Below are 57,671 nucleotides of genomic sequence, written 5' to 3'. Positions count from 1 at the left end.
CGTCCCCTCTCAACCAGTGACGATTGATAGAGACGTCTCCTTTAAAATTCACGGTGGAACGTATGCGTCGACACATCACTTGGACAATTTGTAGCTGTGCTTTCATTATTTGGGCAGGCACCCAATCTTGGGCATACCAGGGAGACGAAGCAAAACCAGTCGGCCTGACTGGGTTGATAGCTGCGTACGCACCAGACGGACTCGAAGCCGAAGACTTCGCTGCGCTGGAAGAATCCATCGACGAAACTTGGAAGAGTTGGGTCAATGAGACTGGGTTAGCTGTTAAAGACTTCTACGAAGGCGACAATAACACAATTGAAGCCCAACGTGCTGCTCTTGGAAAATTGCGAACAAAACTTCGCACGATGGAAAAAGCCCTCAAAGACAGCCGATACCAATCGATCCATGCTGAAATCGGCGATCTATATCTGCGTTTGGCTCCAGAAGTTGATATCGCAGAGGCTCTTCTAGAGACTTTGACTGCCGACAAGGAAGCTGCTCTGAGAACACGTGTTTCCGCCGCTCGTTCAAACCTGAACTCCGCTGTCAGCGCTTTTCGTTCAGACATGAATCGAACTCGTGGTGGACAGGCATGGCTGGGATGGGCAGAGACAAGTGCTCTCACCAACCTTGATCCATCGAACGCAGAGGCTGTTGCAGCAGTGAACGCTGTCAAAGCGAAAATGGAAAAGCGAGAAACATACGGCGATGAAATCAAAACGTTCATGAGCCGAGAATCATTCCTCAACCTTGAAGACGCCCTGGCTGAGGTACAAAACGCACTCGCACCACCAAGTCCAGATGCAGAAGCACAACTTCGTGACAGCATGATTGCTCTTCTTGATGCAATCGCTGAGTACAACAGCGACCCGAGTGCAGAACTCGAAGCTGAACTGCGAAATCAGTACAACGCAATTCGCAAAGCTTCTCCAGATGGCGGGAACGCAATCGAATCCGCATTCCGCAAAAACTACCTGAACTACAACCTGCGAATTGCAATTTCAGAAGGCCTGCTTAACCGCGTGGCTGGTGGAATTCGACGTCAGACATCCCGAATTAACGATAATGCGTTGGGTGCGAGAATCGTTGGAAACCAAACTTCGGACGTGACAGTTCGTGTTGACATCCAACCTAGTCAGAACAACGCCCGTTTCAACATTCAGTCAAGTGGCGTAATCAGCACCAGCTCACTGGCCTACGCCAGTCAGGCAACGATTCAGTCAGTCGGACGTCACAGTTTCTCAGCTGTGAAGCCAGTCTACTTTGACGGAACAACATTTCGCACTGAGCCAGCAAGAGTGAGTGTCCAAGCAAACAACCAACCGGTTGGAGCCAGCACACGTTACTCAGGTCGCTTGTTTGGAAACATCGCAGAACGAATTGCTATGCGAGAAGCCAACGATCGTCGTGGCGAGGCTAACGCTTACACACAACGCAGTATTCGACAACAAGTCAGCAATGAGTTGAACTCAGAAACGAACACACGGTTCTCAAATGCTTCGATGGAATTGCAAAACCGACTTTACGGTCCTCTCCGTGAGTACGGACTCTATCCGGATGCAATGAGTTACTCATCGACAAGTAATGAAATCCTCGTACGGACTCGCTTGAGTGCAGAAACCGAACTTGGTGGTGGAGCAACGCTTCCAGGCATCAACCCACCACGAAATGGACTTGTCGCACAAATCCACGAGAGCCTTCTGACGAACAGCAGCAATCGCCTCGACTTGGGGACTGAAGGCAAGCAGAAAATGACAAACGGCGAACTTCAAGCACTCATCGAAGAACGCCTGAGCCGAATTCTTGATCGTGAAGTCAGCCTCGGTGACGATGAGAACGAAGCGATGGACGATGGCAACATTTTCGTCTTCGACCAACCGAACCCAATTCGCTTCCAGATCGCTAACGGAGAGGTCACTCTAATTCTTCGTGCTGGACTCGAACGTGAAGGTGATGACATTCCAACACAAATCATTACCGTTCCGCTCGTTCCAACCATGAGTGAAGGCAAAGTGTTGCTCAACCGTGGAAACGTCGGTGTCAAGCCGGTCAGCAAGCCATCCAGCGTTGCCGAGCAAGTCGCCCGTGCGAACGTCATGCGTCAGAAGATCCAAAAAGCCCTTCCAGAAAAAGAGCTGAAATCGACCTTCACCTTCGAACAGGATGGAAAAAAGATCGACCTCAGCATCACTGGAATCCACGCAGATAACGGTTGGCTCACGATTGAACTGAACTAGAGTCAGCTAGAAACAGATCGAAGTGTTCCAGAACGCTTCAATCCAAAGTCTTTGATATTTAAGAACGCCGAGCCCAACGCTCGGCGTTCTTTTTCGTTTGCTGGTTGAGTTGGGATGAATAAACTGCGTGGACCGGGGAGGGGACCGCGTTCGCGATTTGACGCTCATCAATAACTGGAGTGTCGCTCTACGAGTTCTGCGAGATGTCGCAACCTACATCGGCTCAGGCTCACCAGAGACTGACACCAGAGACTGACACCAGAGACTGACACCAGAGACTGACACCAGAGAACCGACATCAGTAAACAGTCATCGGTGAACTGCTCGCTTTCCTATCCCTGATTCCCCAACCCTGATCCCCCAACGTCATCACGCAATCACTCGTGTCTCTACGCCCTCGCCATGGCAGCGGGGATTCCGCTTAAGACGCCATAGACTGCTCAATGCGAAGTTTGTTGCGAAAACCAATCATCGGCTTACTCGTAAAAAAACTAATTTCTTGAGTAAGTCGTGAAAAGTGACACCTTGACTGTCGACTCTTGGCTCTGTATTCTATGCGCCCAGCTTATCCCAAGCTGGTTATTCCATTTGCAATCACTTATCGTCTGAACTGTGAACTTACGAAACACTGAAATTTTCTGTGATATCGTGACCCACGGCAGCTTCTCAAAGGCCGCCGTGGCGAGGCAGGTTTCGCAACCTGCGATCAGTCAAGCGTTGCAGCAACTGGAGGAACACCTTGGAGTTGACCTGATTGACAGGTCTCAAAGACCGATTCAGTTGACCTCCGCGGGTGAAATTTACTTCAAACGCTGCCAAAAGTGGTTGCGGGACTATCAGGACATTGAAGACAGCGTCCAGAAATATAGTGGGCGATTGTCGGGACGTGTTCGTGTGGCATCGATCTATTCTGTCGGGTTGTTGCAGATGTCCGACTACGTGAGTCGCTTCCGGAGCGAGTTTCCTGAAGTTGATCTTACCTTGGGCTACGCTCAACCTGATGACGTGTACAGTAAAGTCCTACGAGACGAAATCGATTTAGGGATCGTCTCGTTTCCGAGGGATGGTGGAGAAGTTGGCTGTATTCCCTGGCAGGATCAGGAGATGGTTCTGGCTGTTGGGAACACCAACAAACTGGCAGATCTCGACTCGATTCCGATCGCCGGACTGGCCGGTCAAAACCTCGTTGCTTTCTCGAACGACTTGATGATTCGTCGTAAAACAGAGAAACTGCTCAAAAAGTCAAACGTCAATGTGAATGTCGTTCATGAGTTCGACAATCTTGAGACAGTAAAGCGAGCTGTCGAGATCGATTTAGGAGTGGCCATTCTGCCACTTGCGACCCTGCGAAGAGAAATGGAATTTCAGACACTGAAAGCGATTCCATTTTTGGATTGTGATTTTGTTCGCCCACTCGGGATTGTTCATAAACGTCACAAACATTTGTCTCGTGCTGCGGAAAAGTTTGTAGAGATTCTTCTCGAAGACTTACCGCCCGACGAGGCCATTTCCAAAACAGCGCCTGCCATCAGCAGTGCGATGTCATAGTTTCCAGTTATTGCGACCCTGAACTGGCACAACGAAGTGCTTGACGATCTCATCGGGAAACTTCCCTGACGAGTAAGCGTCCGAAGGACCGGACCGGGTGTACTCTTTTTGAGAGTCCGCAAAAAAAAGAAACACGACAATGAGCGTCCGCATTCAGTGTGGTCACGACGAGCAAACCTCATCGTAGAGAATATTATTGCGTAGAAACGATTTATTGTGAGACCGTCAGACTTTGTCGGTTTCGAACAGAAGGAATTGAAAACGATGGCAACAGATCTCCCCCGCGGACTCACTCGCTTCCCTGAAGCTCAGGGATTGTACGATCCAGACAACGAACACGATTCGTGTGGCGTCGGATTTGTCGCGCATATCAAAGGGGAGCCGTCGCATCAGATCATTCTGGACGCTGATCGAATTTTACGCCACATGACTCACCGGGGCGCCTGCGGTTGCGAAGAGAACACTGGCGACGGAGCAGGAATGCTGGTCGGGTTGCCGCACAAATTTATTCGCAAAGTCGCCAAACAAGAATTGGGAATCGAACTCCCTGAACCGGGCAAATACGGAGCCGGTATCTTCTTTCTACCGAAGGACGACGCTGCACGTGCTGAATTCAAACAAACCGTCGAAGGGTTGATCGCAGAGCAAGGTCAAAAACTTCTGGGATGGCGCGATGTTCCTCAACGGCCTGAGCTCGCCAATATTGGACCATCAGCAATCGAAGCTGAACCTTACATGGAAATGCTGCTCGTTGGAGCTGCGGAAGGGATCGATCAGGAAACGCTTGAGCGGCAGCTGTTTATCATCCGGAAAATGGCAAGCCACCGCATTCGTGAATCGAGCCACCCGCATGCCCTTGAGTTCTATTCGTGTACGCTCTCGACGAAGGTCATCGTCTATAAAGGGATGCTGACTCCCGATCAAATGCTCCGGTACTTTGAAGACCTCTCGGATGAAGATTTCGAATCGCATCTGGCAATGGTTCACAGCCGATTCAGCACCAATACGTTTCCTTCCTGGGATCGCGCGCAGCCGTTGCGGTTCATGGCCCACAATGGCGAAATCAATACAGTCAAGGGAAACAGTAACTGGATGTTCGCTCGTCAGGGAGCGATGACATCGAAAGAATTCGGCAACGATTTGAAGAAGCTTTTCCCAGTGATTGAAAAGCATTGCAGCGACTCCGGTAACTTCGACAACGCAATGGAATTCCTGTATCAATCAGGTCGATCGCTGCAAGAAGTGGCCATGATGATGATTCCAGAAGCATGGCAAAATCATCACGAGATGAGCGAAGAGAAGCACGCCTTCTACGAGTATTTCTCGACGATTCAAGAACCCTGGGACGGACCTGCGAGTGTCTCGTTTACGGATGGTCATTTCATTGGGGCGTGTCTCGACCGGAATGGTCTCCGTCCAAGCCGATACTACGTCACCCATGACGACAGAGTCATCATGGCGAGTGAGGTCGGTGTGTTGGACATCGAACCGGACAACGTGAAGAGCAAAGGTCGTTTGCAGCCAGGCAAGATGTTTCTCGTCGACTTCGAGCAAGGTCGCCTGATTCCCGACGAAGAGCTCAAGCACGATGTAGCCAGTCGACGTCCTTACGGAAAATGGATTCAGAAGCAACGGGTCGAACTGAGTGAACTTGTCGACGAGTGGCAAAGACTGGATGGTGAACGAGAGCGCGTCTCCAAAGATCTCTTGCTAAAGCAAATGCAGTCGTTCGGTTACACGACCGAAACGATGCAGTTCATGCTGCTTCCGATGCTCAATCAGCGGAAAGATCCCATCTACTCGATGGGCGATGATACTTCGCTGGCATGTTTGTCGGATCAGCCACGTCTGCTTTACGATTACTTCAAGCAACTCTTTGCACAGGTCACCAATCCGCCGATCGATTCGATTCGCGAAGAAGTGATTATGTCGCTGGAATGCTACATCGGTCCTGAAGGAAACCTTCTCGACACGACGGAAGAGCAAGCACACCGCTTGCGAGTCCCGCATCCGATCCTGACTGACAAAGAAACCGCAGCGATCAAATCCTTGGATGGCTATCGTGGTTGGAAGTCTCGCACGATCGATACGACCTGGGAGAAATCAGAAGGAACATCTGGGCTGCTCCCTGCGATTCAGAGGATTTGCCGCGAAGTCGAAGACGCAATCGCAGCCGGAGACGATTTGGTCGTGCTCTCGGATCGTGGATGCAGTCCGACGAGAGTCCCGATCAGCTCGCTGCTGGTCACAGGAGCGGTTCACCATCACCTGGTTCGCAAAGAACTTCGTACTCGAATTGGTCTGGTCATCGAATCTGGCGAAGCTCGTGAAGTGCATCACTTCTGCCTGCTGACAGGTTATGGAGCTGATGCCATCAATCCCTATTTGGCTTTCGAGGCCATCCAGGATGCCAAGGATCACGGTCACCTCAAGGACAACTACGACGAAAAGAAAATCGTCCGCACCTACCGAAGAGCTGTGTACAAAGGGATGCTCAAAGTGATGGGCAAAATGGGCATCTCGACGTTGGCGTCCTACAAAGGTGCACAGATCTTCGAAGCGTTAGGACTCGATGAAGAAGTCATCAACCTTTGCTTCCGTGGAACAGCAAGTCGCATCAAGGGCGTGAATTTCGAGATTCTCGCTGAAGAACATCTTCGCCGTCATGAACTCGGATTCCCGACTCGTGATGAAAGCAAACAACTGCCGGTTCTTCCAAACATGGGACTCGTCAACTGGCGACACGGTGGCGAGCAACATGCCTGGAACCCGCTTTCGATTGCAGAAATCCAACAAGCTGCCCGTGCTGGAGATTCTGATGCCTACATGCGGTTTGCATCACTGATTGATGAAAGCGACAAACGGCAGGGGACGTTGCGTGGCCTGCTACGATTCAAGCCCGGGACTCCGGTTCCGATCGAAGAAGTCGAGCCTGCCAGTGAAATTGTAAAACGATTCTGTAGTGGAGCAATGAGCTACGGATCGATTTCTGCTGAAGCTCATGAGACGATGGCAATTGCCATGAATCGGCTCCATGCTAAAAGCAACACTGGTGAAGGAGGCGAAGACGAAGCCCGCTTCACTCCGATGCCCAACGGAGATAGTAAACGGTCCGCGATTAAACAGGTCGCCTCTGGACGGTTTGGTGTCACCTCATGGTATTTAACCAATGCCGACGAACTCCAGATTAAAGTCGCTCAAGGTGCCAAGCCTGGAGAAGGGGGAGAACTCCCGGGATTCAAAGTCGATAAAATTATCGCTGCGACGCGGAACTCCACGCCCGGTGTTGGACTCATCAGTCCACCACCACATCACGACATCTATTCGATCGAAGATTTGGCACAGCTGATCTTCGACCTGAAAAACTCAAATCCTTCGGCACGCGTCAGCGTGAAGCTGGTTTCTGAAGTGGGTGTCGGAACAATTGCAGCGGGTGTTGCCAAAGGCCATGCCGATAAAATTTTGATCTCTGGTGACGGTGGCGGCACAGGAGCCTCACCACTCACATCGATTAAACATGCCGGACTTCCCTGGGAGCTCGGAATTGCCGAGACGCACCAAACGCTCGTCATGAACGACTTGCGAAGCCGAGTCGTGCTGGAAACCGACGGCCAAATAAAAACTGGTCGCGACGTGGCGATTGCCTGCTTGCTCGGAGCTGAAGAGTTTGGTCTCGCAACTGCTCCTCTCATTACGCTGGGTTGCGTGATGATGCGGAAGTGCCATCTCAATACGTGCCCAGTCGGAGTGGCAACACAAGATCCGGAACTGCGAGCCAAGTTCTCCGGTCAGCCTGATCATGTCGTGAACTATCTCTTCATGGTTGCAGAGCACTGCCGCGAAGTGATGGCAGAGCTTGGCTTCCGAACGATCAATGAAATGGTCGGTCGTGCCGATATGCTCGAAGTTAACCCAGAGATTGACCACTGGAAAGCGAAGCATCTGGACCTGTCGTTGATCCTGACCAAGGTTCAAAGTCCATACAAAAACGCAGGCACGCACTGTCAACGGACACAAAATCATGGACTCGAAGAAACTCTCGACCAGTCCATGCTGATTCCGAAATGCCTCGAAGCAATTAAGAAAGGTGAGAAGATTCACCTCGATGTCGACATTCAAAACATCGATCGTGCCTTCGCAACTTCACTCAGCCATGAAGTTTCCAAGCACTGGAAATCCAAAGGATTGCCAGAGGACACAATCCATATCACCTGTCGCGGTTCAGCGGGGCAATCTGTTGCAGCCTGGGCGACACGTGGTGTCACTGTTGAAGTCATCGGTGATGGAAACGACTACTGCGGCAAAGGCCTTTCTGGTGGAAAGTTAATCGTCTATCCGCCAAAAGAGAGCACTTTCAAAGCCGAAGAGAACATCCTCATCGGAAACGTCGCAATGTATGGAGCGACTTCAGGAGAAGCCTACTTCCGAGGTATCGCTGCTGAGCGGTTCTGTGTGCGGAACTCTGGCGCAACGGCTGTTGTTGAAGGAGTTGGCGACCATGGTTGCGAATACATGACCGGTGGACGTGCCATCATTCTTGGTGAAACCGGGCGAAACTTTGCAGCTGGGATGTCCGGCGGAATTGCCTACGTTTACGACCCTCAAAACCGGCTGCTCGGAAACTGTAATCTTGAACTCGTCGATCTTGAGAAGGTCGAAGATCCGAATGAGATCGCAGAGCTCAAAGAGACCATCAAGAAGCACCAGAACTACACCGGCTCGACGCGGGCAGCTGAAATTCTCGACAACTGGGATACCAGCCTCGGGCAGATCGTACGTGTCATGCCACGCGACTACAAAAGTGCTTTGGAAGAAATGAACAACGCACAAAAGTCTGCCAACCAGGCGACAGCGAATTAATTCACCCGAACGAAATTTGAACAAGGGATGTCAGTTCATTGCATGACTGCGATTCCAGAAATCATGTTTGCGTTTCTCAATGTCCCACAGCAGATACAAATTCAATTGAAATCAACACGCGCTTAGTAAAGAGAACCTATGGGTAAGCCTACCGGATTCAAAGAATACGCTCGTCAAACTTCCGTAGAACGACCTGCTAAAGAGAGAATCAAAGACTGGAAAGAGTTTTCCAATCCGCTTGATTTGCAGATCCTGAAACAACAGGGTGCTCGCTGTATGGATTGTGGGATTCCGTTCTGCCATACCGGTGACATGATTGCCGGGATGGCTGCAGGATGCCCGCTGCACAACTTGATTCCTGAGTGGAACGATCTGGTCTACCACAACGACTGGAAAGAGGCTTTGGATCGGTTGCATAAGACGAACAACTTTCCAGAATTCACTGGGCGAGTCTGTCCGGCTCCCTGCGAAGGTTCATGTACCCTCGGAATCAACGAGCCACCAGTCGCAATCAAAACAATCGAACGAAGTATTATCGATCGTGGCTTCGAAGAAGATTGGATTAAGCCGAATCCACCTTCTCGCCGTACTGGAAAGAAGGTCGCCATCGTCGGTTCCGGACCAGCAGGGCTTGCAGCGGCTGCCCAACTGAACAGTGCCGGCCACCTCTGCACCGTTTATGAACGGTCCGACCGCATTGGCGGCTTGCTCATGTACGGGATTCCGAACATGAAGCTGGAGAAGTGGATTATCGAACGACGAATTGATCTTCTCAGGAAAGAGGGCGTCAATTTTGTTGTTGAAACTGAAATCGGAAAAGATCTTCATTCAAAAGAGTTGATGGACCAGTTCGACGCCGTCATTCTCGCAACGGGATCAACAGTACCGAACGATTTCTTTGCAAAAACACCTGGGCGCGAATTGAAAGGAATTCACTTCGCGATGGAGTTCTTGCACAAAAACACTAAAAGCTTGCTCGACTCTGACCTCACTGATGGAAATTACATCTCGGCGAAAGACAAAAATGTCGTCGTCATCGGTGGCGGTGATACAGGGAATGATTGTCTGGGAACGAGTTTGCGTCATGGCTGCAAAAGCCTCGTAAACTTTGAGATCGTTCCACAATCGCCCAACGAACGTGCCTCAAACAACCCTTGGCCTCAATGGCCGAAAATTTTCAGAACCGATTACGGGCATGCAGAAGCTGCTGCAACCTTTGATTACTCTCAGGACGCAAACAAGACTCTTCACGATGATCCTCGCGAGTATGCGATTCAATCAGCGGAATTCATCGGAGATGAAAACGGAAACCTGAAAGCGATCCGCACACAACAAGTCGACTGGTCCGACCCCTCTTCCGGGGGACCATTTAGTGTGGTCGATGGATCTGAAAAAGAGTGGCCTGCAGACCTTTGCTTCCTGGCTCTCGGCTTCCGCGGTCCAGAGCAGGTCATTGCAGAGCAACTTGGCATCAAGACCGACATACGAAGTAACTATGAAGCAGAGTACGGGAAGTACCAGACGAGTATCGAAGGTGTTTTCGCTGCGGGTGATTGCCGACGCGGACAAAGCCTGATCGTCTGGGCCATCAACGAAGGCCGTGAAGCGGCCAGAGAGTGCGATAAATATCTCATGGGTATTACAAACTTACCGTGACCTCGCACACGTTGGCACCGCTGAGAGAGGATTAGTTTCACGGTTCACTTAAAGTGAGTCGTGATAACCGATAGCATTCGATCAGAAAGTCCATACTTTTTTCTGGTCGGTGCTTGTCATGAAATTCTGCATTCCTCTCCCGCTGCTGTTGTTGACTTGTTCTCTTCTCCCGGTGTGTGACGCTGCTGAAGATGATCCGCCCAATGTGATCCTCATTTTCGCTGATGATCTCGGTTACGGAGATGTGGGCTGCTTTTCGGAGGAGTCACCATTCAAGACACCAAACTTGGACCAAATGGCCGCCGAGGGAGCGAAGCTCACCAGCTTCAATGTTCCGACTCCGTATTGTGCCCCATCACGCGGAACAATTTTGACGGGCCGTTACCCATTTCGGCATACTGTTGTTCGCAATCCAGCTCCTGATGCGGGAGTCAATAATTTTGGTCTCCCACAATCAGAAGTGACCATTGCGGAACTTCTCAAAGAGAAAGGCTATGCGACGGCCGCCTACGGGAAGTGGCACCTCGGTCATCAGGAAGAATGGCTTCCCCGTAAACAGGGCTTCGACGAGTATCTCGGAATTCTCTACTCGAACGACATGTTCCCGGTGCAACTTGTTCACAACGAAAAGGTCGTCGAATACCCCGTGGTGCAAGCGACACTCACGCAGCGATACACCACGAAAGCAATTGACTTCATCAAGAAGAATCAAAAGCGACCGTTCTTTTTGTACCTGCCACATGCGATGCCGCATAAGCCGTTGGCTGTTTCTGACAACTTCTACACTCCGGAAACTCGTAACAATTTGTATGCGGATGTGATTTCTGAATTAGACGCCGAAGTTGGGCGGTTGATGTCAGCGATCAAAGAACTTGGAATTGACGAGAAGACACTTGTCATCTTCACTTCGGATAATGGTCCCTGGTTCGGAGGATCGACCGGTGGCTTACGAGGAATGAAGTCGAGAACCTGGGAAGGAGGGCTCCGTGTCCCGATGATTGCCCGCATGCCCGGGACGATCCCCAGGGGTGTCAGCAATGATGCACCGACGGCGAGCATCGACGTTCTGCCTACAATCATGTCTCTCACTCAAACAGAGCTCCCGGCAGACCTCAAGATCGATGGCAAAAACATTCTTCCACTCTTGCAGGAATCTAAAGCAAAAAGTCCTCACGATGCGATCTATGGGATGCAGGGTGTGAACCTGGCGACGATTCGCTCAGGGAAGTGGAAGCTGCATGTCCGAAATCCGGGGCGAGTGCTGTTCAGTCATCTCACGCAACAACAGCTTGAAAACTATATCGATCCTCGCGGTCCCGATGGTGTCATACTGCTTGCTCCGTACGAGCAGTCTCCGCCATCAGATCATCCGGGACTCACGACCGGAGATGCCCCAAAAACGATGATGCTCTTTGACCTTGAGCAAGATCCTGGGGAACAGCACGACGTCGCCGCTGCGAACCCGCAGGTCGTCACGGAGCTGACTCAGAAGTTTCGAGCGATGGAAAAGGAGGTCCCAGACTTTCCTGCCCCGAAAAATGATTACCTGTTTCGAGCCCCGAAGAAGGGGGAGCCACGCCGGCTCATGCGGCTGATCGGAGGGGAACTTGAGTACGATCGAATCCCTGCAACTCAACAGCATCTGCTGAAAAAGGAATGACGTCCCAAGCTCATTTCGGGCGGGTGAAGCCACCAGCATTCAGACCAAACGCCGGCCCCAGCGCAGCAGACAGTCAAACTTTCATTTTGAAAACACTCTGCATGCGGTCGGACGATTACATATTCGTCTTCGCATCCATGGCATCTCCAAGAACTGAATTCAATGCCTTGTTGAGTACGGGATCGTAGTCGTGGGACTGACAGTAAATCCGGAAGATTAAAAAACTGATCGGCAACGCGCGAAACAAATCATCATCGTTGAGTTCTTGCGAGGTTTTTTGTCCCGGATCATAAAGGTAGTTCTGTCCACCTGCGGGGAGACGTCCACTGGGACGGTGGTAATGTTTCGCAACATCAATCTTCAACGGTACATCACGGAGATCTTTGGGTAATCGTTCACGAACACGACGCAGCACGAGATCCGGTTCGGAAAAAATTGTCATCCTCTCTCCTACGGCGCTATGAAAATTTAAGGTCCGCTCGACTGCCATTTTCCAGCCAACCTTGCGAGAAAGAATCGCCTCCCAGGTTTTTCCGAGTTTCAGAATTTCAGGATCATCCGATTTTGCCCAGCGTTTGACATCAACTAAAAACGACGATTCTGTGAAATTCAGATAGTCCTCAAGGTGCTCGATCGGATTTCCTTTGAACAAGTGCTTCATCGTTTGAGGGAAAATTTCCTCAATCGCAATGTCGAGCGCGCGAACAGTGCGGTGGAAGTACACCATTCGAAACAGGTTGGCGCGGGTTTCGATGAAGTGAATCAAGGAAGACAATCCTCGGGCATGAACCGTGAGACCGTCTTTTGAAAAGAAGCTGTAATGTATCAGTCGTGATAAATCGAAGGCCTTGGTATTGAACCCGGTCATGTAAGCATCGCGAAGCACGAAGTCCATGTTGTCGACGGTATAAATCCCGGAGAAAAGTGATCGTAGCTTTATGAGCCATTCAGGATGTCCTTCGGCCTCAGAGTCTTTAGGGCGGCGGATCAACCAGGAGACTTGCTTCGGATCAAGCTCTTCCAATGGTTGTAACCTTCCACTCGGATTGCGACGAATGCCTCGCAATAAATCACCAAGCTCCTGTTCAATAATCACTCCCCCAATATCTTCATGCGTGACATCGAACTGATCGAGGTAATGATCATCAAAGAAATGCCCGAATGGTCCATGTCCGACATCGTGCAGCAAGGCTGCCATACGGACAAGGCTTTCGACATACGCTTTCGAGGGCGTCGACGGGCAAACTTCCTGCAGCGACTCATACCACTCGGAAATCACGCGTGATGCCAGGTGCATTGCTCCCAAAACATGCTGAAAACGCATATGCTCCGCGGAAGGAAAGACCCACCAGGCAGTTTGCAGTTGATGGATGTGACGCATCCGCTGAACCCAGGGATGGTCGATCACTTCCTGTTCAGAAGTTTCCTCGGTCGGCAAGCCCGAGCGAGAAATAAATGGAATGTACCCATGAATGGGATCGTGAACGAGACTCTCTGAAGTAAAATCGCGAGGCATAAATCTCTCCTGGGGATATCTGCCTGCATCGTAGTAGTTCTGGCAGAATCCTCCTACCGAAAATATCAATTCGCGTCATTCGGAATATTGCAGAGTCCTGCAAAGCGATGAATCTCTATGAATGCGAATTGTGAATCATTAGAAGGAACCTATATACTCTCAAATACGTGCAATTCGGATGTAACGCCATTCCTCAAGGGCATTCATAGTGAGCGACGAAAAGTATTTTCTTGGAGTAGACATTGGCGGAACCAGCATCAAGGTCGGTGTTGTTTCAGCTGAAGGCCAAACGATTGCGAAGCTACAAGCCCCTTCAGTAAAAGAAGGGACCCGCGAAGAAGGTCTGTCCAGTCTTTATGTGACGATGGAGAATGTCGTCAAAAAGAGCGAAGTTGGCTGGGACCGCATCGACGGAATTGGAGTCGCAGCGCCGGGGACGATGGATATTCACACTGGTGTTGTATTTCATCCGTTCAATTTGCCTGGCTGGGAAAATCTCCCTTTGCGTGATCTCGTTTCCGAACGCTTCAATAAGCCAACAGTCCTGCACAACGATGCCAACGCAGCAGCGTATGGAGAGTGCTGGCAAGGAGCTGCCAAAGATTCAGACAGCTTGATGCTGTGGACCTTAGGGACCGGAATTGGTGGCGGGATTGTCATCAATCGCAAGATCGTCACCGGAGCACATTCACATGCCGGAGAGTGTGGGCACATGATCATTCAGGCAGAGGGAGGCCCTTACTCCGAGCACGGTATTCACGGATCACTCGAATTGTTCGCGGGAGCGAAAGCGCTGGTCCGTCGCTGCAAAGCAGCCCTGGCATCCGGAGCTCGGAGTATCATTGCTCAGGAGATTGCCAAAGGAGAAGAATTAACGCCGTTGCTCATCGCAAATTGTGCCAACGCTGATGACGATCTGGCGAATCGCCTGATCATGGAAACAGGGCGGTATCTTGCCTTGGGAACAATTAACATCATGCACTCGATTAACCCCGACATGATCCTCATTGGTGGGGCCATGACGTTCGGAAAAAATGAAACAGCACTCGGCCGCCGATTTCTGGAGAACATCCGTGTCGAAGTTCGGAAACATACTTTCCCGATTCCAGCAGAAAAAACTCGAATTGAGTATGCAGCTTTAGGGAAAGATGCCGGATTCATCGGTGCGGCAGGTTGTATTCTTGCTCATCTTGAGAAGGGAGCATAATGCTCTCTGATGTCGACATCATGATCCGCGTACAGGCTGGCGAAACCAGCTTGTTCACGGAATTGGTACAACGATATCAGAAGAAGCTTCTTCGCTTCGCCAGCAGCAAGCTTGTGAACCGGAGTGACGCGGAAGACCTGGTTCAAGAGGCATTTCTAGCTGCTTTTCATTCCCGGCATTCGTACTCGCCAGCCTTCGAATTCAGTACCTGGATTTGGACCATCACACTTAATCTGGCTCGTCGAGCGAATCTGAAATCGTCTCGAACGACCCAGCGCGAACGAGATTTTTCCAAGCTCAGAGCAACGGCAAATGGACCGGAGCAGCCTTTTCATTCACTCATAGAGGCCGAGCAATCAGAGACTCTTGACCGTTGGCTCTCCACGATTCCAGAACCGCAGGGAGATGCAATTCGCTTAAAATATTTTGGCGAACTGAAGTATTCAGAGATCGCTCTGGCAATGGATTGCAGCGAATCCGGAGCAAAGCGGCGCGTGAAATTGGGGCTCCTCAAGCTGGCTGATCTCGCAAATTTAGAGTCGAACGATTCCTGATTGAGTCCCACTCTCGCCGGTTGAATCCCAGACGAGTTAAGCAAAACCTGCTCTGTAAAGCTGCCAGATCGAAACTGGCCTCGAACGAAAATTTTGAAGATTCTGCTTTTCCTGACACCGCATTCTTTTCAGACGGGTAATTGAAGTAGGCTCCATTGATCCTTTTTCTTAGCAGAAGCGTATCATGCCATTCAAAATTCTGTTCTCGCTCGTCTTTCCCTTGATCGCCTTGAACTCCTGTTCATCATTGCAGGCTGCAGAAAGAGCTGAGGAACTCTTACCCGCTTCAACTGTCTTCTTCGCCGAAATTCACGATCCCTCGGCGGCAGTCGAAGGCTTTCTCGAACATTCGTATTTCGCCAATCTGCAAAAACTCGACGCCTTCAAGGAACTCGCAAAGAGTCCGCAATATCTTCAAGGAATCACGGGGCTGCGGTTCGTGGAGTTTCAAATTGGCATGAGCTGGCAGAACGCTGTGAAAACACTTTCTGCTGGCGGAGTATCGTTAGCCTTCGATCCCAAAACGGAAGGTGTTGCCGTCATCTTTAAAGGAGAAGATCCAGAGAAATTGAGGGACCTGCGAGACAAGGTGGTTGAGCTCGCCCGGAAAGATGCGGAAAACAAAGGGAACGAAGATCCCTATCAAGTCAAAGATTACCGTGGGATTCAAGTCTACACGACAAAGGATGGAGGCTTCTTAACGTACGAGAATTGGTTGATTGCGGGCAATAAGGGGGAACTTGGAAAATCGATCATCGATGCATTACTCGATGGACCGACGGAGACGTTGGCCACGAATGTGAACTTCAAAAAAGCGAAAAAGGATGTAGGAGCGGGAAATCTTGGATGGGCATTCATTGACCTGGACCCGTTGCGAGCCGCTCCAAGTAAAGATCTCCAAAAGCTGTTTTCTGGAAAAGCAGAGAACCCGGCAGGTGAGTTGTTACTGGGTGGTGTGATGGAGTCACTCAAAACTGCATCGCACCTTTCAGCCGCGATTCATGCACAAGGAAATCGATTGGCACTGAATGTTCAACTCCCATACGAGTCGGCCGAAACCCCGGAACTGCGTGAATATTATTTTGGACCAGCAGGGACAGGAAGAGCGAAGCCGATTCTGGAAGTCCCGAACATGCTCTTTGGACTGTCAACATACCGGAACGTTTCCGAGATGTGGTTGCGAGGCGGAGATCTGTTCAACGAACAGGTCAACGATGGTCTCGCTCAGGCAGACAGTAATCTGTCGACGTTCTTCTCAGGGAAAGATTTTGGACAGGACATCCTGGGAGCCCTCTCTCCAAACATGCAGATTCTCGCGATACGCCAATCCTATTCAGAAGAGGCTCCCATCCCTGCAATCAAGATTCCGGCATTCGCACTCCTGGCAGAAATGAAAGATCCTCAAACAACTACGCGTGAATTCCGCAGAATCTACCAGAGCTTCATCGGGTTCTTTAATGTCGTGGGTGCCATGAACGGACAGCCGCAGTTGGAGCTCGATTTTGAATCTTTGGATCAGGGCGAACTCATCTCGGCAACGCCGATTCCCGAACTCGGTGAAGAGACAAACAAACAGGCAAAGATCAACTTTAACTTCTCGCCAACTGTGGGCTTCTCTGGTGAGCGACTTGTGATCGCTTCATCGAAAGACCTTGCCCGTCGTCTTGCCATAGCGAAGCAGCCCGAGGGGACAAGTGTCGCCTCAACGAAGACCAACACCGAGATGGTCATTAATGCCGAGCAATTACAACTCACTTTGGACGACAATCGCAGCCACCTGATAGCACAGAACATTTTGAAGGAAGGGTCTACTCGCGAAGAGGCCACTCAGAAGATTGGACTCTTTCTGGAATTCCTGAAGCTGTTCGAACAAGCCGATCTGCAATTGTCGACGCGCGATTCAATACTGGATCTCGAAATTGGTGTTCAATTGAAAGAGTAGTTTGGTATCGACCGCATGTTTCTTTCGAGAAGGAGATCAACCAGATGTTCAAAATTGACCCAACCTGGGCATGGTCCACATTCGAGCCGAACTCTTCGGACTGGACGCGACGCCGAGCAGCTCACTTGTTTCGCCGGGCAGGTTTTGCCGCCTCATCTTCGCAACTCGACCAAGCGATTGAGAAAAAGCCTGCGGAGTTAGTTCAATCGTTGGTTCATCAGCGAAGTGAAACTGAGGAGTATCAATCTGAAATTGAATCTCTCGCAGCTTCGATTCTGGCAAGTGCAGACGTCAAAAATCTTCCAGCCTGGTGGGTGTATCGATTCTTGACAACTAGCGATCAGCTCCGTGAGAAAACAACTCTTTTCTGGCATGGACACTTCGCCACCAGTGGAGAGAAAGTGACTGAAGCGAAGCTGATGTACGAGCAAAACCAGATGCTGCGTGAGCATGCACTGGGGGACTTCTCAAAGATGGTCCATGAAATAGCTCGTGACCCAGCGATGTTGATCTACCTTGATTCAGCGACCAATCGAAAAGCACATCCGAATGAAAACTTTGCCCGAGAGTTAATGGAACTCTTCTGCCTGGGGGAAGGGCAATACACCGAAAACGATATTCGCGAACTCGCCCGCTGCTTCACTGGATGGGAGATTCGCAACAATAAATATCGCTTCAATCGATATCAACACGATTCTGGCGAGAAAACGTTTCTCGGAAAGAAAGGCCGCTTCGACGGTGAAGATGGTGTTGAAATTGTGCTTCAAGAAACCTCGGGGCCACACTTTGTCATCCGAAAGTTGATCAACTTCTTTGTCTTTGATGAACCGCAACCACCACATGAGTTGATCGCCCCACTGGCAAAACAGTTCGAAGAAAATGATCATCAAATTGGTCCGGTAATTGAAACAATCCTGTCGAGTAATCTCTTCTTTTCCGAGCATTCAATCGGAAAGAAACTACGTTCACCGGTGGAATTCTCCGTCGGTTTCCTGAGAGCCCTGCAAGGCTCAACAGACCTCTATTCACTCACAGCGGGATTCAATGAACTGGGACAGACTCCATTCTTTCCACCGAATGTGAAAGGCTGGGACGGCGGGCGGACCTGGATCAACTCTTCAACACTGCTCGCAAGGGCGAACTTGATCCGGTCTCTTCTCGATCGCAAAGAAACACGTTTTGCAAGGGGGAGTCTCGAAGACTTCTTGCGTCAGAATGATGCAGACTCACCAGAACAGATCGTCGACTTTTGGGAAGAGTTGCTGATGGCGGTTGAGCTTCCGGGCGACGTCAAACAGCAAGTTGCCGACATGATTGAAATGGGCCAAGGAAATCGCGAACAGAGACTCCGTGACGCGTTGCACCTGTTTTGCACACTTCCGGAATTCCAATTGGGTTAGCTCATTCGCTCCGAAACTTTCGAGCGGAGGGGGACACCGGAGATCAGTTCAACATCAAGAGAGCAATCATGCTCAGGAGAACAACCATGCCACTGACACGTCGACAATTTGTTGCATTGACTGCTCCTGCAATGATGGCGTTTGGATCGGCCTCTCCTCGATTTCTCGCTCATGCTGCCGAGAAATCGAAACAAACGGGAGATGAAAAGATCCTCGTTGTCGTTCAAATGTCGGGAGGAAACGATGGCTTAAATACCGTTGTTCCATTTAACAACGATGAGTATTTCAAAGCCCGTCCGAAACTTGCGATCCCCAAAAGCGATGTCTCCAAAATCAACGACGAACTTGGATTTCATCCAGCTGCGAAGGGACTGAGCGACTTACTTGAGCAAGACCGGCTTGCGATCGTCCAAGGAGTTGGATATCCGAATCCGAACTTGTCTCACTTTGAATCGATGGATATCTGGCATACGTGCTTACGAAAGTCGGATCAACGTCCGGACGGCTGGTTGGGCCGGGCTATCGATTCGATCCAGGTCAACGAACCTCTCGATATCCCCGCGCTGCACTTTGGAAATCGTAAGCAACCTTTTGCTTTGGCATCGCTTCAGCATCGCGTCCCCTCAGTCAAGTCGCTGGAGCAATTTCGACTCGAACTCAAGCAGCGGGAATCACTCAGCGAAATTCGCAACAGCGTGAACGCACAACGTTCTCAGTCAAGCTCGTTGTTGGACTTCGTACAGACCAGCACCGACACAGCAATCGATGTCAGCGAGAGACTAAAAGACGTCACCAAAAACTATCAAACGGACGTCACGTATCCGGAATCACCACTTGGAGCTCAGTTGAAAACGGTTGCACAGTTGATCGACGCGGACCTTGCAACACGGGTGTACTATGTGGAAATCGACGGATTTGATACGCACTCCCAACAAGCAGAAGCACACGCGAGCCTGCTCCGTCAAGTTGGTGATTCTCTGTCAGCGTTCATTGCTGATGTGAATCAACATGGACATGGAGATCGTGTGCTGGCTTTGTGCTTCAGCGAATTCGGGCGACGTGTCGCTGAGAATGCCAGTGCCGGAACCGACCACGGCCGCGCCGCTCCGTTGTTCCTCGCTGGGAACAGGGTGAAATCTGGACTCATTGGAAAGATGCCCAGCCTGGAGAAACTTGAAGAAGGTGACCTCAAATTTCATACCGACTTTCGTGAAGTCTATGCTGGCATTTTAGAAAACTGGCTCGGAACACCATCCGGCGAGATTCTCCACGAGAGCTATCGCCCCGTCAATTTTCTGAAGGCGTAAAGAAATCCGTCGACTCTGCGAAATGACTTCGATTTTTTTCCTACCGGAAATTTCGTCTTGCTCGTTCTCGGCAGCCTACAACTCTGCAGTTCGCACGTACTTTTTTGCGAACGCAAGACAATCGTTCTCTCAGTAAAAAGAGCAAAATCCGCGAGGGCGTACGCGCGCACAATTTCAGAAACCCGCTATCCACAGGTAAACAAAAACGGTGTAGCGATTTGCTCTATTCCGCAGTGAGTGCTTCAAGGCCTATTCGGTGACAGTAATCTCCGAAGGCTTCGTTCTCGTTTCTTTCAGATTTATATCGAGCGAAAACTGGCGAGAGCGTGCTCACAATCTCTTCTTGCGGGACCATGTCTGCATAGATGAATCCGATGCGCATCCCTTGAGCGTTGCCACCTAAGTAGATGGTGTACTTACCGCGAGCTTTCCCAACCAGACCAACGTCTGGAGTGTATGGCCGAGCGCATCCATTAGGGCAACCGGTCATATGAACAGTGACCCGTTCATCGCTCAACCCATATTCTTTCAGAAGTGCGTCAAATTCATCCATCACGCCTGGCATGATCCGTTCGGATTCGGTCACCGCGAGTCCGCACGTTGGTAGTGCCGGGCAAGAGATCGAGTATCGTCGAGACAGGCTCAACTCATCTGCAAGTGCAATTCCATGCTCTTTCAAAATCGATTCGATGTCTGCTTTGTCAGCAGGATCGATATCACAAAGAATCATTCCCTGAAGAGCAGTCAGACGCGTATCCATGCCATACTTGTTGAGCAGGACTCGGATTGCGGTCTTCAAGCGAAAATCGCCCTCATCTTTGACGCGTCCATTCTCGACATTGATTCCCAGGAACAGCTTGCCGTCCCCCTGTTCATGCCAACCCATATGGTCATCCGCATCGGTCACATCTGTCGGGTGGGGTTCCGGGAGTGAAGCACCGTAATACTCTTCAACTTTGGCTTTGAATTTTTCTAAGCCCCAATTGTGAATCAGGTATTTCATACGTGCAAATTTGCGATCGACACGATCTCCAAAGTCGCGTTGGACTTTGACGATGGCTTCACAAACTTCCACGATTTGCTCAGTTGTGGCGAATGTCAGCCTCTTTCCAACTGCGGGGAAAGTTTCTTTTTTGGCCGGCGTCATCCCCTGGCCGCCACCCACTAAAACGTTGTAGCCGATAATCTTGCCTTCTTCGACAATCGTCATCAGGCCCAAATCCTGAGTGTAGATGTCGACGCAATTATCCTCTGGAAGCGCAATTCCGAATTTAAACTTTCGTGGCAGATAAGTCTTTCCGTATATCGGCTCGACAAAATTCACTTCGGCGACTTTGGTTTTTTCACCATCTTCGTCTGTCAACCAGGTTTCTGAGTAGGCTGAACTTTTCGGTGCGAAGTGCATCGCCAGTTTCTTGGCCAGTGCCTGCATTTCATCGTGGATGGGACTGTTGTGAAACGGTGCCGGGCAACACATAAAGTTTCGGCAAACATCCCCACAAGCAGAAAGCGTGGAGAGCTTGCTCTCGTTGATTCCGCGAATCGTCGATTTGAGATCCCCTTTGACGACTCCGTGAAGCTGAAATCCCTGACGGTCGGTGATCCGCACCGTCTGGTTGCCATACTTGTCACTCAGGTCGAGTTCCGCCAGAAACTGAGCTGCCGTGACCCTTCCACCTGGAATTCGGCTGCGCACCATGAAACTGTACGACTTCGAACCGCCTTTTCGTTCGTCGCGGTTATCCTGCTGATACGTTCCATGGAATTTCAGTAATTGGAAGTTGTCGCTTGAAACCTGGGGGGCGTCGCTTAGCAAATCCTCTTTGATGGACCCTCGCAAATACTGGCTGTCCCCTTTGATTCCTTCCACCTTGCTGAGCTTTTTGTCAGCCATTCTTCACTCCAAACTACTGGTTCATTAATGGTGAATTGACATCCAGAAAATTCGATGAGCAGTCCAACAAGCTTTTGAAAGACATCGATTGATGTGTCAATTCGAGTTCAACAGGATACGGCGCGCTATTTGTATTGAGAGCGCAGCGACACTGTCTCCTCTGAACAAAGATTAGCAGGTGAACAATCAAAGTGTCGAGACCTGCCTTTTTCTGAGAATATCAGCTGTTGTTGATGATATTTCATTCGTTCCTGTGAGAATGGACAGCTCAACCAACCTGAATGTTCAGTGAAACTTAAATTTCTCAGAGCCCAAATTTCAAAACTGAGCGGAGCCCATCAAAACAAAATTTGAGAAAGTTAGCATACCAACCAGTGAATCTTGATCCGAACAGTTAAATTGGCCTCCACAAGTCCAGAGCTCTCGGAATGGCGACGAACTGGGTTCGCCTCCACGTTTCTTGCCACCAGACCGAATGAACGGCTTGATTCATTTCGCTGGCAAGAACTAGAGTGATACTCGAGCACGTATCAGGCGCGGCTCAAGAATTCATCTCCTCAGCTTTGATCGGTTCAGAAAGAAACACCATGGAACTGCTGGAAACACTCACACAAACTCCATCTGTCCCCGGCCGCGAAGAGCGGATTCGAAAAATCATCGAGGATTATGTGACCGAGAAAGGGCTCTTCGATGAAATTCGGACTGATCCGATGGGATCGCTAATCTGCCTCCGCAAATCGCGTCCGCAGGATGGGAAGGCGATCGAGAAGCCACTCAAGGTCATGCTGGCTGCCCACATGGACCAGATTGGTTTTCTGGTTTCACACGTCGGTGATGATGGTTTTTTGCGCGTGAATCCGGTCGGTGGATTCGATCGGCGAAACCTGTTTGCTCGCCGAGTCAAAGTTTGCACATCCTCTGAAGACCTGCGAGGAGTGATGAACCCCGGTGGCCGTCCGATTCATATTGCCTCAGACGATGAGAAGAACAAAATCCCGGAAATCAACGAGTTCTTTATCGATCTCAGCCTCGATCCGGAAGTTGTTAAGCAGAAAGTCAAAATCGGTGACATGGTCGTTCTGGAAGGTCCATTCTCCGAAGTTGGTGACTCCGTTGTTTCTCAATGTCTCGACAATCGTATTGGCTGCTGGGCTGTGATTCGAGCAATTGAAAAATTGAAACATCACGACTGCGAAATTCACGCCGTCTGGACAGTTCAGGAAGAAGTCGGATTGCGAGGAGCGATCCCGGCATCATTTGAAGTCGCCCCTGACATCGGTCTTTCATGCGACACAACCCTTTGTTGCAAAATTCCGGGAGTCCCAGAAGAACAACGCGTGACGGTCCCCGGTGATGGAATCTGCCTGAAGATCATGGACTCCTCAACGATTGCCGATCTCAAACTCCTTGAACAAATTGAAGCGATCGCCGAGAAAAACAACATCCCCTGTCAACGAGGCGTCCTTCCGCGAGGCGGACAAGATGGAGCCGCCATTCAGCGTTCCCGCTCAGGTGTCCGCGTGGCAGTCTTTGCCTGCCCGGTGAAGTACATTCATACCGTCACCGAAATGTCGCACAAAACCGACCTGATGGCGTACCCGAATCTGCTCGCAGCCTACTTGGAACAGCTGTGATGCTCTCCTGATATTCAGACGCAGTATTTGAGAAAACCGTCTCGAATGTTTCTGGTGCTGAATTTCATAAGCACTGCGTTGATGCAGAATGGTGTTGATGCAGAATGGTACTGTGTGTGGAGGCTTTCCAGGCGGGAACGCCTCCACCAGCCATCACTCAAAAACGCCAGTTTGAGCGAGGATCGATCAACCGCGAACGCTGCGATGACAAACCTACATTTTTTCGCAGACTTCGATTCCGAGTAGCTCCAGTCCCTGCTTGATCACGCGACCAGCAAGGTCGATGAGCTTGAGACGGCTGTGCTTTGTGGTTTCGGTGTCCGCTTTCAGGACCGAGCATTTCCCGTAGAACGTTGTCAATTCGCCAGCCATTTCGAAGAGATATTGCGTGAGCAAATTCGGTCGACACTCGCTGCCGACACTCTCTAACGCTTCACCGAACCGGCACAACTTCAAAGCTAGCGATCGTTCTGCCGGATCATCGAGATGAATATTGAAACTCGATGCTCGCAGTTCGTTGAGATCAATTCCGCCGCGACGAAAGATCCCGTGAATTCGAGCGTAGGCGTACTGCATATAAGTTGCGGTATCGCCGGTGTTTGCCAGCATTTTATCCCAGTCAAAGACATAATCGCTTTCGCGATTGTGATGCAGGTCGGCATATTTAATGCCGCCGATTCCAACGATTTCGGCAATCGCAGTGCGTGTTTCTTCATCGAGTTCAGGAGCCGGGTTCCCGTCGGCATCCGTTTTTGAATCATCATTGCTGGCGACAACTTCTCGCGCCTTGCGAACCGATTCATCCAACAGGCTTTCTAAGCCAACGTTGTCACCCGATCGCGTTTTGAACGGTCGACGATCTTCCCCCATGACGGTTCCGAAACTGACGTGCTGAAGGTCAATCTTTGTGTCCAACCACAGATCGACCGTTTGCATCAGCAATTTGAAGTGCTCACTTTGTCGGGCATCAACGACATACAAAACGACCTCCGCGCCGAGTTCCTCTACACGGTATTTCACCGTCGCCAGATCGGTTGTTGCATATGTAAACGCTCCATCAGCTTTCTGCACAATAAACGGAGCTGCGTTCCCTTCGATGAAGACGCACTTGGCACCATCGCTCTCTTGTGCCAGACCTTTTGCTTCCAGATCGGCCACAACGTCTGCGAGCATCGGGTTGTAATAACTCTCGCCGAGAGTTTTATCGAAGTGAACATTCAAACGGTCATAGACCGATTGCAGAGCAGCCAGACATTGAGGAAGAAATTCATCCCACAGCTTCTGATTCTCCGGGTCTCCCCCGTGCAACTTCGCTGTCTCTTCGCGAGCGAGTCTCGCAATGTCGGGGTGAGCATCCGCAAGCTGTTTGAGGTTCCCGTCCGACTCGATTTCTACCACCCGTGAGTTCAATTCTTTGAGTGACTCGCGGGCTGCGACGAGTTCGTTTCTCTGTTTTTTAAGTGCTTTTTTCTGTTTCTTGTCACTCGGATCTGCACTCGCTTCCGCCGACTCGAGCGCACCTGCGAGCGTCTCAATTCGTTGTTCTTCCTGAGGAATTTTTGAAACCGCAGCGTGATAATCACTGAGGGTGTTGACCAGTCGATAAAGTCGGGCCAACTCGCCGACGGCGTCCGCTTGATAGGCCGCCTCGTCAACAAAATGTTTATACCCGTAGATGATCATCCCGAACTGGGTTCCCCAGTCGCCGATATGGTTGTCGCTGACGACGGAATGTCCCAGAAATCGAAATGTTCGCTGCAGGGCATCTCCGATGACGGAACTTCGCAGATGTCCGACATGCATCGGTTTCGCGACATTTGGTGAAGAGAAGTCGATGACGTACTTCCTTGGAGTTTTCACTTCCGCAACGCCGAGGCGTTCATCCTTGAAGGCTCTGTTTGTGAGTGACTCGACAACTTCGTCTTTAAGTCGCAGGTTGATAAACCCCGGACCGGCGATTTCTGGCGGTTCGCACAGGTCCGAAACATCCAGCTTCTCGACGAGACTGGCTGCCAGCTCACGCGGATTAACTCCATTTTTCTTTGCGAGCGGCATCGCACAATTGGCTTGAAAATCGCCAAAACGAGCGTCTTGGGACACCTTCACCATCTCAGCGAATGGTTGAGGGTTTTCCGTAAAGTCTTCAAGAGCTGGAAGAAATCGAGCTTGGAGTTCGTGCAGAATGTTCATGTTCGGTGGTCGCAGCCAGCGAAGAGATCAGCTCTCAATGCGAATTGACCTGAGGCCGCTGGTTGAATTGCAAGGGATGAAAATTTAAGGGGGAGAGAACTCCTGAACCGATTTTCGGCTTAGAGCATCTTTCGGACTGGTGTACAGGTTCTGCCTCGTGGCGAACAGCATTTTTATTGATGAAACGCGTTCTTAACGGGCACACGGTAGAGCAGATCGCTCTAGAATAACAACTCCGTAGCAGCGAGTGCAGACTGGTTCCCTGAAGAAATTTGATTCGCGGGGATCTTGTTTTACCGAACACTTATAAGTCTCAATCGGCAAGACCTTCATTGACCGCTGATCGCAGCATGGGGTTGCTTGAATCGATTCCCGTTTCAGGTGAGGAATGTCCGGCGAAAGCCCGAAATCAATGAGCCGTGGCAATCTGTTTATTGCGTTGATTGACTCGGTGTTCTGATTGAGTGGCGAAAGCAGGCCACTTTGCGGGAGTTTTGACCGCTGCATTGTCGGTAATCACACGACGGTTGGCAGCGAGATAATCTTCACTTGCTGGATTGTCGAACCGGTTTTTCGGTCCCCAAACCTGTGCCAGGTCGTCCTGATAGAGCAACGACCAGTTCTCCTGATGACGATTCATGACTCTGACAGAGGGCTGTTGCAACCGGCTGATGAGGATGAGTTCGGGATTTTTAAAGGAGAGAGCTCGAGAGGAATCGATCGGGCCAGACAGCGGGCTTCGATGCCGTGGCCCTTCGTAATCTTCTCCAAAAGTGAAGTCGAAGTAGACATCAATGATTTCTTGTGGGTAGCATGTACGGAAGCGACCATCGATGGCAACCGTCGAATCCATCTTCTCGTTGGCAAAGAAACCGATGGCATATTGAGCCCAGTTGAATGTGACCACTGTACGGCCTTCGAGACCATGCTCAGCCATATATTTGAGCGCATCGACCGGGTACTTGTCGCGAGGGACATTGAGTGTTGCCAGCTTCGGAGCCGTTGCAACCGCAACGGAAACGATCCAGATTCCAAGAACTCCCTGAATCAGAATCGGACGTTGCCAAAATCGTTTGGAAGCAGATGAAGCTGCAAGTTTTTTATTTTCCCTCTTGAGATCCGCCATGAATTGAACAGCGACATCGTTGATTTCAAGAGCGAACCAACTGGCCCAGAGGATCGCCAGTAATGGGAGATGTCGAATGTGACTGATGGCTTGCGTTGCGATCAACCCGAACACAATGAGTTGAACCCAGTCAGCTCGTTGACGCACCTTCGCCGCCAGGAGCACGGTGACCGCCATCACCCAAAATCCAACCACTTCGCGGCTAAAGCTGAACAACGATGGGGATTCCCAATCGCCGATTTCAGGTCGCGGTTCATGCAAAGCACCCCACATCCACTGATGGAGTTCAATCCCATATGGAGTTAGCAGAGTTGAAACACAAATTCCAAAACCGACGATTGGCAATATCGTCAGTGCCTTGCGGGTTTCAGAGGGAATTGGCTCACCGGTTGAGCGGCCCCGGACTTTTGTCAAAATCAGTTCAATGAATCGTAATCCCAGGCAGGCGATTGCGACACAAACTCCAGCTGCGAAACTGCCATGTGTGTTCGCCCAGATCGCTGTCAACGGAAGCAACCAGAAAAGATGTAGCAATCGCTTTGCTGAAATTTCTCCTTGCCCATCCTTCTGAAAGCACCAGTACAATAGCGCACTCATCATCCCAAAGAAGACATAGCCAAAGATTTGTGGACGAAAGTGCCAGTGAAACTGAATTGAGAACGCAACGACCAGACAAATGAACGCGGCAACGATTTGATGCACCCCATTCGCACGGGCACGCCACCAGATGATCCCAAGCAAGATCCAACCGAACAGATATTTCCCGATTGTCAGCCCACGAGGACCAAAGACATTTGTGCCGGACGCCATGACCAGTTCAGCGATATTTTCATGATTGATCCAACGTGTTCCTTCAGCTGTGAAGGACCAGGTGTTCGTTCGTGGCAGGACACCCTCTTCAAGAATTTCCTGACCATATTGCACGTGTCCCCACAAATCGGGATCAGCGAAGTCCATCGCCATGATCAACCCACATGTCGACAGAACAGCCACAGCAAACAAGACCCGTATCGATCTCGTCGAACCTGAGTTCACGTCTGTTTTGAGAGGGGAATTCGAGATTGAGGAGATCATTGCTGCCAAAGCTGTCAAAATTGTGCTGATTATGGGATTCAACGGTATTACTTGCCCGATACCGGTCTGGAAACGCCGGAATGCTCACTTGACTCACTCTTTGAGAGAGCAAGCTCAGGTTTCAGGGGCAGTTCTAAACGTACCTCACAAAAGCGGGTTGTGACGAAATGATGCAAAAATTCACCAATTGCAGGGTCATCAGGTTTCGTGTCGGAGCACAAGGATAAAGATGAAGCTCGACATTCACCCTGGAGAAGGAATTGGCCTCGTTCGGTTTGGCATGCGACCAGCCGAGGTTCTGGCTCTCTTCAGCGAGCCACAAGTGTACGAGGACTGGATGGGTGGAAACCTCAACGACGCTCTGCTGTTCCACGGGCTCCTTCTTTACTTCAATGAATGCAACGGCAGCGGCCCTCTGCCGAGCAGCACGCTGAACTGGGTCGAGGTCTATCCCCGAACAAATGCATGAATCTAAGCGGCGATTCACGTGGCAGCTAAAGTCAACTACAATCGTCGTCCGTGTAAATTTGCGGGAAATCAGCGCAGACGCCGGGCTGCAAAACTGTTATCACATCACACGCTTAACTCATTTCAAAACAATGACTTCGGACGGAGTCGAAGATCTATGTCAGTACCAGTTTCTCAAATGTGGACGGTTGCGTCGTATGTGGTGAAGCAAAAGCTTCAACGACGGAAACGATATCCCCTTGTATTAATGCTGGAACCGTTGTTCCGGTGCAACCTTGCTTGTGCAGGGTGCGGAAAAATTCAACATCCGACGGAAATTCTGAAACGTCACCTTTCGGTCGCGGAATGCCTTAACGCTGTCGACGAATGCGGGGCTCCAATTGTTTCAATTCCAGGAGGGGAACCGCTACTTCATCCGGAAATTGATCAAATCGTTGAGGGCATGATTGAGCGCGGCAAGTACGTTTACCTCTGTACAAATGCCATTTTGCTCGAGAAGAATCTGCATCGATTCAAGCCCTCGAAACAACTCTCATTTTCTGTTCATCTGGACGGACCAAAAGAAGACCACGATGCAGCCGTCTGCCGAGAAGGGATTTATGACGTTGCGATTCAGGCAATTCGGACAGCCGTTGACCAAGGCTTCCGCGTAACCACGAATACGACCGTCTTTAGTCACGGTGATCCTGATCGGCTGCGAGGGATGTTTGACACACTCATGGAGATCGGCGTCGAAGGGATGATGCTCTCTCCCGGATACCAGTACGAGAAGGCTCCTGATCAGGAGCACTTCCTTTCTCGCGATCAGACGACCAACTTATTCCAACGCATTCTTGGCAACGCGAAACGGTCCTGGGTCTTCAACCAGTCTCCACTCTTCCTGGAATTCCTGAAGGGAAAATGGGATCTCGAATGCACTCCTTGGGGAAATCCAACTTTCAACCTGTTTGGCTGGCAGAAACCATGTTATCTACTTGAAGAAGGTTACGCTGAAAGCTTTCAGGAATTGATGGACTCCGTGGACTGGGACAGCTACGGGCGAGCCAGTGGGAACGAAAAATGCCAGGACTGCATGGTCCACTGTGGATACGAACCGACAGCGGTCGATGCCACTTTTGGAACACTTTCCGGATTTGCGATGTCTGCCTGGAGAACTGTTTTTGGACCGGGAAAAGATATCATTCCTGAACCAATTGAAGCATCCGCACCGAGGGCTTCCAACCTGGTCTCACTTGAAATGAATCTCCCTTCCTCATCCGGTTCGAAAGAAGAAGAGACTCACTCAGTCGTGTGAGCCAGCTACTGCGGAACTTCATCCGATCGCAGCTATTCGGGTTCAGTCGCTATCCGAGCTTTGTGCTTGAGTGGATCGAATTCTGTCGCGAGTTTCCCGATGGGCTGGGTCACTCGATGGACAACATACGGCCCAGAGCGAAAAACGACCGGCTGCGAAAACGGGAAAAGCTCAAAACCGTCTTCAGGAAACGCCTCGGGAAGTTGTGTCTCGGGATTGTTCGGAGTTTGAAGTTCTTCTTCAGTCATTCCGGCATCAGTGAGACTGCTGACTGCAAACCTGTGTTGGCATTGCTCCAGCGCGAGTGAGATTTCGTCGGTCCGGCTTTTGAAGAGACGTGCCAATGTGTCGAGAAAGACATATCGAGTGGACGGTCTGATTTCCAACTCCGGGTAGATCTGAACTAAGTGATTCGTATAGACCGTGACCTCTCCGTCCTGAACTCCCTGTTCTTTCAGATAGGCAATAACTGGTTCAAGATGCTCCCAGCTCGGTTGAGGATCGACCTGAATCTTCTTTCGCAGTTTCATCGATGGTCCTGAACTGACGCAATCCCACCAGGAACTGAGCCGAACAGGAGAGAGTATCGGCGAGGTCAGCACGACCAACAGGCAAGCGACTGCGAAACCCTTCCAGACGATCGACTGAAATTGTGATGGAATCCTAACGCTTAATGAAATCGCTAAAGCCAGAACCAATGCTGGCACATGAACATACATGAACGGGTACTGCAACACGAAGACTTGCACCAGCCAGCCAATGTAAAGCGCAATGAGCAGGAGTAAGCGCGGCTGTCGCTGTGACTTCTCGATGATATTGGTTTGGATCGTCCGAGCCGAAACGATGAGAGCGACCACATGGGCCCAACTCCACGGGAAGAAGACGTTCCATAATCCGACCATGCGTTCAGCGGTCAATCGAGAGCGCCCCGTCGAAACGTATTCGGGATTCCACTCAAGTTGCATCACCCAAAATGCATCCCAGGCTCCGGTTTGAATCAACCAGAGCGAGCCGAGAATCCCCATGAGGATTCCGCCCGCGAGGACTCCACTGATTTCGATTGCAATGCGAGTTCGATTTTTCGTAAGCCAGGCCGACATCAAAATCACGCAGAGAGCTGGCACGGCAATGTGTGGTTTGATCCAGAATGCAATTGACCAGTAAATACCTTCAAGAAACGCTGAGGCAGCAACCTGCTTCGAAGACAAGTCTTCTTCTCGTTTTTCCAATCGGGAAATCCGACACTGCACCGCAAGCAAACAGGGCAAGAGCATCCAGAGATCACGCTGGCAGTGACACCATTCCAGAAGCCCCAAATAAAATGCAAAAACTGACAATGTCAGCAAAGCTGACTGTCTCGAAAACAGGGATTTATCGCGACGCAAAATCAGACGCGAGAGAACAGCAATGATTCCAGTAACGACAGCCAAATCAAACAATCGCAGAACAACATCTGACCAACCGAAAATGCTTCGCACAAACATATGCACCCACACAACACCGGGAAGATTCGGTTCGACAATGTCTTGATACAAAACACCACCTTCCAGCGCACAGCGGGCCTGCAAATCGTAGATGACCGTATCGAGAGTCAGATGCAAGCAAAGAAAAACTGGAACATTGATGCCCAATAGCACGAGAACAATTCCCCAAACGATCCGTTGTGAAACGGACATCGAACTCCAAAGTTCATTCAGTCTGGAAGGGGAATTTTCAGTCATGAATTTACGAATGCCGTCGCGATGAACGAAGTGGGACTGTGGAAAACAAGAGTGTTGAATCAGGATCGTGAACTAAGACTTGAAATAAGACACTGAGAAATAAACTGGCCCAGAAGCAGGAAGTCTTCGAGTTACAATTTGTTTCAATGAAGAGACCTTCAAATAAGTAGCTCTTGTTCCTAGAGGGTGCCGGTATTCATTTGAGCACGCTCCTAATTGCTGGCGTGTTGCAAATTCGCATCACCCCAAACCGTTACAACCAACACAAACTGAATGGTTTACCAAATAAGTCGTTGCGGAAAAGCAACGTAACGGACTCATTCCTGCATCCCGGTTCTTTGTGAGGTAGATCATTTTGGAACTGATCCGAAAACTTGACGTTGGCCGCTGAAATATCGAGGAGACGGCACATTTCAGAGGTTTCTGGACAGGTTCAAAGAGCATGAAATCTTTCTCCCCCGAACCAGAACGAACGGCACTCCGATGCAGGTCGAACATCTCGAAGAACTGAAAGAACTGGAAGAGTCCTATTGGTGGCACGTCGCTAAAAGAGACCTTGCGGTCAATTTGCTGCAGAAGTACTTCCCCGCTCCCGGGAAACTGGTTGAAGGTGGAATTGGCTCGGCTCGCAACCTGATCACTTTTCAGGAAATGGGTTATGAAGTCAGCGGGTTTGACGTCATGCCCGAATCGATCGAGACCGCACAATCCCGTGGCCTGTCCGCTCAGCTGCATGATCTTGCTTTGCCGTGGCCTGTCGAAAATGAATCATTACGAGCGGTCGTTCTTCTCGATGTGATTGAACATATCGAAGATCCCGTCGCAGTCTTGCAAAACGTGTCGAACGCCTTGGCTCCCGGTGGTGGAGCGATTGTGACAGTCCCTGCTTATCAATGGATGTTTAGCGATTGGGACAAAGCACTCGGACACTATCGACGTTACACCATGAAGATGTTGCGCGCTCAAGCCGAAGAAGCCGGGTTGAAAGTCACTAGTCTGACGCACTGGAATGCTTTCACACTCCCAGCTGCCATGGCTGTTCGTAGCTGTGAAAAAATCTTCCCGAAAGGTCGCTCGGCAGAGTTCCCAAGAGTTTCAAAGTTCACAAATCAGATGCTTCTCAACTGTGCAGCCGCCGAACGCTGGATGATGAACCGAATACCCGTTCCGTGCGGGCTCTCTGTTGTAGGAGTTCTTTCGAAATGATTAACGCCCGATCCACAGCCGCGCAAAGACGCGACGTTCACCAGCGATTAATTTCGGTTGTGCTGCCGGCGTTCAATGAAGCGGATGTCCTCAACGACCTTTACATGTTGGTGCAATCCGCCCTGAAAAAGTGTGGACCTCGCTACGAAATTATCTTCATCAACGATGGTTCCTCAGATTCCAGTGACGAAATTCTTGACCAACTGGCAGCGAATGATCGTTGTGTTCGAGTGATTCATTTTTCACGAAACTTCGGGCACCAATCAGCAGTTCAGGCGGGGATTGCCCACGCTGCTGGGGATGCTGTGATCGTGATGGATTCAGACCTGCAAGACGATCCAAACGCGATTGTTGATTTCGTCCAGAAATGGGAAGCAGGCTACGATGTTGTTTATGCGGTCCGACATGGTCGCAAAGAAAACATTGTGAAACGATCGCTGTTCCATGCATTCTATCGTGTCCTGAACGCAGTTTCGTCGACCAAAATCCCAATGGACGCTGGAAACTTCGGCCTGATGGATCGCGCGGTTGCGCAGGAAATTATGCGGCTGAAAGATCGAGACCGTTACTTCTCCGGGCTCCGGAGCTGGGTGGGATTCAAACAAATTGGTATCCCGGTCGAACGTGGGCGTCGTCATGACGACACTCCTCGCGTTTCGATGTTTGGCCTGTTTCGTCTGGCGAAGACTGCTATCTTTTCGTTCTCAACAGTTCCACTCTCAATCTTTTACGTGATTGCGGGTGTCGCCTTGATGACATGTGCAGGTGTCACGAGCTTCACGCTGTACCATAAACTCTTCACCGGCCTGGCCGTTCCTGGATGGGCCTCGATTACGATTGTGGCATCACTCTTGGGAGCGTTAAACGCGATGGGAATCGGGATCATCGGAGAATATGTAATCCGCATCTACGATCAGGTCCGAGCCCGACCATCCTACATCGTGGGAGAAAAAAAGAACTTCGACGAGCCTGTTCAACCGACCAGCCGTGAAGAGCAACTTCTCGACTGGCTCGAAGAAAACTGGCAAAGCCCACTTCAGGAAGTGAGCGAAATTCATTAAAAAAGATGCAATGCCGTACACTTTAAAGGTACGGCACTGCATGCTTTCAACGAACAGACTCTCATTGAATGTTCTTATTGAAATAGCTGAAACGTTTCTGATGGAACGTGTGCTTCTTCAAGAATGCGGGACATTTCTTTGACGACCTGAGGGTGCTCTGCCGCAATGTCATTCTCTTCGCCGATGTCTTTGCTTAAGTCGTATAATTCGATCGGAGCCTCGGGGTTCTTTTTGAGATTCTTGCGGACCGCTTTCCAATCTCCCTTTCTGGCAGCTTGCGACTTCCCTCGTTCGGTGAATTCCCAGTACAGGTAGCGGTGCTGTTTTTGCATATCCGGATTCCCGGTCAGTTCATCGAGAATCGAGATCCCGTCGATATTTGCAGGAGGCTCCACACCAGCGATTTCACAAAATGTCGGAAGCATGTCCCAGTGTGCAGAAATCAACTTTGAGCTGGAACCGGGCGCGATTCTTCCCTTCCAGCTTGCCAGCAGCGGGGCTCGAATTCCGCCTTCGTAAAGATCGCGTTTATGTCCTTTGAACGGGCCATTGGAATTGAAGAACTCGGGGTCATGGCCTCCTTCTTTGTGTGGTCCATTATCTGATGAGAGCAAGACGATTGTGTTCTCTTCCAGGTTCAACTCTTTGAGCAACTGCTGAAGTGCCCCGACTTGTGAATCGAGACGTGTCATCATTCCAGCGAACGCTGCGATGGGATTGTTGATCGTCGTTCCGGCGTATTTCCCCTGGACCTTTTCAAACTGTGGGAACTTCTCACGATACGGAGCCACAGAATCTTCCGGAGCCTGCATCGCTGCATGAGGAACGGTAACAGGTAAATAAAGAAAAAACGGAGCCCCTTTGTGGTCCCGAACAAATTTCAAGGACTGTTCAAATATTAAATCCGCAGCGTAGGTCTTCCCGTCGAGTTGAACAAACTCGTTGTTCGACCATAGATGATCAGGGTAATAGTTATGAGCTTGTCGCTGACAATTATATCCGTAGAAGACATCAAAATGCTCCATTGGATCAGAGGTCGACCCGGGTGCTCCCAATCCCCATTTTCCAAACATCCCTGATGTGTAGCCTGCTTTCTTCAGCAACCTCGGAATCGTGACTACATCAGCCGGCATCGGGGCTTGCCCCTCCGGCTTCACTTCGCGGTTACCTCGAACGACACAATGACCGGTATGTTTCCCGGTCATCAGTGAACAGCGAGTTGGTGCACAAACGGTACTTCCTGAATAGTGCTGTGTGAACTTCATCCCTTCTTTGGCGATGCGGTCAATATTTGGAGTTTCAAACTTTTCCTGACCGTAACAGCTGAGGTCTCCATATCCGGCATCATCGAGTAAGATGTAGATAATGTTCGGTTTCGGTCTCTGTTCCTCGCCATGAGCGTTTGAGAGGACTCCCAGCAGAGTTAACGCGAAAAACACGAAAGAGATTGACCGAAAGTTCATCAGAAAACCTGTACTTAGGGTGAAAGAGTACAATTTGCGCCCAGTAGAATATCACTCACGGGATTGATTCAACCAGTCTGCTCGTGAAATAAACGCTATCACGGAAGACTTCAAGTCCTCGGTAAATCAAACTCGATTGCACTTCACCGGCGATTTAGAACAATGGCAGGTATCCAGCCAAGTTGCCTTTAGAACAATAAGAACGACGATTTATGAAAGATCAAAAATACGACATTATTGTCATCGGCAGCGGTCCTGGTGGAGAAGGGGCCGCCATGCAGGCGGCAAAGCTTGGGAAATCGGTCGCCATGGTGGAGCGAGACCTTCCTATCGGCGGCGGCTGTACGCATCGCGGGACGATTCCGAGCAAGGCTCTGCGACATGCCATTTTTCAAGCGACAACTCTGCTCAACAACAAACTGTTTCGCGATGCCGCACTATCCCGACTTCCTGAATTTCCTGAACTGCGAAGAACTGCAGCCAGCGTGATTGAAAAACAGGTCGAGATGCGGATGGGGTTCTATGATCGGAACGGGGTCGACATTTTCAAAGGAACGGGGAGCTTTGTAGACTCCAACACGTTGAAGATCATCGATGAATTTGGCGGGAAGCGGACGATCGAAGCGGGCGCGTTCGTGGTCTCGACCGGCTCCCGACCTTATCGCCCGAAAGACATCGAATTCAACCATGGTCGTGTCTTCGATAGTGACACGATTCTCGATCTTTCTGAAACCCCTCGCTCAATTACAATTTACGGCGCAGGAGTCGTTGGATGTGAATATGCGTCGATGTTTCGCAACATCGGATCGAAAGTGAATCTCGTAAATACGCGGGACCAGTTGCTGGAATTCCTTGACGACGAAATCTGTGACGCGCTCAGCTATCACTTGCGCGACCGTGGCGTGTTAATTCGAAATCGGGAAGAGTACGACCGTGTTGAGCCGACCGACGACGGAGTGATTCTGCATTTGAAATCGGGTAAGCAAATCAAAACCGATATCCTTTTTTGGGCGGCTGGTCGCAGCGGGAATACCGACGGCATGGGCCTCGAACCGCTCGGGATTGAAATCAATTCACGAGGACAAATCCCTGTCAATGAGGACTTTCAATCTGCGGTGCCTCACATCTACGCAGTCGGGGACGTCATTGGACCTCCCGCTCTTGCCAGTGCTGCCTATGTTCAAGGACGATATGCAGCTCACCACATGATTCACGGAAGTTGTGAACGAGCGATGATCGAGGAGATTCCGTCGGGAATTTACACCTCTCCCGAGATCAGTTGCCTCGGCAAAACAGAACGAGAGCTGACTGCAGAGGGAGTCCCGTATGAAGTCGGACACTCGATTTTCAAGAGCCTCGCACGTGCTCAAATTACTGGCCAGACTGTCGGCATGTTGAAACTGCTTTTCCACCGAGAATCACTTCAACTTCTCGGCATTCACTGCTTTGGCGCTAACGCCTCAGAGATCATTCACATCGGTCAAGCAATCATGTCTCAGCCTGCAGAACACAACACGCTCATGTACTTTGTGAATTCAACATTCAACTACCCAACCATGGCGGAGGCTTATCGCGTGGCGGCATTGAATGGATTGAACCGATTGTTTTAAGCAGAATCGGATAAGCATGAGCGGTCTCTGGTGAATCCCTCCTTGAAAGGTTTCAATCCTCGAAAGTCGCTGAAGAGTCAATAAGGAATTTCCATGTCCATCGTTCGAGTGATTGCTTCGGCAAACGGATTGCAGGCAACTCGACTTGCTTATGAACAAATTATCAATGGAGCAGATCCGTTGGCTGCTGTTGTCGAAGGTGTCACCCTTGTTGAAGATGACCCGGATGACCTGACGGTCGGGTATGGTGGGCTCCCGAATGAACAGGGTGTGGTCGAACTCGACGCCGCAGTCATGCATGGCCCGACTCATCGTTCTGGAGGAGTTGCGGGACTGAAAAATGTTCGCCACGCAGCACGACTCGCCAAGCTCGTCCTTGAGCAGACTGATCACTCGCTGCTCGTCGGCGAAGGAGCAAATGAATTCGCAAAGGCTCAAGGTTTCCCGGAAGAAAATCTGCTGACAGAAAAAGCTCGCAAAATCTGGTTGTACTGGAAGCAGACTAATTCCACACGAGACGACTGGATCCCGCCGCCCCCGGATCAGCTTGATGACGAGGTCAAAGCGTTCTTCAAACTCGTCGATGATCATGGCCCCGCAGCGACTCACAATTACCAGCGGAGCGAAGCCATCGATCGACCGACTGGAACAATCCACTGTTCTGCGATTGATGCCGCTAGCAATCTCTCGTGTGTCACCACCACCAGTGGACTCGCATTCAAAATTCCCGGTCGTGTTGGAGACTCCGCTCTGATTGGTGCGGGGTTGTATGTCGACAACAAAATCGGAACCTGTGGCAGTACTGGTCGAGGAGAAGAAAACGTCCGCAACTGCTCCTCGTTTGGAGTCGTTGAGTTGATGCGAAACGGGCTTTCTCCCAAAGCTGCTGGAACAGAAGTGATGCAGCGACTTGTAGAGCATGTCACCGAGTCGCATCTACTCGGGAAAGATGGGCGTCCGAATTTTGGTTTGAAATTTTATGTTCTGAACAAGTCCGGGGATTACGCCGGAGTTTCACTCTGGGGACCAACAAAGTTTGCAGTGACAGACGAGTCAGGCACACGACTGGAAGAGTGCTCGTACTTGTTCAACAAAAATTCGCCGAAAACTCCGAGTGCCTGAAAAAACGTGAACGTCCCTGGACTCGTTATTCGGTGTAAAATGCTCTTGAACTCGACATGCGAATTTCTGTGAGCGAATTTTGTATAGCGTTGAAGAGTTGTTGTGATTCTTCATCGGTTGGTTCACGTGTGACAGAAACAGAGACCGGCGACTCCAAGTCTGCTTCGTCGTAGGTGATCTGATCGACGAGCCCTTCAGGGGCTCGCTCGAGGACCAGTTTCTTGAGGAAGTCGAGATACGAATCGATGTTTGCCTCTGAACACTGGCAGTTGTTGCCCTCACGAAGCGCGATCAAGTGAGATTCTGCGCTAAGTGCGTCGGGATGAGCTTTAGGGAGAGCGTGTAAAGATTCTTCCAAGAGATCAACGACACCTTCCGTTTGCCCGACATGTTGCAGAAAGATTCCATAAGCACAGAGCGTTCTCCCGAGCAGTTCCTCGTTGCCAGACTTCCTTGCGTTTCCGATTGCTTTTTGGTGCATCTGCTCCGCTGCTTCAATCCGTGCTGTCTCCGCGAGATGAATGGCGTAATTTCTCTGCACTTGTGATTGAGAAGCAGGAGATCCAGCCTGGTTTGAGATTCGGAGGGCAGACTCGTAAGCCTCATCCGCCGAAGAAATCTGTCCGGCATCGGTGTACGCCATCGCCATGCCGAGCAAGGTATTGATCGACTCTGGATGATGCTCCCCGATGTTTTCGAAAATTCGTTGAAAGGCTGCGATGCGTGCGGAATGATTTTCAACTTGCCGTGCCAGATTGGAAATTGCCACGTCAATTTCCTTCAGCTTTTGCAGGTCTCGCGGTTGGCTGGATGCATAGAGAGGTCTCAACTTCTGATAGAGCCCCAGAACCACATTCGGTTGATGAGTACGACTCATACGGTGGACCACTTCCGGAATATTCGAATGTAAGCTCGTTGGCATGTCTGACCAGTCCGGAAAAATGTCCTCTTCGTTTTGTGCTTGAAGAATGATTGCTTTCAGTGCAATGTCTTCGATGACAGATGAATTTTGAGCTTGCCGGTTGACCTTGATAGCTTCCTCAATGAGAGGGAATGCTTCGTCCAGTTTTCCGGCACGGGTGAGTGCCTCAGCACACGCCGTCAATCCGCAGGCATAGCCAGAGTGGCTTCTTCCGAAGAATTTTTCACGCCTGTTGAGACTCTCCTGCAGCAATTCGACGGCTTCGCTGTGGACACCGTTTTGCGAAAGTGCAACTCCCAGGTTCTCTTGGAATGTCAACAGATCCGCAGTCATGGATTCATCAGCTTCTGCAATATCACAGGCTGTTCGCAACAGCGGAATCGCTCTTGTATTGTCGTCCATCCAAAGAAACAACATTGCCTGATTAAAGAGGGCCAATGCATATTCACGACTCGTCGTCCCGGCCTCTTTCGAGACCTGCGTCACGAGTGAAACCATCCTTTGCTCGGCGTCCCATGTCTGACCAGCTTCGAGCAAACGGGCTGCTTCGCTGAGAGCTTCTTCAATCGCCTTTTCCATCGGAGACTGCTGATCCATGATTTGATGATTGTTTGCGGGTGGTTTCCGCAGAAGAAAACCGACGACACTTAAAACAACTCCGATACCAACGGCCACTCCGAGCCACAACATTTTCTACTCCAAAGTCGATGCGAGTGAATTACTCAAACTTGAGCCGATCTTCCCAAAGACCGATATAAACGGCAATGCCGGTCAGTTTCTCTATTCCGTTTAGGAGAGATTCAAGGAGCTTAACGGACATGCCGATATATGGACGAGAAGAGACGACTTCGATTTACAATGCCGAAGCGACAGCATGCCGGACCATGGAGGGATTCACATGCGACCACGTTTAAAACTTTATACGGGCGAAGAAGAGACCTTTGATGCTCCACCGACGATGACAATTTCTTTCGGGGAATTGATGCGAATCGTTGACGAGGCTGTCCAGCGAAAACGTTCCTGGATGAACGATTTCTCTCACGACGATGTCACAATCACTGAAGATCTCTATGAAGTTCTCACGGAGTACGCCCGTCTCAGACCGGGTGCGTAGTTCCGCCGGGGTGTCTTAACGGAAGAGAAGATCCCCATACAGGTCGCAACTTCAAGGAAATGTAGGATTGAAGAGCAAGGCAAAAATGACTTGCTGACTTCATTTCCTTATGTTCGACGCCACAGCAAAGCAAATATCGGTCTTTGCGCTCCGCCTCGTGGCGAGCAGTCTATGAAGCGATGGATGTGAACTTCTACGAACAAAAGCGTTGAAAATGCTGCAGATCTCTTGTTCTCACGCTGGGCAACACACAACTACAGACGTGTCGTGAATATGTGCAGTTAAAAGTATGAAGGCCATCTTCCAAAATTCTTGATTTCCGATCTCACAGCTTCCCGGTGAACGCATCGCGACCTGCTGATCGGTCTGTTTTTTCCGATCATTCTGATTATAGCGCGTGCTCATTAAAAGAATTCTCGAAGTAGTTGACGCTCGCTGCTAAAGGGTGGCTTAGGGTTGAAGAAATTCATCGTCCCTAAGGGTAAGACCGAGATGCGTGAAACCACGTCTCGAATGATATTTGTCGCAGTGAGCGCCTGGCTCAGTATCTGCCTGCTTCTCGCCGGTTGGATGCCGGAACTCGATAGTACGTTCCGTCCTCTCTGGTTGATTAGCGGTCTGGTAGGGCTGGTCTCGTCTGTCGGGCTGTCTGAATTAATCAAAGCTGATATTCGTGCTCAAGAGCGGCTTCTTAAAGAATATCGACAGGCTGCGATGACGGATGGCTTGACCGGATTGGCGAATCGTCAAGCACTCGAAAACGCGCTTAAGAATGCTCTCCATGAATTCAGCCCACAGCGGAATCCGCTCAGTCTGATCATGATTGATATTGATAACTTCAAAGCATTCAATGACCAGTGGGGACACCAGGCAGGCGACGCCGCTCTGAAAACCGTCTCAAATGCTGCTGTTGAATACTTCTCTGGAAAAGGTTGCGTTGCCCGGTACGGTGGTGAAGAATTTGCCATCGCCATGCCAAGTATGTCGCTACGAGAATCGATCAAACTCGCTGAAGGTTTCCGTGAGTACGTCAGCCGGATTGGCTGCAAGATCAATGACAAATCATCAAGTGTCACGATTAGCGTCGGGGTCGCAGAAGCTAAAGACCGTGAAGCACCAGACGAACTCGTCCTTCGTGCAGATCAAGCCTTGTACGCTGCCAAACGAAATGGACGCAACTGCATCCATGTCAGCGAAAACAGCGAAACTCAATCTGCAATTCTTGAACAAACCCTGACTGAACTCTCACTCTCCTGAGGCTGCATACTTTTTGTGCTGTCGACGTCGTTCATTTCAGCTGCATGAGACCCTGTCCGCAAATTTGTGGAATGGTCACTTTTCTCCGTGCTTAGAGCACCTTTCGAATTGGCTTGCAGGATCTGACTCGTGGCGAACAACTTTTTTACTGGAGAAATGCGTTCTTCACGGGCAAACGGTAGAGCAAACTGCTCCCAGAGAGCAAATTCAGGTTTCAGGATCAGCTCTCTATTCTAATTCGATGAACAGCCCCGCTCGCGATCAGGTTCGTGATAGCTCCTTGCGTGAGTGCTTCGGGGAAGTACCGCCTCTCAGGATTGCTCAAAGACGAAAGCATTGAAAGCTGAACTCGGCGACAAGGCAGCTGTGGCCTTGCATTTAATCTCGATCAGTTGTTTTTACTGGCGAAGAACTGCATTCAACTGCTACGCTCATTCAAAACTCACACCATTTCCATCAGGGTGAAAGCGAATGAACGTACGAAACTCAGCTGTTTGGGCATCGATCGTAGTGGGCCTTTTCGTCATCTTCTCAGCCAGTCTTTCAGCTGCCGAGAAACCGAATATCATCTTTATCATGGCAGATGATTTGGGGTACGAGGGAATTGGCTGTTTCGGACAAGAGAAAATTAAAACCCCCAATATTGACCGCATCGCTACTGAGGGAATTAAGCTCACGCAGTGCTATGCCGGCTCACATGTTTGCCAACCTTCACGGAGCGTGCTGATGACCGGCCTTCATACCGGCCACACTCCGGTTCGTGCCAACGACACACGACAATACCTGCTGCCGGATCATGTAACCGTCGCTGAAAAACTCAAATCCGCTGGGTATCGGACTGGCGGTTTTGGAAAGTGGGGACTGGGATACGAAGGGACCCCCGGGCATCCCAACAAGCAAGGGTTTGACAAGTTCTTCGGGCAGTATCTTCAGATTCATGCTCACTTCTATTATCCGTTCTGGGTGTGGGAAGACGAAACGAAAGTCCAACTCAGCCAGAACAGCAAAGGGATGAACCAGTATGTGAACGACGAGATTCACAATGCCGCAATGAAGTTCATTCGCAACTCTTCCGATGCTCCGTTCTTTGCGTACATCCCGTATATCATCCCGCACGTGGAACTTGTCGTCCCTGAAGATTCCGAGAAACCTTACCGAGGACAGTTTCCGAAAGTCTCGATTCAAGATCGTCGCGAGAACTACCTTGGTTCAGAAGATGGACTGACGACACTCGCCGGGATGGTCTCTCGAATGGATCGAAATGTCGGTGAAATACTCGCCTATCTGGACGAAAAAAATCTCGCTGACAACACTCTCATCATTTTCACCTCCGACAACGGAGGACAGAGTGGAGGAGCCGACGCTGGTTGGACAAAGATGACGGATTACTTCCAAATGAACGGCGACCTGCGAGGGTACAAGGGATCATTCTATGAAGGCGGAATTCGCGTCCCGATGGTTGCCCGCTGGCCAAAGAAAATTCCTGCTGGTGGCTCGAGCGACCATATCCTCGCGTTCTGGGATGTCATGCCGACACTCTGCGAAGCTGCTGCAATTGAGCCGCCCGAAGAAACGGACGGCATCTCGTTCCTCCCGACGCTGACAGGTCAAGGAGAGCAAAAGATCCACGAGGGAATGTATTGGGAATACCCGCGTGGAAAAGGGATTGCGCGAGCGGCGAGAATGGGAGACTGGAAAGCGATTCAAGCGAGACCGGGGGGACCGATAGAATTGTACAATCTCAAAGAGGACCTCAGCGAAGAGAAGAACATCGCCTCAAAACATGCTGAGATCGTCGAGAAAATGACATCTTTCATGGACGCCTCGCACGTCGATCAACCACCTCATCCGGGCCCCGGCGTGAAGAGCGGTGTTCATGATTACGTCAACGGCCCCTGGATCAAGTAATGCTCTTGCGAGCTTTGAATATCGCGACAAAGGCTCTGTCTTGAAGAATCCTGTTTCACTTTACCGTCGATTCGCGACTGCATTTCGTGGAGTCCTCGAAGTTTCGAGGCAAGAGACGAGCCTGCAAATCCAATGGGTCATGGCAGGATGTGTAGTGGCAGCAGGCTGCTTTGTCCGACTTTCATCCTTCGAATGGGCGCTTGTTGTCGTTTGTATCGGAGCTGTTCTCTCAGCTGAGATCATGAACAGTGCCATTGAAGAGACTGTCGACTTGCTCTCACCGGAGCTGCAGGAGAGAGCCCGTAAAGCAAAAGATTTTGCTGCGGGGAGTGTTTTAGTGATCGCACTCGCATCAGCAATTGTTGGTCTTTTGGTCTTTGGCCAGCATCTCTGGGATTTGTAAAAATCGGAAATTCACCGGAAAGCATGAGCGCCATTGCGTCTTTGCCATCGGTTTGCAACAGTTCTAGTATACGCTTTGTTTAATCCGTCCTTGAGACGAAACCACCAAGGTTGCCCACGGTGGTGTGTTCACAAAAGGAAACCGTTGTGTCCAGCCCTTCTGATGGTTACCCCACAATTATGCTCTCGGGGACAGATCACGATCTCCCCGAACTGCTCGAAGGTACCTACTCTAAGTACAGCGACGAACGTCTCCTGTTTAATGGTCGCAAGGCGTATCTTGAAGCAGTCTTTGATAACGTCACCGGGCGGATGGTCGCTCGCAAAGCACTTCGCCACGAGTTCCGAAACGACGCCGAAGAACGTCGGCGCTTCCTGCGTGAGGCTCGAGTGACCGCGCAGCTGGCTCACCCGAATACGATCCCGGTTTATGAAATCGGTCAAACAAAAATGGGGTCGTTGTATTTCACTATGAAGCTGTTGCGGGGAGAGGATCTCTATGAAACCATCAAGCGGATTTCACAACGAGACGCCAGCGCACTTCAATCATATCCACTCTCCGTCCTCATGGATGTCTTCCTTCAGGTCTGTCAGGCGCTAGGGTTTGCGCATGCTCATGGCGTGATTCACCGAGACATCAAGCCCGAGAATATTTGGCTTGGTCAGTTCAACGAAGTCGTTTTGCTGGACTGGGGAGTCGCAAAAGTCTGGGGCGTCGAAGATCCGCCGTGGGAACCAGAAGACTTTCAAACTGTTCGCCCGGAAGAAACAGTTGATCGCGAACAATTGCGAACGCTCACACGTTCTGGTCAATTGCCGGGGACGCCACTTTATATGTCTCCGGAACAAATTCTTGGCCACAAATCGATTGATGAACGCTCTGACATTTTCAGTCTGGGGGTGATGCTTTACGAACTCATGACCCTCAAGGAACCGTTTTACGGAGAGACAGTTCGGAAAACATTCGACCTGATTATCCACGATGATCCGATCCCACCTAAGGAACGCGCCCCGCACCGCAACATCCCCGATACGTTTGAAGCGATCATCCTCAAAGCCATGGAAAAAGAGAAAAAAGACCGTTACCAGTCTGTCATGGAAATGGCTCATGACATTCAAATCGCGAAAGATGCAATCATTTAGAGACAGCCAGCAAACCATTTTCAACGCTGAGTTCTAACGCTCATCGTGCCCGCCAAAATCACTCCCATGACTTCATAGCCTGCATGCCTACGGTATGCGATGAAACTGAACTCATGCATCAATCTCAAAGATGCATGACAAACATTGAACTATTTTAAGTCAACGTCCCCCACTGCGGACTCCACCAAAGAGGAACCTGACATTCTCCATCGAGTGCCTGCCAAAACCTCCTCGTTTTCCTTCCTTTAGAAAGAAAGCCCACCACAAATGTCGAACGAATCTTCAGAACCCCAAACCTCGGGAAATCGTGTTGAACTTCCTGCGGAACGCCCAAGCCTTTGGGTCGATATGCGGTCGAGCGAAGATTGGTGGGCGGTGTGGTGTGCCATAATTTTACTGGCGATTTCATTCGGTGCAGTCTGGTTTTCTCAACCCGACGGTTTAGCAGAAAAGTGGGCCAGTGGAGAAGAGGTCAAAGTCGTCAGCCCCCTCGCACCCTGGATCGCAAAGCCGGGGAAGTGGACAGAGAACCCGATGGATGCGCTGTCGTCAAACTTTCTCGGCATCGCTGGAGCCTTCGTGATAATTGCTGCCGTGTTTGGCTTTGCAATGGGCCTTCGCGGGAAACCGGCAGGGGATTTTCTCAGGGCATTCCCGTTCGTGTTTCTCCTTGCCACTCTTGCTTACACAATGGCTGGGCAAAGTGTCATCAAGGCGTACAACCTGGAGTATGCCTTGTGGGCATTGTTGGTTGGGCTTGTTATCAGTAATACTGTCGGAACTCCCGTCTTTCTGAAACCCGCAATCTTGACGGAGTTTTTTATCAAAACCGGACTGGTTTTACTCGGTGCAGAAGTCTTGATGAGTCGTCTCCTGGCACTCGGATTACCCGGGATTTTCGTTGCCTGGATCGTGACTCCGGTTGTCTTGATTTCAACTTATATTTTCGGTCAGAAAGTTTTGAAGATTCCTTCGAAGTCTCTGAACATGGTGATCTCGGCGGATATGTCGGTCTGTGGAGTCTCAGCAGCCATTGCAACAGCTGCAGCCTGTAAGGCGAAGAAGGAGGAACTCTCGTTATCCATCGGCTTATCGCTTTCGTTTACGGTCATCATGATGGTGGTCTTGCCAGCAATCATTAAGGCGACCGGGATGGACCCGATCCTTGGTGGAGCATGGTTAGGCGGAACGATTGACTCAACCGGTGCGGTCGCCGCAGCTGGGGCAGTGCTCGGAGACGAAGCTCTCGAAGTCGCTGCAACAGTCAAAATGATCCAAAACATTCTTATCGGCGTCACCGCCTTTTGCGTGGCGATCTACTGGGTCACTTACGTTGAACGTGATGCCTCAGCACCACGCGTCGGAGCGATGGAAATTTGGTATCGCTTTCCGAAGTTCGTCTTAGGATTTGTGGGGATGTCGATTCTGTTTTCGGTGCTTTATTCAACATTGGACGGCGGACCAGCGTTGGTCGACGCAATGATTAAAGGCTCAACGAAGACACTGCGAGGCTGGTTCTTCTGTCTCGCTTTCGTCAGCATTGGACTGGAAACCAATTTCAGAGAACTTCTCCCGCAACTCAAAGGAGGGAAGCCGCTGATCTTGTATGTTTGTGGTCAATCCTTGAATTTGATCTTAACACTGTTGATGGCATGGTTGATGTTCAAGGTCATCTTCGTTGACTCGGTGTCCCCATGATTCAACCTCAGCAGGTCAAACGCCAACTTGCGCTGGTGGTCACAACGCTTGCATTATTGAGCGTTTGGCTTCTGTTCCTTCCCGCTTACGCAAACCGTCCTGCGGTCAAAGAACATTTGCAATGGCTCGACGAGAAGGGAATCGACCCCAGCGCGATGTATTACACAGAATTAGAGGTCATGGAAAAGATTCTCGCTCGTCAGCGATCCAACCAGAATCGGCACTGATAAAATCGAGAACGAAGTCCGCTTAAAGTGAGGAATTTTTTCCGCTTGTCGATCCTTGATCACCAGGCCATTTCTTCGGTCTCTCCGGCTGAATTTCCCTTTGGATCAAGGCCGCAGCGGCTGCATTAGAACTCAGCTATTTCGTGATGTTTACGATCTTGAGTCTTTAAATTTTCCGAATCTCTGCAAGAATAGAATAGTGCGAACTCATTCGGTGAAAGACGATCGCAAAAGAATCTGATTCCCATTGAATCAGGCCAGAAAAAATTGCGATTGTCGTAACCTTTTTATTTCGAGCATTTTACGACGAAGTTATTACCGCAGGTGATGTTCTCGAACTCACCCGCTCTGACAAAAAACAACAATTTGATTGTCATTCGAGTGAATCAGAACGAATCCCGCTGGAGTGGACTTGCCGCAACCCTCTTCACTCAAATGTTTTAGAGCGACCCCACTCCCCAAAGCCACGCTGACGAACTATAATTACCTGGAAATCAGATTCGGTCCTTATGGGGCCGCATAACAATAATGTGAGGTGAATCGTGCCTGTTGTCTCCCCTGAGCAAGAACAAATCGGTAAGGACAATTTCTCCGGAGCTGTCCATGCCGTCAATTCGGGTGATTTAAGCCGTCGCGACGTGTTGAAAGCAATTGCTGCTGGCGGCGTCGGGACTTCGGCAGCCCTGTTTGGTTACAGCGCCCTGAAAGGTGAACGTGTCAAAGTGGCGTTCATCGGGACCGGGGATGAAGGAAACATCCTTCTCAACGAGCATCCTCCGGAATACATGGAAATTGTCGCCATCGCCGATTTGCGACCTTCGAACCGCGAACGCGCCTTCAAAGGTGATGGAAATGACGTCCGCCGTGGACTCGTCAAAAAGCTCGGTGCGAAAGAAGCTGCGAAGATTAAAACCTATGGCAGCCACAAAGAACTCCTTGAGCATAAAGATGAATTGGGGCTCGAGGCAGTCGTCATCGCAACTCCGTTGGTGACACACGCTCCCATTTCCATCGACTGCATGAATGCTGGTCTGCATGTGCTGACCGAAAAACTGATGGCTCGAACAGTTCCTCAGTGCAAGGAAATGATTCGAAAAGCACGCGACAAAAATCTGTTGCTGGCAGTCGGTCACCAGCGTCACTACAGCGTGCTTTACGACAACGCGAACAACCTCATTCAAAACGGTCTTCTGGGTGATATCCGGCACATTCGAGCACAATGGCATCGAAACAACAGTTTCCCGCACAGCGACAGTTGGCAGAAAGGGATTCCTGGACCAGATAAAAAAATTCCAGCCAAAGACCTCGAACAGTTTGGATTCAACGACGTCAACCAGTTAGTCAACTGGCGACTCTACGAACAAACAGGCGGCGGACTGATGGCGGAACTCGGTTCTCACCAGATGGACGCAGCCAGTATTTTCCTTGGAAAAGTTCACCCGATTGCAGTCAGTGGTTTCGGTGGAAAGAACTTCTACGGAATTCCAAACGTCGGCCCTAAAGACAAGTGGGACGATGACCGGGAAATTGACGACCAGATTTTTGTGACCTTTGAATTCCCTGGTTCTCAGTACGATGCAAACGACGAAGTCAAGAAGCGTGATAAGTGCATCGTCACATACTCTTCGATTAACACGAACAAGTTTGAGCCCTACGGCGAACTGGTTTACGGAACTCGTGGCACGATGTTCATGAAAACCGAAAAAGAGGCAATGCTCTGGAAAGAAGATGGCCGCGGCAGCCAGGGTGGTGGTCCAGATCAACGATTGTGGGTCATTTCCGGTTCCGAAGGGGGCGAAGGTGGTCCTGTCATGGAAGCCTACGAAACAACCTCAGGGCCGAAGGTCGCTGACAGTGGAGGTGCCGATTGGGCAACAAACGTCAGCCGTGGATACCGTGAAGAGATGGAACACTTCTGTTACGCAATCCGCAACCAGGGACCAAATTACTGGCCCGATGGAAAGCCAATCGACCCCAAGAAGGGTGGTCTTCGCTGTAATGGCGTTGTTGCCATGGCGGATGCGATTATGGCTTTGACAGCCAACCTCGCGATGGACCTCCAAACTCGCATCGAGTTCAAGCCAGAATGGTTCGATCCTGACAGCGACGCTGCTCCCGAACTGGAACACGGAGTGAAGGCGTAACACCACCGAAATTACGGTCAATTCTGACGATCGCACTTTTCGATTTGGCATTCTCACCCTGCTACAAGGTGAGCAGCAATGTCAGTGGTGAAACGTGTTCTACGCAGGGACACGGCAGCGTAAACGGCTCTCATGTTTCGATCTTATGCATTGCGCTGAAATCATGAGTTACTCAACGTTGCCAAAACGCAACGTCTCATGCTCAAACTGCGCAAACCGCCAACAGGTCTCCGAGAATTCTCTGACTGATTCAAACAATCTCAACTGAATTCAGCTTTCTCTGGTAGCCTTTTCTGATTAGCAGGAACTGATAAGATAAGAAAACTGCGCAATTATCTTCTTCCCAGGGGAACTCCATGGACTTACGTCGAATCTTCCTTCCCGTGCTCACGCTCGGAGTGTTTTTTGCCTGTTCTCAATTGAGTGCCCAAGAAACAAAAAAACCATCCAAATTCGAAGAGCTGATCGAAAAAAAGACGAAGCTGACTGGAATGTGGACTTTGTACCACAACGATCAGCAGTTACTGGTGGAGCTTTCACCGACAGCGTTGAAACAGGAGTACATCGTCCTGCCGTCGATCTTTAAAGGGATCAGCAAAGGGTCTGTACTGGGGGGCATGTCGTGGGGCTTTGGCGATGATGTCATTTACGGATTCAAGGCTACAGAAGAAAAGCTCTACATCTCGCAACGAAATGTTCGCTACACTGCGAAGGCGAATTCCCCAGAAGCCTCAGCTGTCAAACTTGCTTATAGCGACAGCATTCTGCATGCGTTGCCCGTGTTGACGAAAACACCTTCGGGAGGAATTTTGGTCGACATGACGCGAGTCTTCATGAACGATGACCAAGAGGTCGGTCGCTCGATTGGATCGGGTTTCCGATTGATGACAGATCGCTCGACGTTCTCGAAGATCAAGCAGTTTCCCAAAAACCTGGAGTTGCAACTTAACGCCGTCTACGCAGGAACCGGTTCCATTGATACGGTTCCAAACACGAAAGGTGTTCAGGTTGGCGTCCACTTCAGCATTAGTGTGCTGCCAGCAGTCGGCTCGAATGGCTACAAACCGCGAGTCGCAGACGATCGCGTCGGTTACTTCCTGACTGCTATCAAAGACTTCTCTGACAAAGATGATCCAGAGCACTTCAAACGCTACATCAACCGCTGGGATCTCCAGAAACTCGATTCATCAATTGATCTCTCACCACCGAAAAAACCCATCCGCTTCTACATGGAGAACACCGTTCCCGTTTACCTGCGACCAACTGTCGAAGCAGGAATCCTGGAATGGAATAAAGCATTCGAAAAGTTGGGCTACGCCGGCGCCATTCGTGTTGACCAACAACCAGTCGATCCGAACTTTGATCCGGAAAGTATCGAATACAATACTTTCCGCTGGATTACCGCAGAGGCTGGATTTGCAATGGGACCATCTCGTGTCGATCCACGCACGGGACAGATTCTTGATGCCGACATCATCTTCGATGCCAGTTTTCTGAACAGCTGGAATCATCGCTGGGAAATCTTCCGCCCCGAAGAGACCGCAATGCTTTCAGGACTCCACATCCCAAAGGATCACAGTTCGAATTCTTTAGAGCATGAGCATGGTCCTTTCTGTCAACTCGGACATGCAATGCAGTATCAAACGGCCTTTGCAGCTGCTGTTTTCATGGCAAATGGAGCTGTCAAAACCGAAGCTCTTCCAGAAGAGTTTGTCCATCAAGGTCTGAAGGAAGTTGTCATGCACGAAGTGGGACACACTCTCGGTTTGCGTCACAACTTCAAGGCAAGCACCTGGAAGACTCTTGAGGAAATTGCCGACCCGAAAGCAGACGTCAATATCGCTACCGTTGCCAGCGTCATGGATTACTCGCCTGCGAATGTCGTCGTCGACAAAAAAGAGCAGGGGATCTACTACTCTCAAACAATCGGGCCGTATGACTACTGGGCTATTGAATATGGCTACAAGCCGATCAAATCAAATGAAGCTGAAGAGCTAAAGAAGATCGCTTCCCGTTCCGGCGAACCAGCTCTGGATTATTCAACGGACGAAGACACTCGCAGCCTCGATCCGGACCCAACCTCAAATCGATTCGACCTTGGAACGGACCCGCTTGTTTATGCTCGTCGACAAATGAAGCAGTCAATGGAACTGATTCCCAAAGTCGTTGAGAACACCGTACACGAAGGAGACGGCTACCAACGTGCGCGACAAGCCTTCGTACTGCTCTTTAACGAATACTGGCGAGCAACCACATTCGCTGCCCGTTATCCCGGTGGACTGTACGTGAATCGAGATCACAAAGGTGATAAAGACGCACGACCTCCATTTGTAATTGTCCCTGCCGAGAAGCAGCGTGAAGCAATGAAGTTGCTTGCCGAATCTGCATTTGCTCCACCAGAGATTGATGGGGAACTCCTGAATTCTCTGTCTGTCTCACGATGGAATCATTGGGGAGTCGCAAGTGTGAGCCGGTTGGATTTTCCAATCCACGACGACATGCTCACCATGCAAGACATGATTTTAGGAAGCGTGCTGAGTTCATTGAAACTCGACCGAATTCTCGATAACGAATTCAAGTCGGACGAGGATGACGCCTACACGCTTGCAGAGCATTTAAGACTGATTGTCGACAGTGTGTTTGCCGAACTGAATCAAAAGAAAGAGGCAGAATACACGCTCAAAGAACCGATGATTTCCAGTTTCCGGAGAAACCTGCAACGTTCCGCCCTGAATCGCCTTGGGAATATTTTATCACGAGGATCGGGAGCTCCTTCAGATGCGAGAACATTGACTCGCATGCATCTGATCGAAGTGAAAAAGAAATCGACCGACTTGTTGAAAAACAAGAAGATCAAACTCGACGACTACTCGAAAGCTCACCTGCAGGAACTGATCGCTGTCATCGATCGCGTTCTCACCGCGGAACTGAGCTTGCCCAGCGTTTATTGATGAATGCTCACACAGCAGCAGCAAACAACTCATGCTGCTGCTGTGATCGCTTTGTGACATCTCCTTCGGAGACAGCAACGCGAACGACGCTCATCAGAACATCGACGGACGACAAGTTGAAGCTGGAGTCCATGGCCGACAATTCTTGGCCATCGATCACCACGCACGGGCAGCAATTTGTTCGTGAACTTGGGTCATCGCGCCGAGCATTCTTCTAGAGCAGTTTGCTCTACCGTGTGCCCGTGAAGAACGCATTTCTCTAGAGGCGGTCCTGAAACTTGAAATTGCTCTCTCAAACGTTGAGAAAAACGACGATTTCAGAGGTTTTCGGACTGGTTCTAGTAAAAATGCTGTTCGCCACGAGGCAGAACCTGCAAACCAATTCGAAAGATGCTCTAACCGTTTCAATTCTGAGTATCGAGTAGATCCAGAATTCGCCTGAACTTCAGGCTTCGGGGCGAGCAGTCTATGTCGTGATCAAAGTGGCCACTCCGGAACGACAAGCATTAATAATGCCCTGAGTTGTTGATTTCTATGAATCTTCCAGCAGGTTGGACGTGCTGTGTCCTACCTGAGGAAATCGATCTATTAACATTCAGTTCACAGCAACGATGATCAAAGCCAGGAGGGGTGTCGAGAGAAGGAGCTGCGGATAATGTACGAGCAGGACGAAATGATGTGAATAGGGCTCAGTCGGTCAATCTCTCCTCCCACCTTCGCCCATGGTTACTACTGAAGAACTTGTGTGGTCCCTCTCCGGGGTGGACACTCAGTGAACTTTCAGAGGAACTCGGTGTCAGTCAGAAAACGGTTCGCCGGGATCTTGCACAACTGCAAAAAGTCGGTTTTCCCATTCAGCAGACCGTTGGGACTCATGGGCGAAAAACGTGGACCTGTCACAGCGACCAAATGCTTTCGAAGCTCAGCTTGACATTCGAAGAAGCGGCAGCACTTTACCTTGGCCGACAGTTTTTAGAGCCGATGGCGGGCACGGTTTTCTTCAAGGCTGCCCATACTGCATTTCGTAAGATCCGCACCGCTCTGACGAAGGAGACTCGGCAGTACCTGGAACAATTCTCCTCCGTGTTTCATCAAACCCGTTTAGGATCGAGTGACTATCGTCAACGGGGCGAAATCATCGACACGCTGATGATCGCCATTGAGGATCAGCAGGTGACTCGGCTCTTGTACTTCTCAATGAATTCCAAGACCCCGAAAGAGGTGATTCTGCACCCATATGGGCTGGCCTACCATCGAAGTTCACTCTACCTCGTCGCGTTCGCGGTTAAATATAACGAACTTCGACATTACAAAATTGCTCGTATCCACGACATCGAGATGACTTCGGAGCAATTCGAAAAGCCGGATGAGTTCACCCTTCACGAGCACCTGAGAACCGCATTCGGCGTCTATCAGGGAAATGAAAAGCAGTACCACATCTCGGTTCGTTTTTCTGCAGATGTTGCCCGCTACGTTCAGGAACATCACTGGCACGAAACTCAAACACTCACGCCACAACCTGATGGAACTCTTCTTCTGGAGTTGCAGCTCTCCGCATTAGAAGAATTCAAATCCTGGATTCTCAGCTTCGGAGCCAAGGCGACGGTCGAGGAACCGGCGGAACTGCGTCAAATGATAATGCAGGACCTTGAAAACTCGCTGAAAAACTATGCGGTCCAAGCAACCTTCAAGCAAGGCGGCAACACGAAATAAAAACGGAAGAAATCCTTTAAGGGAATCCTGTGGGGTCCCTGAAGAGGCAGCAGAGACTTAAACCAGAGAGTCTCATCTCACAATTCTCATCCGTTGAATAATAGCTGTTTTCGGACGGACAATCACTTTATTTTTGTAGTATCGATTCCAAGAGAGGAGAAACGCATGGGCCGGCATTTCAGAGATCATCGCTGGTACGACAACGAGGACGCGCGTCAGGATGCATACCTGGAGGCTCTCAATCAGACTGGCATTGAGAACATGGAGTCGATCATTACGTTTCGTGCAAAGTGGCGACTTATCGACGCACAGCGACGTCATGAACGTGAAATTGACCCTCTCCGTCGATACGACCTGTGGGTTCGTCGAGATCGGATGCAGAAAGTCGACCCCGCTCTCGAGAGCGCGAAGAATGAGACGAGAGCAATCATCAGACAAGTCATCACCAGCCTGCCATTGTCGCAGCAGCGAGTTGTCAGGCTCCACTACTGGTCAGACCTGTCTCCTCAGGAGATCGCCAAGCAACTCTCGATCACGCCTCAGGCAGTCAGGCAATGTCTGCGTCGTGCATGCAAAGGTCTGCAAGGAAACGGACTGGTCCGCTCCCTTCAAGGGTTGTCGACGACGAGCCATTCTCAGGAACAGAATGAGCCACGGACGAAAGAGATCGTCTCGAAACAGAGATCTGTTCCAGCGTGAGAGTCACTGCGCAGCCGCACCGAACTTTTGGAATCAGGCCGGAAACTTGAATAATGGTCGTTTTCTCAGTGATTGAGAGAGTGAATCCAGGTTTCGGCCTTGCACTAATTCATGGCTGTTGCCGTTCTACTTATAAGTTTTGAATTCACCTGCCTTGTAACGGGCCCAGTAGTCCATGAGGTCTTTGCGGACTTTGGGCGAGAGGAGAACGACGCCGAGGATGTTCGGGAAGGCCATCCCGAGGATCATCATGTCAGAGAAATCGAGGACGCTTCCCAGATTCACAATCGTGCCGACGAAGACTGCGATGACAGCCAGGATTTTGTACAGGAATGTGCTGCGTGCGCCAAAGAGGGTTTCCCAGGCTTTTTCTCCGTAGTAACTCCACGAGATGATTGTGGAGTAAGCAAAGAGTGTGACTGCGATACTGAGAAGGATCGGGAACCATGAAATCTCTTCCTGGAAGGCGCGGGAAGTGAGCGCGGCACCTTCTAATCCTTGCTCGACAATCCACTCATTATTGTCCCAGGCCCCTGTAATCAGAATGACCAGAGCAGTCATCGAGCAAACAACAATGGTGTCGATGAATGGTCCCAGTAAAGCGACGCAACCTTCGCGAATCGGCTCTTCCGTTCTGGCTGCACTATGAGCGATTGCAGCACTACCGGCTCCAGCTTCATTACTGAATGCCGCTCGCTGCACACCAACCACGAGAACACCGACAATCCCGCCGCCCATCGCAGCTCCGCTGAAGGCTTCGGTGAAAATTTGTACGACCAGAGATGGCACTTGAGAGAGGTGAGTAAGAATGATGTACAGGCAGGCAAGTGAGTACATGATGCACATCGACGGGACAATCTTTGAGGCTGCAGCTCCGATCCGTTTGATTCCCCCGATAATCACCGCACCAACCAGAGCGGCCAGAATGATTCCATAAATGATTTTGAAGCGTTTTTCGAAGGCTGAAATGTCCGTGACGAGGGTCTCTTTCTTCTTTTGCAATGTGAGCATTTCGTCGATTTTCTCGACCTTGGCAGCGTCTTTAATTTCATCATTCAGATCGGAAACTTGCTGAAGTCGTCCTTGTTGAAACATTTGCAGCATGGCTGAACCAGACTGGTTCGCCTGAAGCATGTTTCCACCGCCGAAACTTGCCAGGACGCACATCACGGCAAAGACAATCGAGAGTACGCCACCGAGCAATCCAAGTTTCATCTCAGCCAAGCCGACTTTGAGATACCGCATGGGACCTCCGAGAACGGTTCCGTCCGGTTTGACGTAGCGATACTTTTGCCCAAGCGTACACTCTGCAAACTTGCTGCACATTCCAAGGAAGCCTGACAAGAGCATCCAGAAAAATGCCCCCGGCCCACCAAGTGTCATAGCGATGGTGACACCCGCGATGTTTCCCAGACCAATCGTTGCGGAGAGTGCCGACGCAAGTGCCTGGAAGTGTGTCACTTCTCCAGTTTCTTTCGGGTTGTCGTACTTCCCTCGAACGATATCGAGAGCGTGCCTGAACCCCCAGAAGTTGAATCCTCTCATGAACAGAGTGAAGAACAGCCCTCCCAATGCCAGCCACCCGACCACGATCGGAATTCCGCCGACTGGTTCTGAAAGCAAGTAGGCAGGTTGTCCCTTTTTCGGCTTTGAAGTCGTTTTCAGGAACCCATGACTGTTCCAGTCTTCCACGGTCGATTGAGAGACCGTCAATTCACCGGGCAGGTTACGCTTTTTTTGAAGTATTCGATATTCACCAATGCTGGCCTTCCATGCAAACTTGTTGCCGTATTTCACGGTGCCATCGGGTGAGTCAAGTTTGACGGTGACATATTCGACCGGTTTCCCGTTGATCGTTCCCAGTTGGTACGGCTTGGCTTGACCGTCGACAAGTTTTCCTTGAGCAGCGAGCACCTCAATCTGTTGTTCAGTCAACATCGCAGGCTGTCCCGGATCGTCAGGAACGATATTCACGAAGTCCGCATCGCTGCCACGCTCTCGCTGATAGACTGAATTTCTCTCGAAGACGATGTAGTCTCGCTCGGATCGTCCCAGGCGATAAAACAGCACCATCTCCATCAGGGAGACTGCTTCTTTAAATACCGCGTCGACATTTTGATACGGATTAAGAACCGGGGCGTCTTCCTTAACGACCGGGAGGTTCGCTGTAGAATCCGGTTTTGTTTCAGGTGGTGATGCCTCTTGCGAGAAGCCAGGTTGCTCAAAACAGACTGTCAGCAACAACAGAACAACAATTCGAAGGCAGGGATGGAAAGCCATTGGTGGCAGAAACTCGCTGAGAGGATCAATCGGGAAGGAGCAGCCAATTTCGATTCAGCTGCAACGAATGCGAAGAGTTTAGGGGGAGTGTCCTATTGAACTCAATGCAAATCCAATCAGGGAATGAGCTTATTTCAGACGACACCTTAAAAAAACACGAAAATCTGTCGCCCGAATGCGTTAAGCTGGAGATTGCGACTGTCCGTCCCGCAGCACTTCTGTTGAAGGGAATCTCGAGAACTTTCGCATGCAGGCGATTCGAGTTTTGACTCATGTGCCGCAGAAGTTAAAATAAACAGCCCGGAAATTAGAGGGATGGTCACTCTTCTCTGTGCTTATAACAACCAAAAACAACTTGCGATTTGAATCTGCCTCGGACGAACCCCAGGACACATGAGTGCATTCAGTTCAAAAAAAGCGAACTATCTCAAACGATTTCGAATGGAAGTCGACCTAAGAGACGCTGCGCTTCCAGTTCCGAAATTGCCAGAGGACTTCACGTTTCAACCCTGGCATCCTGCCACACTTCCCGATCACGCATTTGCAAAGTTTGAAAGTTTTCAGGCTGAGATGGACAGCCAGATTTTCCCGGCGCTTCGGTCATTCATCGGATGTCGAGAGTTGATGCAGTCCATTGTGACACATTCTGGATTTGTTCCAGAGGCAACCTGGTTGATCAAGCACGAAGGGACCGACTTCCACTCCGCAACTGCCTGCGCAACAATTCAAGGGCTCTCCGCCAGTTTGAGCGTAGGGGCAATTCAGAACATCGGGGTGATTCCCGAGTATCGAGGATTTGGGTTGGGCCGCGCGTTGCTTCTAAAGAACCTGCACGGGTTCCGAGCCTGCGGATTTGTTCGCGTTTACCTGGACGTGAGTGCCAATAACACGGCAGCAATTTCGCTCTATCGTTCGATCGGCTTCAAGCACATCAAAACCAGCTACCGCGAAGTGCTGCCAGAACCACCGGCGACGTAATAGAGCAGTTTGCTCTACCGTGTGCCCGTGAAGAACGCATTTCGCTAGTAAAAATGCTGTTCGCCACGAGGCAGATCCTGCAAACCAATTCGAAAGATGCTCTAAACGAAAGACAACCGGGCACTTGAAGTGCCCGGCGATCATCGAACCTACTCGTTTTCCGTAGCGTCTTCTTTTTTCTCACCTTCAGCTTTTTCAGGTGTGTCCTCAACCGGCTCAGCTTTATCTGCTGCCGCTGGCTTATCGTCTCCCTTGGCAGGTTCTGACTCAGGCGTTGTTTCTGGTTTGGCTTCCGGTTTGGCTTCCGGTTTGGCTTCCGGTTTGGACTCCGGTTTGGCTTCCGGTTTGGACTCCGGTTTGGACTCCGGTTTGGCTTCCGGTTTGGACTCCGGTTTGGATTCCGGTTTTGATTCCGGTTTTGATTCCGGTTTTGATTCCGGTTTTGATTCCGGTTTTGATTCCGGTTTTGATTCCGGTTTTGATTC

At 50.4% G+C, this 57,671-nt stretch carries 38 protein-coding genes and 1 pseudogene; 30 read left to right on the top strand and 9 right to left on the bottom strand.

Annotated features, from left to right (window positions below):
- Window positions 1-62: 62 nt before the first annotated feature.
- The 5 genes from ACN0YR_RS17235 to ACN0YR_RS17215 all read left to right on the top strand — a co-directional run bounded on the left by ACN0YR_RS17235 (window position 63) and on the right by ACN0YR_RS17215 (window position 11,961).
- A complete protein-coding gene (locus ACN0YR_RS17235; RefSeq protein WP_417850475.1) occupies window positions 63-2,237 on the top strand; it encodes a hypothetical protein in 2,175 nt (724 codons plus the stop codon).
- 612 nt (window positions 2,238-2,849) lie between these two features.
- Entirely contained in the window at window positions 2,850-3,785 is a 936-nt protein-coding gene (locus ACN0YR_RS17230) for a LysR family transcriptional regulator (RefSeq protein ID WP_417850474.1), read from the top strand.
- A gap of 264 nt (window positions 3,786-4,049) precedes the next feature.
- Entirely contained in the window at window positions 4,050-8,645 is a 4,596-nt protein-coding gene (gene gltB, locus ACN0YR_RS17225) for a glutamate synthase large subunit (RefSeq protein WP_417850473.1), read from the top strand.
- 138 nt (window positions 8,646-8,783) lie between these two features.
- Window positions 8,784-10,301, top strand: a complete 1,518-nt coding sequence (locus ACN0YR_RS17220) for a glutamate synthase subunit beta (protein WP_417850472.1) — start codon at window positions 8,784-8,786, stop codon at window positions 10,299-10,301.
- Window positions 10,302-10,419: 118 nt separating this feature from the next.
- On the top strand, window positions 10,420-11,961 hold the full coding sequence (locus ACN0YR_RS17215; protein ID WP_417850471.1) for a sulfatase: 1,542 nt from the start codon (window positions 10,420-10,422) through the stop codon (window positions 11,959-11,961).
- Window positions 11,962-12,076: 115 nt separating this feature from the next.
- On the opposite strand, the gene ACN0YR_RS17210 is transcribed toward ACN0YR_RS17215, so the two are convergent.
- Window positions 12,077-13,477: an HD domain-containing protein gene (locus tag ACN0YR_RS17210; protein ID WP_417850470.1), complete on the bottom strand. Its 1,401-nt coding sequence runs from the start codon at window positions 13,475-13,477 to the stop codon at window positions 12,077-12,079.
- Between the two features lie 208 nt (window positions 13,478-13,685).
- On the opposite strand from ACN0YR_RS17210, the gene ACN0YR_RS17205 reads away from it, so the two are divergent.
- From ACN0YR_RS17205 to ACN0YR_RS17185, 5 genes are all read left to right on the top strand, one after another.
- Window positions 13,686-14,684, top strand: a complete 999-nt coding sequence (locus ACN0YR_RS17205; RefSeq protein ID WP_417850469.1) for an ROK family protein — start codon at window positions 13,686-13,688, stop codon at window positions 14,682-14,684.
- The gene (locus ACN0YR_RS17200) at window positions 14,684-15,238 is read left to right on the top strand and encodes an RNA polymerase sigma factor (protein WP_417850468.1); all 555 of its coding nucleotides are present in this window, start codon (window positions 14,684-14,686) and stop codon (window positions 15,236-15,238) included. The genes ACN0YR_RS17205 and ACN0YR_RS17200 overlap by 1 nt, the downstream gene beginning before the upstream one ends.
- A 184-nt stretch (window positions 15,239-15,422) precedes the next feature.
- Window positions 15,423-17,180 (top strand): hypothetical protein, encoded by a 1,758-nt coding sequence (locus ACN0YR_RS17195; protein ID WP_417850467.1) that lies wholly within the window; start codon window positions 15,423-15,425, stop codon window positions 17,178-17,180.
- 44 nt (window positions 17,181-17,224) lie between these two features.
- Window positions 17,225-18,580, top strand: a complete 1,356-nt coding sequence (locus ACN0YR_RS17190; RefSeq protein WP_417850466.1) for a DUF1800 domain-containing protein — start codon at window positions 17,225-17,227, stop codon at window positions 18,578-18,580.
- Between the two features lie 86 nt (window positions 18,581-18,666).
- Window positions 18,667-19,887 (top strand): DUF1501 domain-containing protein, encoded by a 1,221-nt coding sequence (locus tag ACN0YR_RS17185; protein WP_417850465.1) that lies wholly within the window; start codon window positions 18,667-18,669, stop codon window positions 19,885-19,887.
- A 223-nt stretch (window positions 19,888-20,110) separates the two neighbouring features.
- On the opposite strand, the gene ACN0YR_RS17180 is transcribed toward ACN0YR_RS17185, so the two are convergent.
- Window positions 20,111-21,781 carry an NADPH-dependent assimilatory sulfite reductase hemoprotein subunit gene (locus ACN0YR_RS17180; protein ID WP_417850464.1) on the bottom strand — a complete coding sequence of 557 codons (1,671 nt, stop codon included), beginning with the start codon at window positions 21,779-21,781 and terminating at the stop codon, window positions 20,111-20,113.
- Window positions 21,782-22,368: 587 nt separating this feature from the next.
- Between ACN0YR_RS17180 and ACN0YR_RS17175 the strand changes: the two genes are divergently transcribed.
- On the top strand, window positions 22,369-23,415 hold the full coding sequence (locus tag ACN0YR_RS17175; RefSeq protein ID WP_417850463.1) for a M42 family metallopeptidase: 1,047 nt from the start codon (window positions 22,369-22,371) through the stop codon (window positions 23,413-23,415).
- 213 nt (window positions 23,416-23,628) lie between these two features.
- Here ACN0YR_RS17175 and argS read toward each other — a convergent pair whose 3' ends face one another.
- Window positions 23,629-25,605, bottom strand: coding sequence for an arginine--tRNA ligase (argS, locus tag ACN0YR_RS17170; protein ID WP_417850462.1), 1,977 nt, complete (start codon window positions 25,603-25,605; stop codon window positions 23,629-23,631).
- A 409-nt stretch (window positions 25,606-26,014) separates the two neighbouring features.
- Window positions 26,015-27,694, bottom strand: coding sequence for a hypothetical protein (locus ACN0YR_RS17165; RefSeq protein ID WP_417850461.1), 1,680 nt, complete (start codon window positions 27,692-27,694; stop codon window positions 26,015-26,017).
- Between ACN0YR_RS17165 and ACN0YR_RS17160 the strand changes: the two genes are divergently transcribed.
- From ACN0YR_RS17160 to hpnH, 3 genes are all read left to right on the top strand, one after another.
- Window positions 27,693-27,968, top strand: coding sequence for a hypothetical protein (locus ACN0YR_RS17160; RefSeq protein ID WP_417850460.1), 276 nt, complete (start codon window positions 27,693-27,695; stop codon window positions 27,966-27,968). The two genes, ACN0YR_RS17165 and ACN0YR_RS17160, sit on opposite strands and share 2 nt — an antisense overlap.
- Before the next feature lie 66 nt (window positions 27,969-28,034).
- Complete coding sequence (locus tag ACN0YR_RS17155) at window positions 28,035-28,274, top strand: hypothetical protein (RefSeq protein WP_417850459.1); 240 nt, start codon at window positions 28,035-28,037, stop codon at window positions 28,272-28,274.
- A gap of 156 nt (window positions 28,275-28,430) precedes the next feature.
- Window positions 28,431-29,567, top strand: a complete 1,137-nt coding sequence (gene hpnH, locus ACN0YR_RS17150) for an adenosyl-hopene transferase HpnH (protein ID WP_417850458.1) — start codon at window positions 28,431-28,433, stop codon at window positions 29,565-29,567.
- Between the two features lie 32 nt (window positions 29,568-29,599).
- Here the strand turns inward: hpnH and ACN0YR_RS17145 are convergent, their stop codons facing one another.
- The gene (locus tag ACN0YR_RS17145; RefSeq protein WP_417850457.1) at window positions 29,600-31,243 is read right to left on the bottom strand and encodes a hypothetical protein; all 1,644 of its coding nucleotides are present in this window, start codon (window positions 31,241-31,243) and stop codon (window positions 29,600-29,602) included.
- A 528-nt stretch (window positions 31,244-31,771) separates the two neighbouring features.
- On the opposite strand from ACN0YR_RS17145, the gene ACN0YR_RS17140 reads away from it, so the two are divergent.
- Together ACN0YR_RS17140 and ACN0YR_RS17135 are read left to right on the top strand one after the other, a co-directional pair.
- Window positions 31,772-32,494 carry a class I SAM-dependent methyltransferase gene (locus tag ACN0YR_RS17140; RefSeq protein WP_417850456.1) on the top strand — a complete coding sequence of 241 codons (723 nt, stop codon included), beginning with the start codon at window positions 31,772-31,774 and terminating at the stop codon, window positions 32,492-32,494.
- Window positions 32,491-33,555, top strand: coding sequence for a glycosyltransferase family 2 protein (locus ACN0YR_RS17135; RefSeq protein WP_417850455.1), 1,065 nt, complete (start codon window positions 32,491-32,493; stop codon window positions 33,553-33,555). The genes ACN0YR_RS17140 and ACN0YR_RS17135 overlap by 4 nt, the downstream gene beginning before the upstream one ends.
- Before the next feature lie 74 nt (window positions 33,556-33,629).
- Here the strand turns inward: ACN0YR_RS17135 and ACN0YR_RS17130 are convergent, their stop codons facing one another.
- On the bottom strand, window positions 33,630-35,018 hold the full coding sequence (locus ACN0YR_RS17130) for an arylsulfatase (protein ID WP_417850454.1): 1,389 nt from the start codon (window positions 35,016-35,018) through the stop codon (window positions 33,630-33,632).
- A gap of 212 nt (window positions 35,019-35,230) precedes the next feature.
- Here ACN0YR_RS17130 and sthA point away from each other — a divergent pair, with 212 nt between their 5' ends.
- Together sthA and ACN0YR_RS17120 are read left to right on the top strand one after the other, a co-directional pair.
- A complete protein-coding gene (sthA, locus tag ACN0YR_RS17125) occupies window positions 35,231-36,628 on the top strand; it encodes a Si-specific NAD(P)(+) transhydrogenase (protein ID WP_417850453.1) in 1,398 nt (465 codons plus the stop codon).
- Between the two features lie 93 nt (window positions 36,629-36,721).
- Window positions 36,722-37,750: a N(4)-(beta-N-acetylglucosaminyl)-L-asparaginase gene (locus tag ACN0YR_RS17120; RefSeq protein WP_417850452.1), complete on the top strand. Its 1,029-nt coding sequence runs from the start codon at window positions 36,722-36,724 to the stop codon at window positions 37,748-37,750.
- 25 nt (window positions 37,751-37,775) lie between these two features.
- Here ACN0YR_RS17120 and ACN0YR_RS17115 read toward each other — a convergent pair whose 3' ends face one another.
- A complete protein-coding gene (locus ACN0YR_RS17115; RefSeq protein ID WP_417850451.1) occupies window positions 37,776-39,362 on the bottom strand; it encodes a tetratricopeptide repeat protein in 1,587 nt (528 codons plus the stop codon).
- Between the two features lie 208 nt (window positions 39,363-39,570).
- On the opposite strand from ACN0YR_RS17115, the gene ACN0YR_RS17110 reads away from it, so the two are divergent.
- The 11 genes from ACN0YR_RS17110 to ACN0YR_RS17060 all read left to right on the top strand — a co-directional run bounded on the left by ACN0YR_RS17110 (window position 39,571) and on the right by ACN0YR_RS17060 (window position 53,928).
- Entirely contained in the window at window positions 39,571-39,786 is a 216-nt protein-coding gene (locus ACN0YR_RS17110; protein WP_417850450.1) for a hypothetical protein, read from the top strand.
- A 492-nt stretch (window positions 39,787-40,278) separates the two neighbouring features.
- The gene (locus tag ACN0YR_RS17105) at window positions 40,279-41,043 is read left to right on the top strand and encodes a GGDEF domain-containing protein (RefSeq protein ID WP_417850449.1); all 765 of its coding nucleotides are present in this window, start codon (window positions 40,279-40,281) and stop codon (window positions 41,041-41,043) included.
- A 471-nt stretch (window positions 41,044-41,514) separates the two neighbouring features.
- The gene (locus ACN0YR_RS17100; protein ID WP_417850448.1) at window positions 41,515-42,951 is read left to right on the top strand and encodes an arylsulfatase; all 1,437 of its coding nucleotides are present in this window, start codon (window positions 41,515-41,517) and stop codon (window positions 42,949-42,951) included.
- Window positions 42,920-43,354, top strand: a complete 435-nt coding sequence (locus tag ACN0YR_RS17095) for a diacylglycerol kinase family protein (RefSeq protein WP_417850447.1) — start codon at window positions 42,920-42,922, stop codon at window positions 43,352-43,354. Before ACN0YR_RS17100 ends, ACN0YR_RS17095 begins: the two co-directional genes overlap by 32 nt.
- Window positions 43,355-43,500: 146 nt before the next feature.
- Window positions 43,501-44,496 (top strand): serine/threonine protein kinase, encoded by a 996-nt coding sequence (locus ACN0YR_RS17090; RefSeq protein ID WP_417850446.1) that lies wholly within the window; start codon window positions 43,501-43,503, stop codon window positions 44,494-44,496.
- Between the two features lie 267 nt (window positions 44,497-44,763).
- Window positions 44,764-46,194, top strand: coding sequence for a YeiH family protein (locus ACN0YR_RS17085; RefSeq protein WP_417850445.1), 1,431 nt, complete (start codon window positions 44,764-44,766; stop codon window positions 46,192-46,194).
- Window positions 46,191-46,421, top strand: a complete 231-nt coding sequence (locus ACN0YR_RS17080; RefSeq protein ID WP_417850444.1) for a hypothetical protein — start codon at window positions 46,191-46,193, stop codon at window positions 46,419-46,421. Before ACN0YR_RS17085 ends, ACN0YR_RS17080 begins: the two co-directional genes overlap by 4 nt.
- A 542-nt stretch (window positions 46,422-46,963) precedes the next feature.
- The gene (locus ACN0YR_RS17075; protein WP_417850443.1) at window positions 46,964-48,565 is read left to right on the top strand and encodes a Gfo/Idh/MocA family protein; all 1,602 of its coding nucleotides are present in this window, start codon (window positions 46,964-46,966) and stop codon (window positions 48,563-48,565) included.
- A 356-nt stretch (window positions 48,566-48,921) separates the two neighbouring features.
- Entirely contained in the window at window positions 48,922-51,516 is a 2,595-nt protein-coding gene (locus ACN0YR_RS17070) for a zinc-dependent metalloprotease (RefSeq protein ID WP_417850442.1), read from the top strand.
- Window positions 51,517-52,146: 630 nt separating this feature from the next.
- Complete coding sequence (locus ACN0YR_RS17065) at window positions 52,147-53,229, top strand: helix-turn-helix transcriptional regulator (RefSeq protein WP_417850441.1); 1,083 nt, start codon at window positions 52,147-52,149, stop codon at window positions 53,227-53,229.
- A gap of 165 nt (window positions 53,230-53,394) precedes the next feature.
- Window positions 53,395-53,928 (top strand): RNA polymerase sigma factor, encoded by a 534-nt coding sequence (locus tag ACN0YR_RS17060; RefSeq protein ID WP_417850440.1) that lies wholly within the window; start codon window positions 53,395-53,397, stop codon window positions 53,926-53,928.
- Between the two features lie 126 nt (window positions 53,929-54,054).
- Here ACN0YR_RS17060 and ACN0YR_RS17055 read toward each other — a convergent pair whose 3' ends face one another.
- The gene (locus tag ACN0YR_RS17055; RefSeq protein ID WP_417850439.1) at window positions 54,055-56,208 is read right to left on the bottom strand and encodes an alanine/glycine:cation symporter family protein; all 2,154 of its coding nucleotides are present in this window, start codon (window positions 56,206-56,208) and stop codon (window positions 54,055-54,057) included.
- Between the two features lie 393 nt (window positions 56,209-56,601).
- Here ACN0YR_RS17055 and ACN0YR_RS17050 point away from each other — a divergent pair, with 393 nt between their 5' ends.
- Window positions 56,602-57,186: a GNAT family N-acetyltransferase gene (locus tag ACN0YR_RS17050; RefSeq protein ID WP_417850438.1), complete on the top strand. Its 585-nt coding sequence runs from the start codon at window positions 56,602-56,604 to the stop codon at window positions 57,184-57,186.
- 149 nt (window positions 57,187-57,335) lie between these two features.
- Here ACN0YR_RS17050 and ACN0YR_RS17045 read toward each other — a convergent pair.
- Window positions 57,336-57,671 (bottom strand): annotated as a pseudogene (locus ACN0YR_RS17045) (hypothetical protein); the annotation flags it as partial.

This window comes from Thalassoglobus sp. (assembly GCF_048270125.1).
Lineage (GTDB): Bacteria > Planctomycetota > Planctomycetia > Planctomycetales > Planctomycetaceae > Thalassoglobus.
The sequence above is the reverse complement of the archived record's forward strand: the minus strand, read 5'-3'. Positions and strand labels throughout refer to the sequence as shown.

What these genes read in the sequence shown, in the direction of transcription:
- ACN0YR_RS17235 (WP_417850475.1), top strand. Translation starts at nt 63, where the DNA reads ATGCGTCGACACATCACTTGGACAATTTGTAGCTGTGCTTTCATTATT.
- gltB (WP_417850473.1), top strand. Translation starts at nt 4,050, where the DNA reads ATGGCAACAGATCTCCCCCGCGGACTCACTCGCTTCCCTGAAGCTCAG.
- ACN0YR_RS17220 (WP_417850472.1), top strand. Translation starts at nt 8,784, where the DNA reads ATGGGTAAGCCTACCGGATTCAAAGAATACGCTCGTCAAACTTCCGTA.
- ACN0YR_RS17215 (WP_417850471.1), top strand. Translation starts at nt 10,420, where the DNA reads ATGAAATTCTGCATTCCTCTCCCGCTGCTGTTGTTGACTTGTTCTCTT.
- ACN0YR_RS17210 (WP_417850470.1), bottom strand. Translation starts at nt 13,477, where the DNA reads ATGCCTCGCGATTTTACTTCAGAGAGTCTCGTTCACGATCCCATTCAT.
- ACN0YR_RS17200 (WP_417850468.1), top strand. Translation starts at nt 14,684, where the DNA reads ATGCTCTCTGATGTCGACATCATGATCCGCGTACAGGCTGGCGAAACC.
- ACN0YR_RS17195 (WP_417850467.1), top strand. Translation starts at nt 15,423, where the DNA reads ATGCCATTCAAAATTCTGTTCTCGCTCGTCTTTCCCTTGATCGCCTTG.
- ACN0YR_RS17190 (WP_417850466.1), top strand. Translation starts at nt 17,225, where the DNA reads ATGTTCAAAATTGACCCAACCTGGGCATGGTCCACATTCGAGCCGAAC.
- ACN0YR_RS17185 (WP_417850465.1), top strand. Translation starts at nt 18,667, where the DNA reads ATGCCACTGACACGTCGACAATTTGTTGCATTGACTGCTCCTGCAATG.
- ACN0YR_RS17180 (WP_417850464.1), bottom strand. Translation starts at nt 21,781, where the DNA reads ATGGCTGACAAAAAGCTCAGCAAGGTGGAAGGAATCAAAGGGGACAGC.
- ACN0YR_RS17175 (WP_417850463.1), top strand. Translation starts at nt 22,369, where the DNA reads ATGGAACTGCTGGAAACACTCACACAAACTCCATCTGTCCCCGGCCGC.
- argS (WP_417850462.1), bottom strand. Translation starts at nt 25,605, where the DNA reads ATGAACATTCTGCACGAACTCCAAGCTCGATTTCTTCCAGCTCTTGAA.
- ACN0YR_RS17160 (WP_417850460.1), top strand. Translation starts at nt 27,693, where the DNA reads ATGATCAACCCACATGTCGACAGAACAGCCACAGCAAACAAGACCCGT.
- ACN0YR_RS17165 (WP_417850461.1), bottom strand. Translation starts at nt 27,694, where the DNA reads ATGGCGATGGACTTCGCTGATCCCGATTTGTGGGGACACGTGCAATAT.
- ACN0YR_RS17155 (WP_417850459.1), top strand. Translation starts at nt 28,035, where the DNA reads ATGAAGCTCGACATTCACCCTGGAGAAGGAATTGGCCTCGTTCGGTTT.
- hpnH (WP_417850458.1), top strand. Translation starts at nt 28,431, where the DNA reads ATGTCAGTACCAGTTTCTCAAATGTGGACGGTTGCGTCGTATGTGGTG.
- ACN0YR_RS17145 (WP_417850457.1), bottom strand. Translation starts at nt 31,243, where the DNA reads ATGTCCGTTTCACAACGGATCGTTTGGGGAATTGTTCTCGTGCTATTG.
- ACN0YR_RS17140 (WP_417850456.1), top strand. Translation starts at nt 31,772, where the DNA reads ATGCAGGTCGAACATCTCGAAGAACTGAAAGAACTGGAAGAGTCCTAT.
- ACN0YR_RS17135 (WP_417850455.1), top strand. Translation starts at nt 32,491, where the DNA reads ATGATTAACGCCCGATCCACAGCCGCGCAAAGACGCGACGTTCACCAG.
- ACN0YR_RS17130 (WP_417850454.1), bottom strand. Translation starts at nt 35,018, where the DNA reads ATGAACTTTCGGTCAATCTCTTTCGTGTTTTTCGCGTTAACTCTGCTG.
- sthA (WP_417850453.1), top strand. Translation starts at nt 35,231, where the DNA reads ATGAAAGATCAAAAATACGACATTATTGTCATCGGCAGCGGTCCTGGT.
- ACN0YR_RS17120 (WP_417850452.1), top strand. Translation starts at nt 36,722, where the DNA reads ATGTCCATCGTTCGAGTGATTGCTTCGGCAAACGGATTGCAGGCAACT.
- ACN0YR_RS17115 (WP_417850451.1), bottom strand. Translation starts at nt 39,362, where the DNA reads ATGTTGTGGCTCGGAGTGGCCGTTGGTATCGGAGTTGTTTTAAGTGTC.
- ACN0YR_RS17110 (WP_417850450.1), top strand. Translation starts at nt 39,571, where the DNA reads ATGCGACCACGTTTAAAACTTTATACGGGCGAAGAAGAGACCTTTGAT.
- ACN0YR_RS17105 (WP_417850449.1), top strand. Translation starts at nt 40,279, where the DNA reads ATGCGTGAAACCACGTCTCGAATGATATTTGTCGCAGTGAGCGCCTGG.
- ACN0YR_RS17100 (WP_417850448.1), top strand. Translation starts at nt 41,515, where the DNA reads ATGAACGTACGAAACTCAGCTGTTTGGGCATCGATCGTAGTGGGCCTT.
- ACN0YR_RS17095 (WP_417850447.1), top strand. Translation starts at nt 42,920, where the DNA reads ATGATTACGTCAACGGCCCCTGGATCAAGTAATGCTCTTGCGAGCTTT.
- ACN0YR_RS17085 (WP_417850445.1), top strand. Translation starts at nt 44,764, where the DNA reads ATGTCGAACGAATCTTCAGAACCCCAAACCTCGGGAAATCGTGTTGAA.
- ACN0YR_RS17080 (WP_417850444.1), top strand. Translation starts at nt 46,191, where the DNA reads ATGATTCAACCTCAGCAGGTCAAACGCCAACTTGCGCTGGTGGTCACA.
- ACN0YR_RS17070 (WP_417850442.1), top strand. Translation starts at nt 48,922, where the DNA reads ATGGACTTACGTCGAATCTTCCTTCCCGTGCTCACGCTCGGAGTGTTT.
- ACN0YR_RS17060 (WP_417850440.1), top strand. Translation starts at nt 53,395, where the DNA reads ATGGGCCGGCATTTCAGAGATCATCGCTGGTACGACAACGAGGACGCG.
- ACN0YR_RS17055 (WP_417850439.1), bottom strand. Translation starts at nt 56,208, where the DNA reads ATGGCTTTCCATCCCTGCCTTCGAATTGTTGTTCTGTTGTTGCTGACA.
- ACN0YR_RS17050 (WP_417850438.1), top strand. Translation starts at nt 56,602, where the DNA reads ATGAGTGCATTCAGTTCAAAAAAAGCGAACTATCTCAAACGATTTCGA.